At 72.2% G+C, this 47612-nt stretch carries 37 protein-coding genes; 9 read left to right on the top strand and 28 right to left on the bottom strand.

Annotated features, from left to right (window positions below; genetic code table 11):
• The 8 genes from ACFWRO_RS32520 to rimP form a co-directional block, all read right to left on the bottom strand.
• The coding region (locus ACFWRO_RS32520) for a trypsin-like peptidase domain-containing protein (RefSeq protein WP_384516786.1) at nt 1-1971 on the bottom strand (1971 nt) is incomplete at its 3' end.
• Between the two features lie 211 nt (nt 1972-2182).
• Nucleotides 2183-3088, bottom strand: a complete 906-nt coding sequence (truB, locus tag ACFWRO_RS32515; RefSeq protein ID WP_384516783.1) for a tRNA pseudouridine(55) synthase TruB — start codon at nt 3086-3088, stop codon at nt 2183-2185.
• Complete coding sequence (rbfA, locus tag ACFWRO_RS32510) at nt 3088-3537, bottom strand: 30S ribosome-binding factor RbfA (protein ID WP_384516780.1); 450 nt, start codon at nt 3535-3537, stop codon at nt 3088-3090. Before rbfA ends, truB begins: the two co-directional genes overlap by 1 nt.
• 29 nt (nt 3538-3566) lie before the next feature.
• Nucleotides 3567-3860 carry a DUF503 domain-containing protein gene (locus ACFWRO_RS32505; protein ID WP_361967960.1) on the bottom strand — a complete coding sequence of 98 codons (294 nt, stop codon included), beginning with the start codon at nt 3858-3860 and terminating at the stop codon, nt 3567-3569.
• A gap of 140 nt (nt 3861-4000) precedes the next feature.
• Nucleotides 4001-7120 carry a translation initiation factor IF-2 gene (gene infB, locus ACFWRO_RS32500; protein WP_384516776.1) on the bottom strand — a complete coding sequence of 1040 codons (3120 nt, stop codon included), beginning with the start codon at nt 7118-7120 and terminating at the stop codon, nt 4001-4003.
• Between the two features lie 147 nt (nt 7121-7267).
• Nucleotides 7268-7546, bottom strand: a complete 279-nt coding sequence (locus ACFWRO_RS32495) for a YlxR family protein (RefSeq protein ID WP_362003283.1) — start codon at nt 7544-7546, stop codon at nt 7268-7270.
• Nucleotides 7547-7683: 137 nt separating this feature from the next.
• Nucleotides 7684-8688: a transcription termination factor NusA gene (nusA, locus tag ACFWRO_RS32490; RefSeq protein ID WP_384516773.1), complete on the bottom strand. Its 1005-nt coding sequence runs from the start codon at nt 8686-8688 to the stop codon at nt 7684-7686.
• 2 nt (nt 8689-8690) lie between these two features.
• Nucleotides 8691-9188, bottom strand: coding sequence for a ribosome maturation factor RimP (gene rimP / locus ACFWRO_RS32485; protein ID WP_384516770.1), 498 nt, complete (start codon nt 9186-9188; stop codon nt 8691-8693).
• 122 nt (nt 9189-9310) lie between these two features.
• Between rimP and ACFWRO_RS32480 the strand changes: the two genes are divergently transcribed.
• The 4 genes from ACFWRO_RS32480 to ACFWRO_RS32465 are packed head-to-tail and all read left to right on the top strand — an operon-like array spanning nt 9311 to nt 12298.
• A complete protein-coding gene (locus ACFWRO_RS32480) occupies nt 9311-9970 on the top strand; it encodes a hypothetical protein (protein WP_384516767.1) in 660 nt (219 codons plus the stop codon).
• On the top strand, nt 9967-10383 hold the full coding sequence (locus tag ACFWRO_RS32475; RefSeq protein WP_384516765.1) for a ferritin-like domain-containing protein: 417 nt from the start codon (nt 9967-9969) through the stop codon (nt 10381-10383). The genes ACFWRO_RS32480 and ACFWRO_RS32475 overlap by 4 nt, the downstream gene beginning before the upstream one ends.
• Before the next feature lie 55 nt (nt 10384-10438).
• Nucleotides 10439-11338, top strand: coding sequence for an aminoglycoside phosphotransferase family protein (locus ACFWRO_RS32470; RefSeq protein WP_384516762.1), 900 nt, complete (start codon nt 10439-10441; stop codon nt 11336-11338).
• A 48-nt stretch (nt 11339-11386) separates the two neighbouring features.
• Nucleotides 11387-12298 (top strand): slipin family protein, encoded by a 912-nt coding sequence (locus ACFWRO_RS32465; RefSeq protein ID WP_384516759.1) that lies wholly within the window; start codon nt 11387-11389, stop codon nt 12296-12298.
• Nucleotides 12299-12353: 55 nt separating this feature from the next.
• Here ACFWRO_RS32465 and ACFWRO_RS32460 read toward each other — a convergent pair whose 3' ends face one another.
• From ACFWRO_RS32460 to ACFWRO_RS32405, 12 genes are all read right to left on the bottom strand, one after another.
• Nucleotides 12354-14054, bottom strand: a complete 1701-nt coding sequence (locus tag ACFWRO_RS32460; RefSeq protein ID WP_384516756.1) for a proline--tRNA ligase — start codon at nt 14052-14054, stop codon at nt 12354-12356.
• Between the two features lie 71 nt (nt 14055-14125).
• Complete coding sequence (locus ACFWRO_RS32455) at nt 14126-14689, bottom strand: GNAT family N-acetyltransferase (protein WP_384516753.1); 564 nt, start codon at nt 14687-14689, stop codon at nt 14126-14128.
• Between the two features lie 54 nt (nt 14690-14743).
• Nucleotides 14744-15589, bottom strand: a complete 846-nt coding sequence (locus tag ACFWRO_RS32450) for a GNAT family N-acetyltransferase (RefSeq protein WP_384516750.1) — start codon at nt 15587-15589, stop codon at nt 14744-14746.
• A gap of 241 nt (nt 15590-15830) precedes the next feature.
• Nucleotides 15831-16988, bottom strand: a complete 1158-nt coding sequence (ispG, locus tag ACFWRO_RS32445; protein WP_384516747.1) for a flavodoxin-dependent (E)-4-hydroxy-3-methylbut-2-enyl-diphosphate synthase — start codon at nt 16986-16988, stop codon at nt 15831-15833.
• A 105-nt stretch (nt 16989-17093) separates the two neighbouring features.
• Complete coding sequence (locus ACFWRO_RS32440; RefSeq protein WP_384516745.1) at nt 17094-18398, bottom strand: M50 family metallopeptidase; 1305 nt, start codon at nt 18396-18398, stop codon at nt 17094-17096.
• Nucleotides 18395-19657 carry a 1-deoxy-D-xylulose-5-phosphate reductoisomerase gene (gene dxr, locus ACFWRO_RS32435; protein ID WP_384516742.1) on the bottom strand — a complete coding sequence of 421 codons (1263 nt, stop codon included), beginning with the start codon at nt 19655-19657 and terminating at the stop codon, nt 18395-18397. Before dxr ends, ACFWRO_RS32440 begins: the two co-directional genes overlap by 4 nt.
• 112 nt (nt 19658-19769) lie before the next feature.
• Nucleotides 19770-21044, bottom strand: coding sequence for a 3-phosphoshikimate 1-carboxyvinyltransferase (gene aroA, locus ACFWRO_RS32430; RefSeq protein ID WP_384516739.1), 1275 nt, complete (start codon nt 21042-21044; stop codon nt 19770-19772).
• 368 nt (nt 21045-21412) lie between these two features.
• A complete protein-coding gene (locus tag ACFWRO_RS32425) occupies nt 21413-23341 on the bottom strand; it encodes an acyl-CoA dehydrogenase family protein (protein ID WP_384516736.1) in 1929 nt (642 codons plus the stop codon).
• Between the two features lie 188 nt (nt 23342-23529).
• Nucleotides 23530-24975, bottom strand: coding sequence for an aldehyde dehydrogenase family protein (locus tag ACFWRO_RS32420; protein WP_384516733.1), 1446 nt, complete (start codon nt 24973-24975; stop codon nt 23530-23532).
• Between the two features lie 529 nt (nt 24976-25504).
• Nucleotides 25505-26473, bottom strand: a complete 969-nt coding sequence (locus ACFWRO_RS32415) for an EamA family transporter (RefSeq protein WP_384516731.1) — start codon at nt 26471-26473, stop codon at nt 25505-25507.
• 578 nt (nt 26474-27051) lie between these two features.
• Entirely contained in the window at nt 27052-28611 is a 1560-nt protein-coding gene (locus ACFWRO_RS32410) for a PucR family transcriptional regulator (protein WP_384516728.1), read from the bottom strand.
• Nucleotides 28612-28932: 321 nt separating this feature from the next.
• On the bottom strand, nt 28933-31155 hold the full coding sequence (locus ACFWRO_RS32405; protein ID WP_384516725.1) for an ATP/GTP-binding protein: 2223 nt from the start codon (nt 31153-31155) through the stop codon (nt 28933-28935).
• Nucleotides 31156-31739: 584 nt separating this feature from the next.
• On the opposite strand from ACFWRO_RS32405, the gene gabT reads away from it, so the two are divergent.
• The 3 genes from gabT to ACFWRO_RS32390 all read left to right on the top strand — a co-directional run bounded on the left by gabT (nt 31740) and on the right by ACFWRO_RS32390 (nt 34618).
• Nucleotides 31740-33074: a 4-aminobutyrate--2-oxoglutarate transaminase gene (gene gabT, locus ACFWRO_RS32400; protein ID WP_384516722.1), complete on the top strand. Its 1335-nt coding sequence runs from the start codon at nt 31740-31742 to the stop codon at nt 33072-33074.
• A 375-nt stretch (nt 33075-33449) separates the two neighbouring features.
• On the top strand, nt 33450-33965 hold the full coding sequence (locus ACFWRO_RS32395; protein ID WP_384516720.1) for a phosphatase PAP2 family protein: 516 nt from the start codon (nt 33450-33452) through the stop codon (nt 33963-33965).
• A gap of 29 nt (nt 33966-33994) precedes the next feature.
• The gene (locus tag ACFWRO_RS32390) at nt 33995-34618 is read left to right on the top strand and encodes a hypothetical protein (RefSeq protein WP_384516718.1); all 624 of its coding nucleotides are present in this window, start codon (nt 33995-33997) and stop codon (nt 34616-34618) included.
• Between the two features lie 83 nt (nt 34619-34701).
• On the opposite strand, the gene ACFWRO_RS32385 is transcribed toward ACFWRO_RS32390, so the two are convergent.
• Nucleotides 34702-36594: a chitinase gene (locus ACFWRO_RS32385; protein ID WP_384516715.1), complete on the bottom strand. Its 1893-nt coding sequence runs from the start codon at nt 36592-36594 to the stop codon at nt 34702-34704.
• A 41-nt stretch (nt 36595-36635) separates the two neighbouring features.
• The gene (locus ACFWRO_RS32380; RefSeq protein WP_384516712.1) at nt 36636-37106 is read right to left on the bottom strand and encodes a hypothetical protein; all 471 of its coding nucleotides are present in this window, start codon (nt 37104-37106) and stop codon (nt 36636-36638) included.
• A gap of 289 nt (nt 37107-37395) precedes the next feature.
• On the opposite strand from ACFWRO_RS32380, the gene ACFWRO_RS32375 reads away from it, so the two are divergent.
• Complete coding sequence (locus ACFWRO_RS32375) at nt 37396-39663, top strand: MMPL family transporter (RefSeq protein ID WP_384516709.1); 2268 nt, start codon at nt 37396-37398, stop codon at nt 39661-39663.
• A 6-nt stretch (nt 39664-39669) separates the two neighbouring features.
• Here the strand turns inward: ACFWRO_RS32375 and ACFWRO_RS32370 are convergent, their stop codons facing one another.
• From ACFWRO_RS32370 to ACFWRO_RS32345, 6 genes are read right to left on the bottom strand one after another with little or no spacing between them, the layout of a single operon-like run.
• The gene (locus tag ACFWRO_RS32370; RefSeq protein WP_384516706.1) at nt 39670-41088 is read right to left on the bottom strand and encodes an NAD(P)/FAD-dependent oxidoreductase; all 1419 of its coding nucleotides are present in this window, start codon (nt 41086-41088) and stop codon (nt 39670-39672) included.
• A 36-nt stretch (nt 41089-41124) separates the two neighbouring features.
• On the bottom strand, nt 41125-41919 hold the full coding sequence (locus ACFWRO_RS32365; RefSeq protein ID WP_384516704.1) for an ABC transporter permease: 795 nt from the start codon (nt 41917-41919) through the stop codon (nt 41125-41127).
• A complete protein-coding gene (locus ACFWRO_RS32360) occupies nt 41919-42854 on the bottom strand; it encodes an ABC transporter permease (protein WP_384516701.1) in 936 nt (311 codons plus the stop codon). Before ACFWRO_RS32360 ends, ACFWRO_RS32365 begins: the two co-directional genes overlap by 1 nt.
• A complete protein-coding gene (locus ACFWRO_RS32355) occupies nt 42851-44002 on the bottom strand; it encodes an ABC transporter ATP-binding protein (protein WP_384516699.1) in 1152 nt (383 codons plus the stop codon). The genes ACFWRO_RS32360 and ACFWRO_RS32355 overlap by 4 nt, the downstream gene beginning before the upstream one ends.
• Nucleotides 44003-44052: 50 nt before the next feature.
• Nucleotides 44053-45300: a PotD/PotF family extracellular solute-binding protein gene (locus ACFWRO_RS32350; protein WP_384516697.1), complete on the bottom strand. Its 1248-nt coding sequence runs from the start codon at nt 45298-45300 to the stop codon at nt 44053-44055.
• 29 nt (nt 45301-45329) lie between these two features.
• Entirely contained in the window at nt 45330-46844 is a 1515-nt protein-coding gene (locus ACFWRO_RS32345; protein ID WP_384516694.1) for a gamma-aminobutyraldehyde dehydrogenase, read from the bottom strand.
• Between the two features lie 145 nt (nt 46845-46989).
• Here ACFWRO_RS32345 and ACFWRO_RS32340 point away from each other — a divergent pair, with 145 nt between their 5' ends.
• Entirely contained in the window at nt 46990-47568 is a 579-nt protein-coding gene (locus tag ACFWRO_RS32340; RefSeq protein WP_384516692.1) for an NADAR family protein, read from the top strand.
• Nucleotides 47569-47612 lie beyond the last annotated feature (44 nt).

Raw genomic sequence — 47612 nt, 5'->3', positions numbered from 1 at the left:
GGTGGTCGCCCGGCCGTCCGCGCGCAGCCGGGCAAGCGCCTCGACCAGGCCGGTCAGCCGGCGCCCGAGCGCGTCGGCGCCGTGCTCGCGGTCCATCAGCAGGAGCGCCTGGACGACGGGACCGATCCGGTGACGCGGTACGGGGAGGGGGTCCGGCGCCGCGGCCGTGTGCGGGGTGCCGGGCCGGGCCGGGAGGCGGACCGGGGCGGCGCCCTCGCCCCGGCGGTGGACCAGCGCGAGGAGGGCCGTGTCGACGTCCAGGTGGGCGCCCTGGATCCAGTCGGCGAGCTCCTCGTGGCCGAAGCGGTAGCCGGAGCCGGCCGGGACGACGAGCCCCTCGGTCAGGACGGCGGAGGCCCAGCCGGTCCGCCACGGGAAGACCTCCTCGAAGGAGCCGCGGTCCAGCTCCCCCTGCCCGGGCCCCAGGCACCGCCGGGCCGCCTCGTGGACCTGCCCGGCGACCCGCGCGGCGAGCCGGCGCACGGCGGTACCGCGCGGGACCGGGCGGGTCCCGGCCGCGATCCGTACCGCGACCCGCAGACACATCAGGTCCAGGTAGGCACCGAAGACCTCCTCCCGCCCGGGCCTGCCGGGCGCGCCGCCGGGCACGGCCTCGCGCACCTCGGCGAGCAGCCGCAGCACGAGCGGGTGCCGGGCGTCGTCGGGGGCGAGGTCGCCCGCGCCGAGCCCGTACCGCGCCCGGGCGAGCACCGCCTCGTCGTCCGTGAGGTCGCCGAGCGGTACGGCGCCGTGCAGGGACTCCGGGGCGTGGAGGCGGCCGGCCCGCTCCCAGTACTCCGGGCGGCAGCCGAGCATCAGGCGGCCTGCGTGGGCGCCGAGCCAGGACTCGGTGCCCGTCGTCCAGGCCGGGAGCCGGTGGGCCAGGGCAGGGGGCATCTCCTCCGGGCCGTCGAGGACGACGAGGAGGGGCCGGCCCGCCGCGTGGGCGAGCCCGGCGGCCCGTTCGGGGGTGGCGGTCGACATGTCGGCATGGACACCCGACGCGGTGACGATCCGGCCCGCCTGGCACAGGGCGCGGCCCACGGCGTCGGCGACCGAGGTGTCGTCGGCGCGCAGGTCCGCCCCGCGCAGCCAGACCGTGGGGGCGGGTTCGGCGCTCCGGGCCCGCTCGGCGCAGTGCGCGGCGAGGGCGGTGGTCCGTCCGGTGCCGGGGTCGCCGACGAGGGCGAGGACCAGGGCGTCGGAGTCGCCGGTGAAGGCCGCGAACTCCCGGACGCACGCGGCCCGTTCGACCGGTGGGGGCCACGCCGACCGGCTGCCCGCGCCGGCGGCGGCCCCGGTGGACGCGGCGGTGGCGGTCGCCGTCAGCTCCAGGACGCCCGCCAGGTTGAGCTCGCGCCCGTAGCAGGGCGCGGTCGCGGCGTTGCGCTTCAGCAGCTCGGCCAGCGGGCCCACGGGCGGCAGGGGCAGCGCGTATCCGGCGGCCCGGTGGTCGCCGTGCAGCGCGGTGCCGAGGACGCCCAGGACGGCTCCGGTCTCCGGGTCCACCACGGGCCCGCCCGTGGCCTGCCCGCCGAGCCGCAGGGCGTCGGCTCCCTCGGTGCCGATGGCCAGCTCCCAGGCCGCCCGGCCCAGCGCGTGCCGCCGGCCACCGGTGGCGTACGTGACGGGTGCCGTGCCGAGCACCCGCGCCTCGCGCCAGCCGTGCGCCGCGATCCGTACGTACGTCCCGGCCTCGATCTCGGTCCGTGCCGACACCGGCAGCGGCCGGACGCCGATCCCCTCGGCCCGCAGGAGCGCGAGGCCGGACTCGGGCAGCAGGGTGAGGGCGTCGGCCTCGGCGACGCGATCGCGCTCGCCGGGGGCGCGCAGCAGGATCCGTACGAGCCCGGCGACCGCCTCGTGGCTGGTGACGACCGTCCCCCGGTCGTCGGCCACGAAGCCCGTTCCGCGGGGGCGGCCCGCCGGATCGCAGATCCGTACCAGCGTGCCGAGGTCCCCACGTCCCATGGTGTCGACGGTAGGTCGGCGGTGATCACCGCGAGAACCACACCGGCCGAACGCGCCCCCCAGCGCTCCCCCGTTTCACTCCGAGCGCCTGCCCGAAGGGGTGAAAATGACGATCGAAATGGATAACACTCCTCTGGGGGAGGGGAACGTGGGGCGGCACGCATGCGTGCCGCCCCACGAAATACCGGCGTGATCACAACAAATAACGGGGTCACGCGTCAGCGAAGACGGCCAGGCTCTTCGCCTTCCCCTTCTGATCCTCCACGAGCGCCAGCAGACGCCCGTCGGGCGCGAAGACGGCCACCGCACCCGCCGGATACGACGGCATATCGAGCCGCACGCCGTTCAGCAGCAGCCTGGCCCGCTTCTCGTCGACGTCCCAGCGGGGGAACGCGGCCGAGGCGGCGTCGGCGACCGGCATGACCGTCAGCTCCTCCTGGAGCTGGTCCAGGGTCTTGGCCGAGTCCAGCTTGTACGGACCGACCCGGGTCCGTCGCAGCGCGGTCAGATGACCGCCCACGCCGAGCCCTGCGCCCAGGTCACGGGCGAGCGCCCTGATGTACGTACCGGAGGAGCAGACCACCGAGACGACCAGGTCGACGACCTGCGTGCCGTCCTCGGCGACGGCCTCCCGGACGTCGTACACCTGGAAGGACGAGACGGTGACCGGCCGCGCCGGGATCTCGAACTCCTCGCCGCCGCGCACCCGCGCGTACGACCGCTTGCCGTCGATCTTGATGGCAGAGACCTTCGACGGCACCTGCATGATGGCGCCGGTCAGCTCCGCCACGCCCGCGTCGATGCCCTCACGGGTCACCTTGGACGCGTCCACGGATGCCGTGATCTCGCCCTCGGCGTCGTCGGTGATCGTCGTCTGGCCCAGGCGGATGGTGCCGAGGTACTCCTTCTCGGTCAGCGCGAGGTGACCGAGCAGCTTGGTCGCCCGCTCCACGCCGAGGACGAGGACGCCGGTGGCCATGGGGTCGAGCGTGCCGGCGTGGCCGACCCTGCGGGTCTTGGCGATCCCGCGCATCTTGGCCACGACGTCGTGCGAAGTGAAGCCCGACGGCTTGTCGACGATGACAAGCCCGTCGGGCGTCTTCCCTGCGTTGCTCATCAGGCGGTGGTGCCCTCTTCGTCCTCGTCCTCGGGCTTGCGGTACGGGTCGGCCTCGCCGGCGAACTTCGCGCCGGACGACGCCTCGCGCACGGCCGCGTCCGAGGCCCGCGCCTTGTCGAGGAGGTCCTCGATCGTCTTCGCGGTCTCCGGGAGGGCGTCCGCGACGAACGTCAGCGTCGGCGTGAACTTCGTCCCGGCGGCGGCGCCCACGGCCGAGCGGAGGATGCCCTTGGCACTCTCCAGGCCTGCGGCCGCGCTGGCCCGCTCCTCGTCGTCGCCGTAGACCGTGTAGAAGACCGTGGCCTCCCGCAGGTCACCGGTGACGCGGGTGTCCGTGATGGTCACGTGCGTACCCAGGCGCGGGTCCTTGATGCCGCGCTGCAGCTTCTCGGCGACCACCTCCCGGATGAGGTCCGCCAGCTTCTTCGCCCGCGCGTTGTCGGCCACTGGTCCTTCTCCTTCTTTGCCTTGCTCATTCAGTCTTCATCAGTGTGGAGCCTGCGTCGCACCGACAGCAGCTCCACCTCGGGCCTGGCCGCGACCAGCCGCTCGCACCGGTCCAGCACGTCCGACACGAATCCCACGTCGCCGGAGACCAGAGCGACCCCCAGTCGGGCCCTGCGATGGAGGTCCTGGTCGCCCACCTCGGCCGCGCTCACGGAGAACTTGCGCTGGAGCTCGGCGACGATGGGCCGGACGACGGAGCGTTTCTCCTTCAGCGAATGAACGTCGCCGAGGAGCAGATCGAAGGACAGAGTCCCCACGTACATGTAGTGCCGGATGTCCCGCCGGTTCGGGTTCGGTGGCCTGCCAGGCCTTCGCTCGGCAGGAACACCAGAACCGTACACGCAACGGCCGGGGCCGATCGACGGAATAACTACCGCCGACCGGCCCCGACCTACCGCTGCACTCAGGCGCGCGGCTTCTCGCGCATCTCGTACGTCGCGATGACGTCGTCGATCTTGATGTCGTTGAAGTTTCCGAGGTTGATACCGCCCTCGAAGCCTTCGCGGATCTCGGTGACGTCGTCCTTGAAGCGGCGCAGACCGTGGATCGTGAGGTCCTCGGCGATGACCTTGCCGTCGCGGACGAGGCGCGCCTTGGTGTTGCGCTTGACCTCGCCGGAGCGGATGAGGACACCGGCGATGTTGCCCAGCTTGGACGAGCGGAAGACCTCGCGGATCTCCGCCGTACCGAGCTCGACCTCTTCGTACTCCGGCTTGAGGAGGCCCTTCAGAGCCGCCTCGATCTCCTCGATGGCCTGGTAGATCACCGAGTAGTACCGGACGTCGACACCCTCGCGCTCCGCCATCTGCGCCGCGCGGCCCGCAGCGCGGACGTTGTAGCCGATGACGATGGCGTCGGAGCCCATGGCCAGGTCGATGTCCGACTCGGTGACCGCACCGACACCGCGGTGCAGGACACGGATGTCGACCTCTTCGCCGACGTCGAGCTGGAGCAGCGAGGCCTCGAGAGCCTCGACCGCACCGGACGCGTCGCCCTTGATGATGAGGTTGAGTTCCTGGACCAGACCGGCCTTGAGCACCTTGTCGAGGTCCTCGAGGGACACCCGGCGGACGCGCTTGGCGAAGGCGGCGTTGCGCTCACGCGCAGCGCGCTTCTCGGCGATCTGACGGGCCGTACGGTCCTCGTCGACAACCAGGAGGTTGTCGCCGGCACCCGGCACGTTGGTGAGACCGAGCACCAGGACGGGAGTCGACGGGGTCGCCTCCTCGACGTTGTTGCCCTTGTCGTCGAGCATCGCCCGGACACGGCCGTACGCGTCGCCGACCACCACGGTGTCGCCGATGCGCAGCGTTCCGCGCTGGACCAGGACGGTCGAGACGGCACCACGACCGCGGTCGAGGTGGGACTCGATCGCAATACCCTGCGCGTCCTGGTTCGGGTTGGCCCGCAGGTCGAGCGAGGCGTCGGCGGTGAGGACGACGGCCTCGAGCAGGGAGTCGATGTGCAGACCCTGCTTGGCGGAGATGTCGACGAACATCGTGTCGCCGCCGTACTCCTCTGCCACCAGACCGAACTCGGTCAGCTGACCGCGGACCTTGGTCGGGTCCGCACCCTCGACGTCGATCTTGTTGACCGCGACGACGATCGGGACGCCGGCGGCCTTGGCGTGGTTGAGCGCCTCGATCGTCTGCGGCATGACGCCGTCGTTGGCCGCGACCACGAGGATCGCGATGTCGGTCGACTTCGCACCACGAGCACGCATGGCGGTGAACGCCTCGTGACCCGGGGTGTCGATGAAGGTGATGCGACGCTCTTCGCCGTTGACCTCGGTACCCACCTGGTAGGCACCGATGTGCTGGGTGATGCCACCGGCCTCGCCCGCGACGACGTTCGTCTTGCGGATCGCGTCGAGAAGTCGGGTCTTACCGTGGTCGACGTGACCCATGACGGTGACGACCGGCGGACGGGAGACCAGAGCCTCTTCGCCGCCCTCGTCCTCGCCGAACTCGATGTCGAAGGACTCGAGGAGCTCGCGGTCCTCCTCCTCCGGCGAGACGATCTGAACGGTGTAGTTCATCTCCTCGCCGAGCATCGTCAGCGTGTCGTCGGAGACGGACTGCGTGGCCGTGACCATCTCGCCGAGGTTCATCATCACCGCGACGAGCGACGCCGGGTTGGCGCCGATCTTCTCGGCGAAGTCGGTGAGGGACGCACCGCGCGACAGGCGAATGGCTTCGCCGTTGCCGCGAGGCAGCATCACGCCGCCGACCGACGGGGCCTGCATGGCCTCGTACTCCTGGCGCCTCTGACGCTTCGACTTGCGACCACGACGCGCGGGACCGCCGGGGCGACCGAAGGCGCCCTGCGTGCCACCACGGCCACCGGGGCCACCGGGACGGCCACCGAAGCCGCCGGGACGACCGCCGAAGCCGCCGCCACCGCCGCCGGGACCACCCGGACGACCGCCGCCGCCACCACCGGGACCGCCGGGACGACCGGCGAAGCCGCCGCCGCCACCACCGGGACCGGCCGGACGGCCGGCGAAGCCGCCGCCGCCACCGGGACGACCGGCGCCGCCGCCACCCGGACGACCACCGGGGCCACCGGGACCACGACCGCCGCCGCCGGGGCCACCACCGGGACGCGGGCTGCCGGCAGCGGGACGCTGCGGCATCATGCCCGGGTTCGGACGGTTACCGCCGGGCGCGCCGCCCGGACGGGGAGCCTGCGGACGCGGCATCCCACCGGGGGTGGGACGACCGCCGCCCTGACCCTGGGGACGCGGGGCGCCGCCGGGGCCGCCCTGCGGACGCGGGGCACCCGGAACGGCACGATCGCCACCGGGACGGGGGGCACCGCCACCCGGACGGGGCGCCTGCGGGCGCGCCATTCCGGTGGAGCCACCCGAGGTGAAGGGGTTGTTGCCCGGACGCGGACCGGCCGGACGGGCACCGCCCGGACGGGGAGCGCCCTGGCCCTGCGGACGGGCGGGACGCTCGCCGGCGGGACGGGGGGCACCCTGACCCTGCGGACGGGCGGGACGCTCGCCGGCGGGACGGGGAGCCTGGGTCGAGCCACCGGGACGCTGACCGGCGGCGGGAGCCGCCGGAGGCGCGGTGAACTCGGGCACGGCCGGAGCCGGCGTGGCCGGCTTGGGCGCGGGCTTCGGGCCCGGGCGGGGGCCCGAGGCGGCCGGAGCCGGAGAGGGGGTGCTGCTCGCGGGTGCCGCCGGGGTGACCGGGGCGGGGGCCGCGGGCGCGGCGGGGGCCGGCTTGGGGGCCGGGGCGCCGGGCTTGGGGGCAGCGGGACGTGCCGCGGCGGCCGGAGACGGCGCCGCGGGCTTCGAGGGGGCGGCCTTACGAGGCGCGCCAGGCTTGGCAGCGGTCTTGCCGGCGGAACCGCCGGGACCCTGCAGCGCATCAGTCAACTTGCGCACGACCGGCGCCTCGATTGTCGAGGACGCCGAACGGACGAATTCACCGAGTTCTTGGAGCTTGGCCATGACGACCTTGCTCTCTACGCCGAACTCCTTGGCGAGTTCGTATACCCGGACCTTAGCCACTTCGCTCCTTTTAGGTCCGGTTACCGCCGGACCGTCGCTACTTCATGGGCGTACTCATCGCGTACTCATCGAGTGCTCATCGCAATCTCGACCTACTTCCAACTCGCGAGGTACCTGACCGCACGGTTATCCGTGCCGTACTTCTTCTTACGGTGCTGCCTGCTCGACGTGAAAGCGGATTTCCGCCGTTTCGAGCGGACCCTGGACCTTGAAGGCCCTCGGGAACGCCCGGCGGCGGACCGCCAGGTCGAGACAGACCGAGGCGGGGTGCAGATACGCACCCCGGCCGGGCAGCGTACCGCGATGATCGGGGACGCAGGCGCCCTCGACCTCCACGATGCGCAGCAGATCGCTCTTGGCCGCCCGCTCCCGGCATCCCACACAGGTTCGCTCAGGGCACGCTCGGTCTTGCGTCCGGCCAGACACGCTAAGTCTACCTCCCCGTAGCGACCTCACCCGTTCGGGGCAAGAATCGAACGGTCGTCTGTCGTGATCTCGCCGTCGCACAACGTGACGACGGCGAGATTCGTTCGTCGGGACCCTCGCGAGTCCCCTCGGCGCGCTCAGTCCCGGTCGCGCGCGTCTTCCGTCGGCTCGGTGTCCGGGCGGATGTCGATGCGCCAGCCGGTGAGGCGGGCGGCGAGGCGGGCGTTCTGGCCCTCCTTGCCGATCGCCAGCGACAGCTGGTAGTCCGGCACGGTCACCCGGGCGGAGCGTGCGGCCATGTCGACGATCTCGACCTTGGAGACCCGGGCCGGGGAGAGCGCGCTCGCCACCATCTCGGCCGGGTCGTCCGACCAGTCGACGATGTCGATCTTCTCGCCGAGCAGCTCCGCCATGACATTGCGCACCCGGCTGCCCATCGGGCCGATGCAGGCGCCCTTGGCGTTCAGGCCCGAACGGGTGGACCGTACGGCGATCTTGGTGCGGTGGCCGGCCTCACGGGCGATCGCCGCGATCTCGACGGAACCGTCGGCGATCTCGGGGACCTCCAGGGCGAACAGCTTCTTCACCAGATTGGGATGCGTACGCGAAAGGGTGACGGACGGACCGCGGACGCCCTTGGCGACCCGGACGACGTACGTGCGCAGCCGCAGACCGTGCGTGTAGTCCTCGCCCGGCACCTGCTCCTGCACCGGAAGGATGGCTTCCAGCTTGTCGTCGAGGCGGACCAGGACGTTCTTCGGGTCCTTGCCCTGCTGCACCATGCCGGCCACGATGTCGCCCTCGCGGCGGGCGTACTCGCCGAAGGTGACGTCGTTCTCGGCGTCCCGCAGCCGCTGCTGGATGACCTGGCGGGCGGTGCTCGCCGCGATCCGGCCGAAGTCCGACGGGGTGTCGTCGAAGTCCTTGGGCTCCTGGCCCTCCTCCAGCTCGGAGGGGTCCTCCTTCGCCCACACCGTCACGTGCCCGGTCTGCCGGTTCAGCTCCACGCGCGCGTGGCGGCGGGCCGAGGGGGTCCGGTGGTACGCGATGAGGAGGGCCGACTCGATCGCCTCGACCAACAGATCGAAGGAGATCTCCTTCTCTTGTGCCAAGCCCTTCAGGAGCTTCACGTCGATGTCCACGGCTACGCCTCCTCTTCCTTCTTGTCCTTGCGGTTGAACTCGATCTCGACACGCGCCTTGGCGATGTCCGCGAACTCGGCCCGGCGGGCGGTGGGCTTGCGCCCCTTCACACCCGGCACTTCGAGGTCGACGCCGGTCTCGTCCACGGCGAGGATCCGCGCGACGAGCTCCGCACCGTCGTTCAGCTGCAGCTTGGCGAGGCGGCCGGTGGCGCGCTCGTAGTGGCGGGGCTCGGTGAGCGGGCGCTCCGCGCCCGGGGTGCCGACCTCGAGGGTGTACTCCCCCTCGCCCATCGCGTCGGTCTCGTCCAGCGTCTCCGAGAGCGCGCGGCTCACATCGGCGACCTGGTCCAGATCGGCACCTTCGTCGGAGTCGACGACCACACGCAGCACCCGCTTGCGTCCCACGGAGGCCACCTCGATCTCTTCGAGGTCGAGTCCCTGCGCGGCGATGAGCGGCTCAAGGAGTGCTCGCAGCCTGTCGCTGTGGGTGGTGCTCATCCGGGTGACTCCTCGGCCGCGTGTGCTGTTGTGGGTTTCGTCGCGTGTCAGACCAAAGGGTATCCGGTCGCGGGGGGTGTTGCCGTCCACGGGCCCGGGGGCCGCGGGTACGCTCGCCTGCGGTGATCTTCGACCGGGCCGAGGGAGTGAATGTGGGGCGCACGGGGAGCTTGGGCAGGCGCGCGCTCCTGGCCGCGGGGGCGGTGACGCTGGTCGGCTGCACCGCCGAGAACGGCCCCGAGCGGCCGAGGAAGCCGAGCGCGGCCGAGCTGAAGGCGCGGGCCGAGGCGGCGCTGCGCCGCCGTTCGGCGGCGACGAGCCGGACCCTGCTGGAACGTTACGACGAGGTGCTCGCCGCCCATCCGGCGCTGACCGCGCGGCTGACCCCGCTGCGGACGGCGGTGGCGGCGCACGCCGCCGCGCTCGCGGAGGGCACGGAGGCGGGTGGCGCTCCCGGCTCGCCCAGTGCGGCCGGGGACGCCGGAGAGGCCGGAAAGGCCGGAAAGGCCGCCCCTTCGGCGGACACCCGGTCGGCGGATTCCGGCGACGGGCGGGCCGCGACGCCCTCGGCCCCGCCCGCCTCGGGGACCCCGGCCCCCGTTCCCGTACCGGCCGATCCGGCCCTCGCGCTCAAGGAACTGGCGGCGCTCGCGCGGAGGACCGGCGACGCGCACGCGGCGGCGCTGCTCGGCGCGGAGCCCGAGTACGCCCGGCTGCTCGCCTCGGTGGCGGCCTCCGGCGCCGCGCACGCGTATCTGCTGACCGAAGGAGGCCGGGCATGAGCGCCCTCGAAGCCGCGCGGGCGGCGCTCGCCGCCGAGCACGCGGCGGTGTACGGGTACGGGGTCGTCGGCGGCCGGATCGGCGCCGAGCGGCGGGCCGAGGCCACGGCCGCGTACGAGGCGCACCGGGCCCGGCGCGACGGCCTGCGCAGGACCGTGCGGGACCTGGGCGGCGAACCGGTCGCGGCGGCGGCCGGCTACGAGCTGCCGTTCGCGGTGCCGGACCAGGCCGCCGCCGTACGGCTCGCCGCCGTCCTGGAGGACCGGGTGGCCGGGGTGTACTCGGACCTCGTCCGGGCGGCCGAGGGGCCGCTGCGGCGGGACGCGGCCGCCGCGTTGCGCGAGGCGGCGGTACGGGCCGTTCGCTGGCGCGGCACCGACGTAACCTTTCCTGGGCTCGCCGAGCGGGTGTGACACGGGCCGAAACGGCCCTGACCAGGCTTCGTACTGCAGAAGGAACAACGCACGCATGGCTTTCGAACCGCCGCAGCGACTGGTGCGGACGCTCGCCGAGACGTACGGCGACGCTGTCGCGGCCGAGTGGCTCGAGAAGCTGCCCGAGCTCGCGCGGACCACGGTGGAGCGCGCCTCCCTGGACGTCGAGCGGGTGATGGCGCCCGGCGGGCGCAGCAGCCTGGTGGTGCTCGTACGGCGGCCCGACGGCTCCCCCGCCGCGCTGAAGATCGCTCCCGAGGCCGCGCGGCCCGATCTGGAGCGGGACGCGCTGGCGCACTGGGACGGCTGGGGCGCGGCGCGGCTCCTTGACGCGCCGGAGGACGGTTCGCTGCTCCTGGAGCGGCTGCACCCGGAGGTGTCGCTGCGGTCCCTGCCGGAGGCGAAGGCGCTCCTGGAGGCGGCGGGCACGGTACGGAGGCTGTGGGTCGAGCCGCCCGCGGGGCACGGCTTCGAGTCGGTCGCCGAGCGCACGGCCCGGCAGGCCGCGGCGATGGGCTCCTACCGGGGCGACGCCGAGGCCGGGGCGCTGACCGCCGCCGCGCTCGATGCGCGCGAGGAGCTGGTCGCGCTTCCCCCGGAGACGCTGCTGCTGCACGGGAACTTCCGGCAGGGCAAGGTGCTCGGCGGTGACCGCGCGCCGTGGCTGGCCGTGGGCCCCGAGCCGCTGGTCGGCGAGCGCGCCTACGACCTGGCGCGGCTGGTACGGGACCGGGTCGAGGACCTGGTGGCGGCCTCCGCGGGGGCGTCTTCGGCCCGGCGGCGGGTCAACCGGCTCGCGGACTCGCTGGAGGTGGACCGGGAGCGGCTGCGCGGCTGGACGCTGTTCCGGGCGGTCGAGTCGGGGACGCGGGCGCTGACGGCGGGCCGTCGGCAGGACGCGGAGCTGCTCCTGGAGTTCGCGGGCTGGCTGTAGGGGAATACCTTTGCTGTAAAGACTCGGCTCGGACCTTTGGGGGCCGTGATGGTCGAGGAGATTCTCGCAGCGGTGGCGGCGACCGGAGTGGCCGCCGTGGTGTACGTGGGCGCGGCGGCACGCGTGGTGAAGCAGTACGAACGGGGCGTGGTCTTCCGCTTCGGCCGGCTCATGGGCGATGTCCGCCAGCCGGGCTTCACGATGATCCGTCCGGTCGTGGACCGGCTCCACAAGGTGAACATGCAGATCGTGACGATGCCCGTGCCCGCGCAGGAGGGCATCACGCGGGACAACGTGACGGTGCGGGTGGACGCGGTCGTCTACTTCAAGGTGGTGGACGCGGCCGAGGCGCTGGTGCGGGTGGAGGACTACAAGTTCGCCGTCTCGCAGATGGCGCAGACCTCGCTGCGGTCGATCATCGGCAAGAGCGATCTGGACGATCTGCTCTCCAACCGGGAGAAGCTCAACCAGGGCCTCGAGCTGATGCTGGACTCGCCGGCCATCGGGTGGGGTGTGCAGATCGACCGGGTGGAGATCAAGGACGTGTCTCTGCCGGAGACCATGAAGCGGTCGATGGCGCGGCAGGCGGAGGCGGACCGGGAGCGGCGCGCGCGGGTGATCAACGCGGACGCGGAGCTGCAGGCGTCGAAGAAGCTGGCGGAGGCGGCGGGAGTGATGTCGGCGCAGCCGGCGGCGCTGCAGCTGAGGCTGTTGCAGACGGTGATGGCCGTATCGGCGGAGAAGAACTCCACGCTGGTGCTGCCGATTCCGGTGGAGCTGCTGAGGTTCCTGGAACGTGCGGCTCCGGTGCCCGGCGAGACCGCGGCGCCGCCCCGCCAGGAACCCCTCCCGGGCGTCCCGCCCGTCGAGGACCTGGCGCTCCCGGAGCCCCCGCTCGCCCTGGACGAGACGCTGACGGGCGCGCCGGTGGAACCGTTCCCTCAGGACAAGGCGGCGTGACGCCCAGCAGGGTGGGGGTGCCTTCAGGCACCCCCACCCTGTGCGTTTCTTGAGGTCAGGCGCTGAGGCGGGCGATCGCCTCGTCGACCGTCAGTTCCTCGCGCTCGCCCGTGCGGCGGTCCTTCAGTTCCAGGACGCCCTCGGCCGAGCGGCGGCCGGCGACGAGGATCTTCGGGACGCCGATCAGCTCCGCGTCGGTGAACTTCACGCCCGGGGAGACGCCCGCGCGGTCGTCGACCAGGACGCGGAGGCCCGCGGCGCGCAGCTTCTCGGAGACCTCCAGGGCCAGCTCGGTCTGGAGCGCCTTGCCGGCGGCGACGACGTGGACGTCGGCCGGGGCGACCTCGGCGGGCCAGCACAGGCCCTTGTCGTCGGCGGACTGCTCGGCGAGGGCGGCGACGGCGCGGGAGACGCCGATGCCGTACGAGCCCATGGTGACGCGGACGGGCTTGCCGTTCTGGCCGAGGACGTCGAGCTTGAGGGCGTCGGCGTACTTGCGGCCCAGCTGGAAGATGTGGCCGATCTCGATGGCGCGGTCCAGCTTCAGGCCGGTGCCGCACTTGGGGCACGGGTCGCCGTCCTGGACGACCACGACGTCGACGTACTCCTCGACCTCGAAGTCACGGCCCGCGACGACGTTCTTCGCGTGCGTGCCCTCCTTGTTGGCGCCCGTGATCCACGCCGTGCCCGGCGCGACGCGCGGGTCGGCGATGTACGTGACCTTCTCCAGGCCCTGCGGGCCGACGTAGCCCCGGACGAGGTCCTCGCGGCCGGCGAAGTCCGTCTCGGTGACCATCTCGACCGTGGCGGGCGCGAAGTGCGCCTCGACCTTGCCGAGGTCGACCTCGCGGTCGCCGGGTACGCCGACGGCGACGATCTCGCCGTCGACCTTGACCAGGAGGTTCTTCAGCGTGGCGGAGGCCGCCACGCCGAGGGAGGCGGCGAGGGTCTCGATGGTCGGGGTGTCCGGGGTGGGGATCTCCTCGGCGGCGGGGACGGCCGAGCCGTCGACCGGCTTCAGCGCGTAGGTGATCGCCTCGGTGTTCGCCGCGAAGTCGCAGTTCGGGCAGTCGGCGAAGGTGTCCTCGCCGGCCTCGGCCGGGGCGAGGAACTCCTCGGACTTCGAGCCGCCCATCGCGCCCGCGGTCGCGGCGCAGATGCGGTAGTCGAGGCCGAGGCGCTCGAAGATCCGCTGGTAGGCGGCGCGGTGCAGGGCGTAGGACTGGGCGAGGCCCTCGTCCTCCGTGTCGAAGGAGTACGAGTCCTTCATCAGGAACTCGCGGCCGCGCAGGATGCCGGCGCGGGGGCGGGCCTCGTCGCGGTACTTCGCCGCGATCTGGTACAGGATGACGGGCAGGTCCTTGTAGGACGAGCACTGGTCCTTGACCAGGAGCGTGAAGATCTCCTCGTGCGTCGGGCCGAGGAGGTAGTCGCCGCCCCTGCGGTCCTGGAGGCGGAAGAGCTCGGCGCCGTACTCGTCCCAGCGGCCGGTGGCCTCGTAGGGCTCACGGGGCAGCAGGGAGGGCAGCGAGACCTCCTGGGCGCCGATCCCGTCCATCTCCTCGCGGACGATCCGCTCGACGTTGGCGAGGACCTTCTTGCCCAGGGGCAGCCAGCTCCAGATGCCTGCGGCGGTACGGCGGACGTAGCCGGCCCGTACGAGGAGCTTGTGGCTGAGGACCTCGGCGTCCGCCGGGTCGTCGCGCAGCGTCTTCGCCATCAACTGGGACATGCGCTGGACCGGTGCGTTGGCCATGGTTCTCGTACTCCTGCCGGAAATCTGGGTGATGGCTAGGAGGTTAGCCGGGTGGCCCGTGGAGGCGGAAATCAGTTCCCGGTCGCGGCCCGTCGCGGGAGCGGCAGCGGGGCGCCCATCACCGCGTACGGGCGGGGGGCGCTCGGGAAGTGGACCTGCCGGGCGAGGTCGACGTAGCCGAGTGAGCGGTACAGGCCGCGGGCGGGGCTCTCGGTGTCGATGGCGGAGAGGATCGAGCGGGGCAGCTTCGACTGGTCGGTGATGGTGGTGATCAGCTCGCGGCCGACGCCGCGCCCCTGGTGGCCGGGGTGGACGTGGAGCTCGGTGATGACGAAGGAGTCGTCGAGCCAGTCGGCGGTGCCGTTGGTGCGGAGGTACGGCTCGACGATGGAGGACCACCAGTGGGCGCGGTCGTTGGGCATCCCGTACACGAAGCCGACCAGCCGGCCGGAGGCGGTGGTCGCGCCGTACGCGCGGGCGCCGGGGTTCTGGAGATGGCGCAGCACGATGTGGCGGCGGACGACGACCTCGTCCTCGCTCAGTCCGAAGGCGATCGCCTGAACGGCGAGGGCGTCGTCGACCCGTGCGGCGAGGTCGACCGGTCCGATCATGACGTGGCTCTCGGCGTCATCCATGCGCCGCACCTTACAAGCGGCTCAGAACGAGCGCTTCGGCAACAGGACGCCGCCTCAGAACAGGACGCTCATGAAGGCGCCGACCTCGCGGAAGCCGACGCGGCGGTACGCGGCCCTGGCGGGGGCGTTGTAGTCGTTGACGTACAGGCTGACGACGGGGGCGACGTCGGCGAGGGCGTAGCGGAGCACGGCGGCCATGCCGCTCTCGGAGAGGCCGCGGCCGCGGTGCTCGGGGGCGACCCAGACTCCCTGGATCTGGCAGGCCCGGCCGGTGGCGGCGCCGATCTCCGCCTTGAAGACGACCTTGCCGTCCTCGACGCGGGCGAAGGAGCGGCCGAGGCCGACGAGTTCGGCGACGCGGGCCTGGTAGAGCAGGCCGCCGTCGCCGGCCATCGGGGAGATGCCGACCTCCTCGGTGAACATGGCCACGCACGCGGGCATGATCAGCTCCATCTCGTCCTTGCGGACGCGGCGGACGAGCGGGTCGGCCTCGACGGTGGCGGAGGGCGCTTCGGTGACCATCAGCGGCTGGTGGGCGCGGACGTCGCGGGCGGGGCCCCAGCTGGGCTCCAGGAGGCCCCAGAGCTGGGCGGTGGGCTCGGAAGGGCCGACGATGGACGAGCAGCGGCGGCCGGTCCTGCGGGCGCGGTCGGCGAAGGCGCGGACGGCGTCGGGGGTGGCGCAGATGGGGACGAGGTTGGCACCGGCGTAGCACAGGGAGCGCAGCCGCCCCTCGGTGTACCAGCCCCACATCTCGCCACCGAGGCGCCAGGGGTCGAGCCCGGCGGCCTGGACGCGGGCGGTCACGAAGGCGTTCTCGACGGGGGCGCTCTCCAGGACGGCGAGCGCGGCGCCGAGGTCAGCGGGTTCGAGGACCCGGGTGGTGGTCTGCGTCAACACGAGGGGGCCTCACCATGCGGTCTGCTGATTCTCCGCACTGTACCTGGCGCGCCGAGGAGGTGACGGGTGAGTGCGCGGGGCCCGGACGGGCTGCCCTTTCGGGCACGGCCCGACGCCCGTGGAGGCGCGCCCGGCAGGGACCCGGGGGTCCCGGCGGCCGCCCCGGCTGTGCCCCGTCAGGGACGCGCGAGGCCCCGGCGCGGGGGCGCCGGGGCCTTGTCGTGCGTGTGCGGGGGCGGGGTCAGACGCCGATGGCTACCGTGGGCTCGCCCGAGGTGATGCCGTCCTTCTCCATCTGCTCGGCGATCTTCAGCGCCTCTTCGATGAGGGTCTCGACGATCTTCGACTCCGGGACGGTCTTGATGACCTCGCCCTTGACGAAGATCTGGCCCTTGCCGTTGCCGGAGGCGACGCCGAGGTCGGCCTCGCGGGCCTCGCCGGGGCCGTTGACGACGCAGCCCATGACGGCGACGCGCAGCGGGACCTCCATGCCCTCCAGGCCGGCGGTGACCTCTTCGGCGAGCTTGTAGACGTCGACCTGGGCGCGGCCGCAGGACGGGCAGGAGACGATCTCCAGGCGGCGCGGCTTGAGGTTCAGCGACTCCAGGATCTGGTTGCCGACCTTGACCTCCTCGACCGGCGGCGCGGAGAGCGAGACGCGGATCGTGTCGCCGATGCCCTCGGACAGCAGCGCGCCGAAGGCGACGGCCGACTTGATCGTGCCCTGGAAGGCCGGTCCGGCCTCGGTGACGCCGAGGTGCAGCGGGTAGTCGCACTGGGCGGCGAGCTGGCGGTAGGCGTTGACCATGACGACCGGGTCGTTGTGCTTGACCGAGATCTTGATGTCGCCGAAGCCGTGCTCCTCGAAGAGGGACGCCTCCCACAGCGCGGACTCCACGAGCGCCTCGGGCGTGGCCTTGCCGTACTTCTTCAGCAGCCGGGCGTCGAGCGAGCCCGCGTTGACGCCGATCCGGATCGGGGTGCCCGCGTCCTTGGCCGCGTGCGCGATCTCCTTGACCTTGTCGTCGAACTGCTTGATGTTGCCCGGGTTGACGCGGACGGCCGCGCAGCCGGCGTCGATGGCGGCGAAGACGTACTTCGGCTGGAAGTGGATGTCGGCGATCACCGGGATCTGCGACTTCCTCGCGATCGTCGCGAGCGCGTCGGCGTCGTCCTGCGTCGGGCAGGCGACGCGCACGATCTGGCAGCCGGAGGCGGTCAGCTCGGCGATCTGCTGGAGGGTGGCGCCGATGTCGGACGTCCGGGTCGTCGTCATGGACTGGACCGAGACGGGTGCGTCGCCGCCGACGGCCACGGTACCGACCTGGATCTGGCGGCTCTTGCGCCGCTCGGCGAGCCGGGTCGGAACGGACGGGATACCGAGAGAGATCGCGGTCATCAGCTGTACAACCCCAAGGAGGTGTGGTTCATCGGGCTCAGTTCTTCGAGGTTACCGCCCCGGCGGCGGGCGGCCGGACACCCCGGGGGTCCGGCCGCCCGAGGGTCACGTCAGCTTCACCGGGTTGACGATGTCCGCCGCGAGGACGAGCAGCGTGAAGCAGACGAACACGCCCGCCACCACATAGGCGGCCGGCATCAGCTTGGCGACGTCGAACGGGCCCGGGTCGGGGCGCCGGAAGATCCGCGCGGTGTTGCGGCGTACGGACTCCCACAGGGCGCCGGCGATGTGACCGCCGTCGAGCGGGAGCAGCGGCAGCATGTTGAACAGGAACAGCGAGACGTTGAACATGACGAGCAGCTGGAGGAAGAAGACCAGGCGGGTCTCCGCCGGTGCCTCGATGCTCATCAGCTCGCCGCTGATCCGGGCCGCGCCGACGACGCCCACGGGCGAGTCCTGCTTGCGTTCGCCGTCGCCGAAGGTGGCGTCCCAGAGGTCCGGGACCTTGCCGGGCAGGGCGAGGACGGACTCGAAGCCGGCCTGGAGCTGGTCGGTCATCCGGGAGGCGGACTCGCCGAAGGTGAGCGGGACGACCTCGCGGCCGGACTCGAAGCCGAGGTAGCCGGCGGAGACGTACTGCGCGGGCTGCACGACCTGGCCGTCCGCGTCCTTCTTGAGGACCTTGTTCTCCAGGAGCGTGGCCTTGAGGTCCAGCTCCTTGCCGTCCCGCTGGACGGTGACGGTGGCCGTGCCGGTGGTGGCGCGGATGCGGTCGGAGAGGGTGTTCCAGTCGGTGACGCGTTCGCCGTTGAAGGCGACGATCCGGTCGCCCTCGAGCAGACCGGCCGCCTTGGCGGGCGAGGGCCGGTCGGTCGACCGGCAGGCGTCGCGCTTCTCGCTCTGGTCGATGACGCAGTTGGTGACGCCCGCGACCTTGGTCGTCTGCGTCTCGAAGCCGACGGCCATCGCGCTGCCGAAGAAGAGCAGCACGGCGAGGATCAGGTTCATGAACGGGCCGGCGAACATCACGATGACGCGCTTCCACGGCTTGCGCGTGTAGAAGAGCCGCTTGTCGTCGCCGGGCTGGAGCTCCTCGAAGGAGGCCTCGCGGGCGTCCTCGATCATGGCGCGCCAGGGCGAGGTGGAGCGGGCCTCGATCCGGCCGTCCTTGCCGGGCGGGAACATGCCGATCATCCGGATGTAGCCGCCGGCCGGGATGGCCTTGATGCCGTACTCCGTCTCGCCCTTCTTCCGCGACCAGATCGTCGGGCCGAAGCCGACCATGTACTGGGGCACGCGGATGCCGAAGAGCTTGGCCGTGGAGAGGTGGCCGAGCTCGTGCCAGGCGATGGAGACGAGCAGCCCGAACGCGAACAGCGCGATGCCGAGAAGCGTCAGAAGTACGGTCATGCGCGCGCCTCCGCGGTCGCCTTCGCAGCCTGTGCTGCCAGTTCTCGGGCCCGGGCCCTGGCCCAGGTCTCCGCTTCAAGGACGTCCGACACCGTGAGCTGGGTTCCCCGGTCGGGGGTGCCGTGCTCGGTGACGACTGCCGTGACCGTATCCATGATTCCGTTGAAGGGCAGCCTTCCGGCGAGAAACGCCTCGACGCACTCCTCGTTCGCCGCGTTGAAGACGGCGGGCGCGGTGGAGCCCAGCTCGCCGACGTGGCGGGCGAGTCCGACGGAGGGGAAGGCCTCGGTGTCCAGCGGGAAGAACTCCCAGCTGGATGCCTTGGTCCAGTCGAAGGCGGGAGCGGCGTCCGGGACGCGCTCGGGCCAGCCGATGCCGAGGGCGATCGGGCCGCGCATGTCCGGCGGGGTGGCCTGGGCGAGGGTGGATCCGTCGGTGAACTCCACCATCGAGTGGACGTACGACTGGGGGTGGACAACGACCTCGATGCGGTCGAAGGGGATGTCGTAGAGGAGGTGCGCCTCGATGACCTCCAGGCCCTTGTTCACCAGGGTCGCGCTGTTGACCGTGATGACCGGGCCCATGGCCCAGGTCGGGTGGGCGAGCGCGTCCTCGCGGCTGACGTTCGCCAGCTCCGCGCGCGTACGGCCGCGGAAGGGGCCACCGGAGGCCGTGACGATCAGCTTGCGGACGTCGGCGCGGGTCCCGGCGGCGAGCGCCTGGAAGAGGGCGGCGTGCTCGGAGTCGACCGGGATGATCTGGCCGGGCTTGGCCAGCGCCTTGACCAGCGGGCCGCCGACGATCAGCGACTCCTTGTTGGCGAGGGCGAGGGTGCGGCCGGCTTCGAGGGCCGCGAGCGTGGGCGCGAGGCCGATGGAGCCGGTGATGCCGTTGAGGACCGTGTGGCAGGGCGAGGCGGCGAGCGCGGTGGCGGCGTCGGGACCGGCGAGGATCTCGGGGAGCGCGGCACCGGGGCCGTAGAGGGCGGTCAGCGCCTCGCGCAGCTCGGGGGCCTTGTCCTCGCGGGCGAGGGCGACGGCGCCGACCTTCAGCCGGTGCGCCTGCTCGGCGAGCAGCGCGACCCGGCCGCCGGAGGCGGCGAGGGCGGTGACCCGGAAGCGGTCGGGGTTGCGCAGGACCAGGTCGATGGCCTGGGTGCCGATGGACCCGGTGGAGCCGAGGACGACGATGTCCCGACGGCCTTCGGTCGGATCGAAGACCAGGTGCGGGTCGGCGAGAGGAGAGGGGCGGTCGCTCATGCCCCCCATTCTTGCCGCAAAGACCGCGCGCCCTTCACTGGGTGCGGGTGAACGCTCCGAAGCCGGCGCGGAAGGTGTGCGGGAGGACCTGGCCGAAGGTGTGCGGGAAGCCCTAAGGGAAGACCTGAGGGAAGGCGTCAGGGAAGGCGTCAGGGAAGACCTCGGGAAAGGCCTCGTGGAAGCCCGGGAAGGTCTTCCGTACGCAGCCGGGGTCGTCGTAGGTGATGCCGGGGGTGCGCAGGGCGGTGACCGCGAACGACATGACGATCCGGTGGTCGCCGTGGGTGGCGATCTCGACGGGTCCCTCGGGGGTACCGGGCTGGATCTCGATCCAGTCGGGCCCGGTGGCGACGGTGACGCCGAGGCGGCGGAGGTTCTCGGCGCAGGCGTCGAGGCGGTCGCACTCCTTGACGCGGGTGTTGGCGACGTCCTCGATCCGGACGGGCCCGTCGGCGAAGGGCGCGAGGGCGGCGAGGGTCGGCATGGTGTCGGAGATGTCGCGCATGTTGACGGTGAGGCCGTGGAGACGGCCGGTGGAGCGGACGGTGGTGGCGGTTTCGGTGATCTCCACCTCCGCGCCCATCCGGCGCAGGACGTCGACGAAGCCGAGGTCGCCCTGGAGGGCGCCGGTGCCGAGACCGGGGACGGTGACTTCGCGGCCGGGGGTGGGGTCGAGGGCGGCGGCGGCGAAGAAGTACGAGGAGGTGGAGGCGTCGGGCTCGACGGCGTAGGTGGTGGCGCGGTAGCCGGTGGGCGCGACGGTGTAGGTGCGGCCCTCCTGGGTGACCTGGGCGCCGAAGGTCCGCATCATCGCGAGGGTGATCTCGACGTACGGCTCCGAGACCAGGTCGGTCACGGTGATGGCGAGGCCCTCGGCGGTGAGTGGGCCGAGCATGAGGAGCGCGGTCAGGTACTGGGAGGACTGGCCGGCGTCGAGCGTGAGCGCTCCGCCCTTGATCCCGGCGGCGTGGACGGTGAGGGGGTGGTGGCCCTCGTGCTCGTGGTGGCGGAGGTCGACGCCGAGGGAGCGTAGGGCGGTGGTGAGGGGGCCGAGGGGGCGGCGGCGCATCTGGGGGGAGGCGTCGAAGCGGTACGTGCCGTGGGCGCCTGCGGCGGCGAGGGTGGGGAGGAAGCGTGCGGTGGTGGCGCCGTCGCGGCAGTGGACATCGGCGTCGGTGGCGGCGGGGCCCTGGGGCCGCCCCTGGATGTGCCAGGCACCCACGTCCTGCCGGACCTCGTACCCGAGGGCCTTGAGCCCTTCGGCGAACCCTTCGGTGTCGTCGGAGACGAGCGGCCGCAGGAGCGTGCTGGTCCCGTCGGCGGCCGCGGCGAGGAAGAGCGCGCGTGCGGTGACGGACTTGGAGCCGGGGATGTCGATGACGGTCACGGGGCCATGGTGCCGGGGGGTGGGGTGCGGGGGGTGGGGTGCGGGGGGTGGGCCGTCCGGTGCGTGGACGCACCCGCCTTCCCCCGGGTTGTGGGCAGCGGTTCCGCAGGGCGGAACGGGTGGGCACAACCCACGACGGCGCCGCACCCGTGGTGACCGGGGGGCACGAGAGCCTGGGCCCGGCAAGGGCACCGTCGTCCCTTGTGCCCACCCGTCCCGCCCAGCGGGACGATTGCCCACACGGGAGGGGTGGCGGCTCGGCGAGCGGAGGCCGGTGGGCACCCCAGGCGGGAAGCTCGCCCCCGACCGGGGGCCGGTGGGCACCGGCCGGCTTGGCCGGTGCCCGCCCCCACGTCAGGCGGCCCCCGTCAGGGGAGCTTGCGGTGGACGTTCTCCTGTTGAGAGGGGCCCGGGGTGGCGTCGGCGATCCAGGGGCCGTTGTCCGAGGGGTCGACCACGCCCGCCTCCAGCCACTCGTAGCGGCCGGCCAGGACGCCGTCCACGACCCGGCTGTCGATGTCGTCCGTGTTGGACCAGAGGCGGCCGAAGAGCTCCTCCACCCGCAGCCGCGACTGGCGGCAGAACGCGTCCGCCAGCGCGTGGGCCTCGCGCCCGTGCGGGTCGCCCGAAGACCGCAGCCACTCCGCCCGTACGCACGCCGCGCTCATCGCGAAGAGCTCCGCCCCGATGTCCACGATCCGGCCGAGGAACGCCTGTTTGAGCTCCATCCGGCCCTGCCACCGCGACATCGCGTAGAACGTCGAGCGGGCCAGCTTCCGCGAGGTCCGCTCCACGTATCGTAGATGCGTCGCGAGCGCGCCGAACTCCGCGTACGAGGTGGGGAGTTGGCCCGGGCCCGCGACCAGCTTCGGCAGCCAGCGGGCGTAGAAGCCGCCCGCCCGCGCGCCCGCCTTCGCCTTGTCGCCCAGCGACTTGTCCGGGTCGATGATGTCGCCCGCCACGGCCAGGTGCGCGTCGACCGCCTCGCGGGCGATCAGCAGGTGCATGATCTCGGTCGAGCCCTCGAAGATGCGGTTGATCCGGAGGTCCCGGAGGAGTTGCTCCGCGGGCACCGCCCGCTCGCCCCGGGCCGCCAGCGAGTCCGCCGTCTCGTAGCCGCGCCCGCCCCGGATCTGGACCAGCTCGTCGGCGATGAGCCAGCCCATCTCGGAGCCGTACAGCTTCGCGAGCGCCGCCTCGATGCGGATGTCGTTGCGGTCCTCGTCGGCCATCTGCGAGGAGAGGTCGACGACCGCCTCCAGGGCGAACGTGGTCGCCGCGATGAAGGAGATCTTCGTGCCGACCGCCTCGTGCCGGGCGACCGGCTTGCCCCACTGTTCCCTTACCGCCGACCACTCGCGGGCGATCTTCAGCGCCCACTTCCCCGCGCCGACGCACATCGCGGGGAGCGAGAGCCGGCCGGTGTTGAGGGTGGTGAGGGCGATCTTGAGACCCGCGCCCTCGGGACCGATACGGTTCGCCGCGGGCACCCGGACGCCGTGGAAGCGGGTGAGGCCGTTCTCCAGGCCGCGCAGGCCCATGAACGCGTTGCGGTGCTCGACCGTGATGCCGGGCGAGTCCGCCTCGACGACGAAGGCCGTGATGCCGCCGCGATGCCCCTCGGACTTCGGCACCCTGGCCATGACCACGAGCAGGTCCGCGACGACGCCGTTGGTCGTCCAGAGCTTGACGCCGTCGATGACGTAGGTGTCGTCGCCGTCCGGTACGGCGGTGGTGGCGAGCCGCGCCGGGTCGGAGCCCACGTCCGGCTCGGTCAGGAGGAAGGCCGAGATGTCGGTGGTGGCCAGGCGCGGGAGGTACGCGTCGCGCTGTTCCTGCGTACCGAAGATCTTCAGGGGCTGCGGTACGCCGATCGACTGATGCGCCGAGAGCAGCGCGCCGATCGCGGGACTCGCGGAGCCCACGAGGGCGAGCGCCCGGTTGTAGTACACCTGGGTGAGGCCGAGGCCTCCGTACTTCGTGTCGATCTTCATCCCGAGCGCGCCGATCTCCTTGAGACCGGAGACGACCTCGTCGGGGATACGGGCCTCGCGCTCGATCAGCCGGCCGTCGATCCGCGTCTCGCAGAAGTCGCGCAGCTTGGCGAGAAAAGCCTCGCCGCGCCGTACGTCCTCCTCGGAGGGGCGCGGGTGGGGGTGGATGAGGTCAAGCCGGAAGCGGCCGAGGAACAGCTCCTTGGCGAAGCTGGGTTTGCGCCAGTCCTGCTCGCGCGCTGCCTCGGCGACCTGCCGGGCCTCGCGTTCCGTGACCTTGGGCCGCTGGGTGGGTGCGGACATGAGGAGCTCACCTCGCCGCTCGTCGGGTGCCTTTGTGGCTACTGTCCGTGGTACCCGATTCCGGGCGGTTCGGAAAGACGAACGGCGACCGGTCGCCTGCGAACGTGGCCGGAAACAACCGGAAAAAGGGAGACGGCCGGAGCCCCCGCACAGTGGGCTCCGGCCGTCGGCTCTTTACTGCGTACGGGTTACAGGGCCAGGCCCGTGAGGACCAGGACGCGCTCGTACGTGTAGTCGTCCATCGCGTACTTGACGCCCTCGCGGCCGACGCCGGACTTCTTGGCGCCGCCGTACGGCATCTGGTCGGCGCGGTAGGACGGGACGTCGCCGATGATCACGCCGCCGACCTCGAGCGCGCGGTGGGCGCGGAACGCGGTCTGCAGGTCGTGGGTGAAGACGCCGGCCTGGAGGCCGAAGTCGGAGTCGTTGGCGGCGGCGAAGGCCTCGGCCTCGCCGTCGACCCTGGTGACCGTGAGGACCGGGCCGAAGACCTCGGCGCGGGCCAGGGTGACGTCGGCCGGGAGGTCGGCGAGGACGGTCGGGGCGTAGGTCGCGCCCTCGCGGCCGCCGCCGGTGAGCAGCTTCGCGCCGCCCTTGACGGCCTCGTCCACCCAGGACTCGACGCGCTTGGCGGCGTCCTCGTTGACCAGCGGGCCGACGTCGGTGGCGTCGTCCGCCGGGTCGCCGGTGACCTGGGCCTCGACGGCCGCGACGATCTTCGGGACGAGCCGGTCGTAGACGGCCGCGTCGGCGATCACGCGCTGCACGGAGATGCAGGACTGGCCGCCCTGGTAGTTGGAGAAGGTGGCGATCCGGGTCGCCGCCCAGTCCAGGTCCTGCTCGGACGCCCAGTCGCCGAGGACGACGGCGGCGGCGTTGCCGCCGAGCTCCAGGGTGCAGTGCTTGTGCGGCACGGACTGCTGGATGGCGTAACCGACGGTGTCCGAGCCGGTGAAGGAGATGACCGGGAGGCGCTCGTCCTGCACGAGGGCGGGCATGCGGTCGTTCGGCACGGTCAGGATGGACCAGGAGCCGACCGGGAGGTCGGTCTCGGCAAGCAGCTCGCCCAGGATCAGGGAGGAGATGGGGGTGGCCGGGGCCGGCTTGAGGATGATCGGGGCGCCGACGGCGATGGCCGGGGCGACCTTGTGGGCGCTGAGGTTCAGCGGGAAGTTGAACGGCGCGATGCCGAGGACGACGCCCTTGGGGATGCGGCGGGTGATCGCCAGGCGACCGACGCCGCCGGCCTCGGTGTCGAGGCGCTGGGCCTCTCCGCCGTTGAAGCGGCGGGCTTCCTCGGCGGCGAAGCGGAAGACGGAGACGGCGCGGCCGACCTCGCCACGCGCCCATTTGATGGGCTTGCCGTTCTCGGCGGAGATCAGCTGGGCGATCTCCTCGGTGCGCTCGGCGAGCCGCTTCGATACGTGGTCGAGGGCGGCGGCACGGACGTACGCCGGGCTCGCGGCGAACTCGTCGACGACGGCGTGCGCGGCGGCGACGGCCTCCTCGACCTGGGCCTCGGTGGGCACGCTGACCTTGCCGACCAGTCGTCCGTCATAGGAGTTCGTGACGTCGAAGGTGGCGTCGCCGGTGGCCTCGCGGCCGGCGAGCCAGAAGGCGTGGGTGGCAGTCATTGCGTCCCGGCCCTTTCGTATCGGGGGTGCGAGCGATTGCTCTCGTGCCACGTTAGGGCGAAGGGGGCGGGGGGTGGTTTGTGCGGTGTGGAGTGGTGGGGGTGGGGGACTCTTACGGATTGGCACGGGGGCGGCTTGGGCGTGGGGGCCGGGGCGGGCTCGGGGGGCCCGGGGCGGGGGCCCGGGGCTGGGCCCGGGGCTGGGCCCGGGGCTGGGCCCGGGGCGGGCCCGGCCGCGGGCCCGGTGCGGTTTCGCGCCGGCGCCGGCGCCGGTCCGATTCTGGTCCGGTTCTAGTCCGGCTTCTGGTTCCGGCCCCGGTCCGGGTTCCGGCCCCGGTCCGGGTTCCGGCCCCGGTCCGGGTTCCGGCCCCGGTCCGGGTTCCGGCCCCGTCCGGTCCGCCCCCGGTCCGCCCCCGGTCCGGCCCTGGTCCGCCCCGGTCCGGCCCTGGTCCGGCCCTAGTCCGGCCCTGGTCCGGCCTCGGTCCGGCCTCGGTCCGGCCCGGCCCCGCTCCGGTCCGGTCCGGTCCCGGTCAGCGGCGGCGTTCCGTCGTCACGATCAGGCAGACGCCCGCCACGACCACCGCGCCGCCGAGGGCGATGGGCCAGGTGAGTGCCTCGTCCAGGACGAGGGCGCCGAGGAGGACGGCGACGACCGGGTTGACGTACGCGTACGTGGCGACGAGCGAGAGCGGTGCGGTCTGGAGCAGCCAGGCGTACGCGGTGAAGGCGATCAGGGACCCGAAGACGACGAGGTAGGCGAGGGCGGTCCAGGACCGGGCGGAGATCGCCGCGAGGTCGAGACCGTACTGCTCGCCCCTGATCAGGCCGACCGCGGCGCAGCCGAGGCCGCCGGCGACCATCTCGTACGCGCTGGCGGTGAAGGGGTTGGCGGGCATCTGGATGCGCGAGGAGGAGAAGGAGCCTACGGACCAGGCCAGGGTCCCGATGACGACGAGGACGACACCGCCGATGCGGACGTCTCCGGTGACTCCGGGGAGGGTGAGGATCGCGAGGCCGGCCAGGCCCAGGAGGACTCCGGCCACGCCCCCGGGGGTGGGGCGCTCGCCGAATCCGGCCTTGAGGACGACGACCCAGGCGGGGACGACGGCGACGAGGAGGGCGGCGAGACCAGAGGGGATCGAGGTCTCGGCGAGGACGACGAGGCCGTTGCCGCCGAGGAGCAGGAGCAGCCCGACAAGGGCGGCGGAGCCGAGCTGCGCTCGGGTGACCTTGAGCGCGGAGGGGCCTTGGCGCCAGGCGATCAGGGCGACGAGGAGGAGGCCCGCGACGACGAAGCGGAGCCCGGCGGAGAGGAACGGCGGCATCGTCTCGACGGCGATCCGGATCCCGAGGTACGTCGACCCCCAGACGACGTACACGATCCCGAGGCCCGCCCAGACTGCGCCGGATATCCGCCGGGTGGGGGTGGGCGCGGGGCCCGTTCCGGGCTTTTGGGTGTCGGGTCGGACCTCGTGAGCCGGTTCGGCGGGGCTTGTCATGCGCAGGAGATTAGGGAGTTCGGGGCCGAATGACCAGGAAAACTGCCCGAGTTCGGGCAGGGGGGACGGTTTTTGGGCGCGTGGGTGGGCGATGAGGGTGGGTGATGGCGGTCGGCGGGCGGGGTCGGGGTCGGGGTCGCCTGCGGCGAGCTCTTCCCCCACCCCGCCCCTTCCCGCACCGGGGCTCGCCCCGGACCCCAGGACGGACGGCGCGGGGCTGGGGCGGGTTGGTCCCAGGACGACGCGGGGCTCGCGCCGAGGGCTCCGCCGCGCCGGTCTCTGGCCACCAGGGCCCCGCAACAGGCGCCCCGCGCCGGGCGCGCCGAGGCGCTTCCGGCGGGGGCGCTTGTTCCCAGGCCGCCCCTGGCTCCGGCCCGGCAGCTCTCGTCCCGCGCGGAGGGCGCCTGACTCGGGGGTGGGGCTTGGTCCCAGCTCACGCCTCGCGCCGAGCGCGCCCCGGCCGGGGCGCTGGGGCCCGGGGCCGCGCGGACGCACCGAGGGTTCCGCCCCGACGGGGCGAGGGAACCCCTTCGCGCTGGGCGCGCCTCAGGCCAGGCCGCCCTTCCGCCGCCCCGCGCTCAGCGGGTGTCCGCGTCCGATCCCGTGGCCTTGAGGGCCAGCCACAGTTCCATGCGGACGTCCGGGTCGTCCAGGGAGCGGCCCAGGATCTCCTCCACGCGGCGCATGCGGTAGCGGAGGGTGTGGCGGTGGACGCCCAGGTCGGCGGCGGCTGCGTCCCATTGGCCGTGGCGGGAGAGCCAGGCGCGCAGAGAGGCGACCAGGTCGCCGCGGCCCGTCGCGTCGTGTTCGTACAGGGCTCGGAGCATCCCGTCCGCGAAGGCGCGTACCGCGTCGTCGGCCAGGAGAGGGAGGACGGAGCCCGCCGCCAGGTCCTCGTGCTCGACCAGGGCCTTGCCGCGCCGGCGGGCGACCGAGAGGGCCTGTTCGGCCTGCTTGTAGGCGGCCGCCGCCGCGATCGGGCCCGCCGGGGCGGAGAGCCCGACGACGACGCCGGCCTCCTCCGCGTCCCGTTCCGCGTACGCCTCGCAGGCCGAGACGACCGCCCCGCCGTCCCCGGCCAGGACCAGCAGGCGCTCCTCGCCCTCCGGGACCGTCAGAACCGTTTCGCCCGCCCGCGCCGCCGCCGACTCCAGGGCCTCGGCCAGCTCCGGCAGCGGCGGCTCGCCCTCCCGCTCCCCCGCCGCCTGCTCGGCGATGAGCAGGCGGAAGGGCGCGTCGAGTAGCCCGCCGTACAGGTCGCCCGCCACCGCGCGCGCGTGGTCCGGTTGGCCCGACAGCATCATCCGCAGCACCGCCGCCCCGAGCCGCGCCTCCGCCGCCTGCAGCGAGCGCGAACGCTCGGTGGTCAGCGTGAGCAGGGCGATCGCGGAGTGCACGGCGTACCGTTCCGCCGTCCCGAGCGGCGCGCCCGTGCCGACCGCGAGCGCGCCCCTGACCCGCCGCCCCGTGCCCAAGGACTGGAGCTCGACCCGGTCCTCCGTGCCGCCGACGACCGCGCTCGCGGGCGCGGGCCGCTCCCGGAGCCGTTCGACGTCGGGCGTCAGCCGGGCGGCCCGGCGCGCCGCCCACTCGGGCGACGCGGCAAGGACCGTCCCGGAGGTGTCGTACAGCGCCGCCCAGCCGTCCACGTGCGCCGCGAGCCGTGCGACGACGGCGTCCGGGCCCTCCGCGAGCGCCGCCCGCGTCATCTCCCGCTGGGCCTCGAAGCCCGCCGTGACCGCCCGGTACTGGTCGGCCGCGATGGCCGCCGACACCGCCTTGCTGATGGCCAGGAACGGGGTCCTGCGCGGTACTTCGAGCAGCGGAAGACCCTCCGTCCCCGCCGCCTCCACGAGCGCCGGCGGGATGTCGTCGTAATTGACGCCGATGGCGAAGCCGAGCCCCACCACGCCCGCGCCGAGCAGCCGCCGGACGTAGCGGCGCATCGCCTCGACGTCCCCGGCGTCCAGGGTGAGCCCGGTGGTGAGCAGCAGTTCGCCGCCCTCCATGTAGGGGACGGGGTCGGTGAGCTCGCTGACGTGGGCCCAGCGGACGGGGGTGTCGAGGCGGTCCTCACCCGCGCGGACGGTGAGCTTGAGCGCCGAGTGCTGGGCGAGGGAAGCGAGGGTGGGCGGCATTGGGGACCGTCGGTCCTTTGGGGAGGGGTCGCCGCTCAGCCGAGCGGCGACCTCGATTGTGCCAGGGCCCACGCGCGCCCGCTTCGGCTCGACTCGGCCACCGCGCGCGCCCGCTTCGGCCACCGCGCAGCACCTCGGCCACGCCGCGCGCCGCCTCAGCCGCACCGCGCACGACCTCGGCCACACCCGCACCGCCTCAGCCACACCGCGCGCCGTCCCGGCAACACCGCTGCACCACCCCCGGCCACACCGCGCACCGCCTCAGCCACACCGCCGCGCGCCGCCCCGGCAACACCGCTGCACCGACCCCCCGGCCGACCGTCAGCCCCGCAGGTCCACCAGGAGCGGTGGCGTGTGCTCGCCACGGACGTGGGTCAGGGAGAGCACGGCGTGCCCGGCGGGGACGGCGTGCGCGAGGTCCGAGGCCGACCAGCGCTCGCGCTCCACCTCCCGTACGGTCACGGCCTCCGCCGTCGCCGCCCGGCCGGTCACCAGGCGGCGCATGAAGTGCAGGGCCTTGGTCAGCGGCTCGTCGGAGATGATCTGCCGGTTGGTGACGTCCCGGGTCTGCACCCATTCGGTGCCCCAGGTCTCGGCGAACCGGCCGCCGTCCCAGGGCGCGATCCCGGCGAACGCCATCCGGCAGCCGACCGCCCCGAGCAGCGGTCCGCGCAGCGCCTCCGGTACGTCCTCCAGGCTGCGCAGCGCGAGCACGACGCCCGCGTTGGCCGAACGCAGCCGCTGGAGCGCCCGTACGGAGTCGCCGGTGACGGTGTACGTCGCGTCGTCGAGGACCAGGCAGGCGAAGAGCGAGCGGTCGCGGCGGGCGAGGGCGGCCTCCGCGAACTGGGCGAGCAGCAGCCGGGAGACGATCCGGGAGGCCTCGGCGTGCCCGCGTTCGGGCAGGTCGACGCGGACGCGGAGCGGGTGTTCGACGGCCCGGAGCGAGAACTGCGGACGGTCGTCCCGGCCCTCCGCTCCCTCGCCCTCCGTGCGGAAGAAGCCCGCGAAGGCCGGGCGGTCCAGGAAGGCGATGCGCTCGGCGAGCAGGACACCCGTCTCGTCGCCGCGGTCCGCCTGGCGCTGCCGCGCGTCGAGCTCGCGCAGCTGGGCGGGGTCGTCGGCGACGGCGGCCCGGAGCGCGCCGAGCGTCTCGGGCGTCCCGGCGAGCAGCTCGCGCAGTTCGGGCACGCCGGGGAAGCGGCCGTACGCGGCCCGGAACGGGCCGATCAGCTGGGCGAGCGCGGTGCCGGCCCGGCGGCTGTCGGTGGTGAGGTCCCCGACGAGGGCCTCGGCCAGGATCCGCGCGGCCTCGTCGGGGTCGTCGGAGCCGCCGTACAGGTCCAGGTCGTGGGTGGACCCGGGCCGCCCGACGGAGACGACCACGTCGAAGGAGTCGTCCGGGCCGATGCCGGCGCCCTGGGCGGTGACGGCGACGACGGCGGCCCTGTTGGCGAGGGCCTGCAGGCAGAGCGCCTCGACGACGGGCCGGACGAGCCGCACGGTCTTCCCGGCGCCCGCGGGCCCGACGGCGAGCAGTGAGGTGCCGAGCACGGCCGGTTCGAGGGCGACGCCGGTGGTGCGCCGGGCGTAGGGGTTACGGGAGTGGTCGGCGGCGGTGCCGATGAGGACCTGTCCGGTGGCGAGGTCGTGGGTGGCGGTACGGACGGGCAGGTCGCGCAGGCCCGAGGGGTGGCCGCAGGCGGCGGCGCCCCGGGTGCGGACGGCCTCGGTGAAGGCGGCGAGGCGTTCGGGACGGGTCCGTACGCCCTGCCAGGCGCGGCGGATCCGGGCGTAGTCGACGTCCCCGAGCGCGCCCTGCCGGGTGGCCTCGGCGAGCCGGTCGGCCGCCTCGGGCAGCCCGGCGTCCCGCAGCTCGGGCCAGCCGGCGGGGTCGGCCTCCGGCCGGGGTGGGGGCGGCGGGGTGGCGGACGCGGACGCGGAGTCGCCGGTTCCGAACCGTCGCCGCACCGCGGGCCAGGCGCCGGCCCTGCCGACGGCCGCGACGAGGGCGGCGATCAGGAGGACGTAGTAGAGGTTCGAGACCCAGGTGAGCCAGGTGACGGTGCGGGGCATGTCGCGCCAGACACCCGGCAGGAGCACGAACAGGGGCCAGATGGGAACGCCATAGCGCTGCCAGACCTCGCGCCAGTTGCCGACGCGGCCGAAGCCGACGGAGAAGAGGGCGAGGAGGATCGCGTACCAGAGGTAGGTGGCGCCGACGTAGGCCTCGAAGTCGGGGCTCACGGGGTTGCGCCACTCGTCGGGGACGAGCCAGAGCATGGGGAGCAGCCACCAGTCGTTCACGAAGATCCACCACCCCTCCAGATAGCCGTTCCAGAGGAGCGACCAGAGGAGCCAGCCGCAGAGGTACGCGACGAACGCGCCGGTCACCAGCTGGCGGCCGGGTACGAGGTCGGGCTCCTCCTCTGGCCGCTCGCGGTGCCCGAGCCGCCAGACGCCGGGGGCGGCGGCGGGACGGGGGATGCGGAGCCACTCGGCGACCCCGATCCGGCTGGGCGCGTGTGCCGGCGGCGCGGGCACGCGGGACGGCGCCGCGGCGGAAGCCGCCGAAGGCGCCTGGGATGGGGGGCCGGGGGGCGCGGGCGGGCTGGACGGCACGGCCGGCCCGGACGTCGCGGACGGCACGGGCACCCCGGACGGCACCGGCGGACCCGCCGGGCGCGGCACCGCGCCAGCCCGGGGCTCACGCGCCTCGGCCCCATGGGGCTCACGCGACTCGCTCCCCCAGGCGTCACGCGCGTCGCCCCCACGAGACTCACGCGACTCGCTCCCCCGGGCATCACGCGCCTCGGACCCGCCAGGCCCACGCGGCTCGCCTGCCCGGGGGTCGCGCGGCTCGCCGCTCCCCCGGGTGTCGCGTGACTCGTACGTGCCTTCGGTCTCCATGAAACCCCTGCCCCCTGACCAGCCAGGTCGCCGCATCTGTGCCACCGTCAATCTAGTGGGCACGGCCCGGCCCGGAGCGGTTTCCCCGCCGCCATGTCCAGTCCGGACAACGACATACCCCGCAACACTCCCGAACGGCGCATGCCCGTGCCCCGCCCCCGCGCCTAGCCTGCGGAGGAAACCCACAAGAGCGTCCAGAACACCCCCAGGAGCCTCGCATGAACGCTGTCCCGCAGGAGCGGCGCCTCGTCACCGCCATTCCCGGCCCGAAGTCGCAGGAGCTTCAGGCCCGCCGCCTCGACACCGTGGCCGGCGGCGTGGGCTCCGTACTGCCCGTCTTCACCGCGAAGGCCGGCGGCGGCATCATCGAGGACGTCGACGGCAACCGCCTGATCGACTTCGGTTCCGGCATCGCCGTGACCTCCGTCGGCGCCTCCGCCGAGGCCGTCGTGCGCCGCGCCGCCGCGCAGCTCGCCGACTTCACGCACACCTGTTTCATGGTGACGCCGTACGAGGGTTACGTCGAGGTCTGCGAGGCCCTCGCCGAGCTGACCCCGGGCGACCACGCCAAGAAGTCCGCGCTCTTCAACTCGGGCGCCGAGGCCGTCGAGAACGCGGTCAAGATCGCCCGCTCGTACACCAAGCGCCAGGCCGTCGTCGTCTTCGACCACGGCTACCACGGCCGCACCAACCTCACGATGGCGCTGACGGCGAAGAACATGCCGTACAAGCAGGGCTTCGGCCCGTTCGCGCCCGAGGTCTACCGCGTGCCGGTCGCCTACGGCTACCGCTGGCCCACCGGCGCCGAGAACTGCGGCCCCGAGGCCGCCGCCCAGGCGATCGACAACATCACCAAGCAGATCGGCGCCGAGAACGTCGCCGCGATCATCATCGAGCCGGTCCTCGGCGAGGGCGGCTTCATCGAGCCGGCCAAGGGCTTCCTGCCGGCGATCGTGAAGTTCGCCAACGACAACGGCATCGTCTTCGTCGCCGACGAGATCCAGTCCGGCTTCTGCCGCACCGGCCAGTGGTTCGCGTGCGAGGACGAGGGCATCGTCCCGGACCTGATCACGACCGCCAAGGGCATCGCGGGCGGTCTGCCGCTCGCCGCCGTCACCGGCCGCGCCGAGATCATGGACTCCGTGCACGGCGGCGGCCTCGGCGGCACCTACGGCGGCAACCCGGTGGCCTGCGCCGGCGCGCTCGGCTCCATCGAGACGATGAAGGAGCTCGACCTCAACGCCAAGGCGAAGCACATCGAGTCCCTCATGAAGACCCGCCTGTCGGCGATGGCGGAGAAGTTCGACGCCATCGGTGACATCCGCGGCCGCGGCGCCATGATCGCCATCGAGCTGGTCAAGGACCGCGCGACCAAGGAGCCGAACCCGGAGGCCGCCGGCGCGCTCGCGAAGGCCTGCCACGCCGAGGGCGTGCTGGTCCTGACCTGTGGCACCTACGGCAACGTGCTCCGCTTCCTGCCGCCGCTGGTCATCGGCGACGACCTCCTGAACGAGGGACTCGACATCATCGAGAACGCGTTCGGTCAGATCTGATCCGATCAGACGCGGTGTGAAGAGAGTGTGGGGGGCCGATGGCGGGATGGAGATCCGGCTGTCGGTCCCCTTCTGTCTGCCGTACGGTTTCTGCAGATGAGAGAAACACCCCGCTCGCAGGAGACTGCGGGCGACAACAGGTCGGAGCATCCCCAGCCCCGTCCTGGTCGCGCCCTGGCGCACACCACTGGAGCCTCGCGCTCCGGAACTCCTCACCGATCGGACGTCCGCCCGCCCCACACCCCCCGGGGCGCGCGGCAGCCCGATCACCTCGGACGCCCCGGAACCACCCCCCCTGTTCCGGGGCGTCCGGCTGTCTTCTTCTCGGTCGCCCTGCTGGCGCTCATCACCTGGCAGGTCCTGGTGGACGGCCCCTTGGCCCGCCTGGACGAGCGCGTCTCGCGCTCCCTGGTCGACCTGATCCCCCGCCAGGTCTCCGAACTCGGCGCCGACCTCGGCAACATGACGGTCGCCCTCCCGGTCCTGGCCTGCGCGATGGCGTACGCGATCTGGCGCGGCCACCGCACCCAAGCCCTGTTCGCGGGCCTCACCATGGCCGCCGTCCCGCTCCTGGTCATCCCCCTGAAGGAGTGGACGGCCCGCCCGGGCCCCCTGGAACCCTGGGCGGCCGGCTACTACCCCTCGGGCCACACGGCGACGGCGATGGTGGCGTACGTAGGCGCCGCCTTCCTGGTGTCACGCCGCCTCCTCCCCCTCGCCGCCGTCCTGACGGCCCTGACGGGCGCGGGCCTGATCCTCCGCGGCTACCACTGGCCCCTGGACGTCCTGGCCTCGCTCGCCCTCTGCGTCCCCCTCCTGCGCTGGCCTGTCATCGCCACGCGATACGGTCGCCCCTCACATTCGGCGACCGACGATCCGGAGCAGCGATGACGATTCAACGGCCAGGACTACCGGGAGACTTGCCGTCCCCCGAGGTGCTGTGGGCACGCTGGGCCCTGGTGGCCGTGGTCGAGGCGACGACCGAGGAGGAGCAGAGCACGAGGTACCGGACCGGCTGCTGGATCGACGACGAGGGGCTCCACCTCGACGACTGCGGCTGCACCTGGTGGACGTTCTCCCGCATCGGCGAGGGCCGTTACGTGCTCTTCGGCGAGGACGAGTCGAGCGGGTGCAAGTGGCACCGGCCGCCGGTCGACATGCTGGCGGGCGGCCCCGACTGGCTCCCCTACGAGGAGCTGCGCGACCGCCTCGACGGGAACGAACTGGGCTGCGTCTACTGGTACGAGGACGGCGCCTGGGCGCGCGCCCCGTACCCCGACGACCTGGACGACGACGGCCTCGACTGCGGAATGAGCCGCTTCGTCGACCGTGACGACGCCCTGGGCCTCCTGGGCGAACACCTCCGCCGCGACGGCGGGACGTCCGCCGCGACCCTGCTGGAGCACGCCGAGGCATACCGCCTGACACCGGAGCTCCTGGAGTCTCTGGTCGCCCCCGCCGACGGGGGCGCCCCGGACCTCCCGGCCATGACCCGCGCCCTGGACCGGGCCGGACTGACGGCGCGGGCGACGTCGGTCGGCTGAGCTCCGGACACGCGACGGCCGGTCGCGCGGGCATGCGCGCGACCGGCCCGTCCTTGCTGTTCGCCGATGTCCTGGGGTGAGTGTCAGCTCCAGTTATAGGCGTCGAAGTTCCGGCTGAACTCGCCGCCGTTGAAGCGGTCCCAGTTGATCGACCAGGTCATCAGGCCGCGCAGGGCGGGCCAGGTGCCGTGGGTCTGATACGGGCCGCAGTTGACCTTCCTCGTGAGGCAGTCGAGGGCCTTGTTGACCTCGGCCGGGGTGGTGTGGCCGTTGCCCGCGTTGGGGGAGGCCGGGAGGCCGATGGCGACCTGGTCGGGGCGGAGGGCCGGGAAGACGCGGTCGGTGTTGCCGGCGACCGGGAAGCCGGTGAGGAGCATGTCGGTCATGGCGATGTGGAAGTCCGCGCCGCCCATGGAGTGGTACTGGTTGTCGAGGCCCATGATCGGGCCCGAGTTGTAGTCCTGGACGTGGAGCAGGGTGAGGTCGTCGCGCAGGGCGTGGATGACCGGGAGGTAGGCGCCGGCGCGCGGGTCCTGGCCGCCCCACTGGCCGGAGCCGTAGAACTGGTAGCCGAGCTGGACGAAGAAGGTCTCCGGGGCCATCGTCAGGACGAAGTTCGCGCCGTACTTGGCCTTGAGGGTCTTGATCGCCGAGATCAGGTTGACGATCACCGGGCTCGTGGGGCTGCGGAAGTCCGTGTCGCCCGTGTTGAGCGACAGGGAGTGGCCCTCGAAGTCGATGTCCAGGCCGTCGAGTCCGTACTCGTCGATGATCTTCGAGACGGAGGTGACGAAGGCGTCGCGCGCGGCCGTGCTGGAGAGCTGGACCTGGCCGTTCTGGCCGCCGATGGAGATCAGGACCTTCTTGCCGGCCGCCTGCTTGGCCTTGATGGCCGCCTTGAAGTCCGCGACCGACTCGACGTTCGGGCATTCCGTGGCCGGGCAGAGCGAGAAGCGGATGTCGCCCGAGGTCACCGAGGTCGGCTCGCCGAAGGCGAGGTTGATGACGTCCCAGGAGTCGGGGACGTCGGCCATCCGGGTGTAGCCGGAGCCGTTGGCGAAGCTCGCGTGGAGGTAGCCGACGAGCGCGTGGGCGGGCAGGCCCGGGTTGCCGCCGCCGCCGGACGTCGTGGTCGCCGAGACCGCCCCGGACTTGGCCGACTCGCCCGCGCTGTTCACTGCGGAGACCTGGAAGCTGTACGAGGTCGAGGGCGCGAGGCCGGTCGCGGTGTACGAGGTGCCGGTGGCCGTCCCCGCGAGGACGCCGCCGCGGTAGACCTTGTAGGAGGTCGCGCCGGAGACCGCGGGCCAGGACAGCGGTACGGAGGTGGAGGTCGGGGAGCCCGCCGCGAGGCCGGTGGGGACGGCCGGTATCTGGACGGGGTCGCCGCCGGGGCCGAAGAGGGAGACGTCGTCGGCGTGGTAGGCGCCGGTGCCGTACCAGCCGTGGGTGTAGAGGGTCACGGAGGTGGTCGAGGCGCCGGTCGTGAAGGTGGTGCTGAGCTTCTGCCAGTCGGGGGCGGACTGGGTCCAGGTGGAGACGTCGGTGGTCCCGGTGCCGGACGCGCCGAGGTAGACGTAGCTGCCGCGCACCCAACCGCTGAGCGTGTAGGCGGAGTTCGGCTTCACGGTGACCGTCTGGGAGCACTTGGCCTGGTCGCTGCCGGCCGGGGTCGCCAGCAGGGCCTTGGTCCCGCCGTGCACGGGGGACGAGACGACGGCTCCGCTGCCCGCCGTACAACTCCAGCCGTCCAGGCCGGATTCGAAGCCGCCGTTGCGGGCCAGCTCGGAGTCGGCGGCCTGGGCCACGGGGGTGAGGGCGACGAGCCCGCCGGCGGCGAGCACTCCCGCCAGGGCGAGCACGAGCGGCCTGCCGCCTGCGCGTCTGGTGCGTCTTGTGCCTCGGGATCTTGTGGTGCGGTCCACAACTGCCTCCGGGGGTGGGGGAATCGAGGTGGAACGAGCGCGCCACAGCATGGTCCAGACCAATCAAGTGGTCAAGACCTCTCTCCGCCCGCTCAGTACCCCTCCCCGCCCTCCCCCCGCGCCAGACCCCCCGCCGCCTCGTGCATCGCCAGCTCCAGGAGCGCCGCGTCGTTGAGCGTGCCGCTCCCGTCCGGGGTCACCAGCCAGCGGACCCCGCCGGTCGTCCGGCCCGGGTACGGGACGACGATCCAGGTGCCGCGGCCCGCGCTGCGCACGCCCGTGCCGAGCCAGCGGGAGGCCGTGCCCGGGGGGACGAAGAAGCCCATCCGCGCCTCCCCGAAGTCGGCGAGGACCGGGCCTGGTCGGTCCACGAGCCGGGTCAGCACGTCGAGCGTGGGGTACCCGAGCTCCCCCGGCAGGATCAGCACGTCCCACCGCCTGCCGGCCGGCAGCAGCGCGATCCCGAGCGGATTGCGCTCCCACTCCCAACGGCAGGCGTCGGGATCCGGTGCCACCGACACCAGCCACTCCACCGCGGTCTTGGCCGCCCCCGAACCAGTCATGGCCTACGGCCTCCCTTCCCTGTGCGGACACGGTGTCCACACGCAGAGAGCGGGCTCGGTGACGATCATTACGCGGGTTCGGGCCACCAGTTGGTAGTGAGCTGGGTCACATCGCGTGCGATTGGGGTGCGCCCGGGGCGCGCACCGCCCGGACCGCGCCCCTCCCCCTTCGGCGCGCGCCCGTTCGGGTGGAGAGCGGTGGGCCTGGTCGGCGGCCTCCCGTGCCCGCCCGCCGTCGCGTGTTCGTATGGCTCTCCGTACGCGCGCCGCACTCGCCCCGGGAGCCCCCATGTCGAAACGCACCTCGTCGGGCAAGGGACTGCTGCGGCGGATGGGCGAGTGGTCGGCCCGGCACTTCGTGATCGTCCTCGTCGCCTGGGTGGTGGCGCTGGGCGCCCTGATGGTGCTGAAGAACGCGTACGGCGGCGAGTACTCCGACAACTACTCGCTGCCCGGCACCCAGTCCCAGGAGGGGCTCGACGTGCTGCGCGCGCACGAGCCCGCCGCCGGCGGCTACAGCGCGCAGGTGGTGCTGTACGACGGCGCCAAGCCGCTCACCGAGGTCAGCGACCAGATCTCGTCCGCCGTGGACGCGCTGAAGAAACTCCCTGACGTCCTCAACGCCACGAGCCCGCTGCCCGCGCCCGGCAGCCAGCCTCCCACCCCGCCCCCGGGCACACCCAACGTCGGGCCGCTGTCCAGCGACGGGAAGACCGGGTACATCACCATCCGCTTCAGCGTGCAGCCCAGCACCCTCGGCGACGACTACCTCACCGGTGTGGACAGTGCCGTGGAGCCCCTGCGCGCCGCCGGGGTCGAGGTCGAGTACGGCGGTTCGCTGGGTGAACTGGCCCGGCCCGAGGCGGACGACCGGGTGAGCGAGGCGATCGGCTTCGGCGTCGCGATCGTCGTCCTGATCATCGGCTTCGGAAGTCTGATCGCCGCCGTGCTCCCGCTGGTCACCGCCCTGGTGGCGGCCCTCTGCGGACTGGCGGCGCTCGGTCTCCTCGCCTCCGTGTGGACCTTCGCGACGGTCTCCCCCACCCTGGCCACGATGATCGGCATCGGCGTCGGCATCGACTACGCGCTCTTCCTCATCACCCGGCACCGGCAGCTGCTGATGAACGGTCAGGACCCGGTGACGGCGGCCGGGATCGCCACGGCGACCAGCGGGCGTGCCGTCCTCGTCTCGGGCTGCACCGTCATCATCGCCCTCTGCGGCCTCTGGGTCTCCGGGCTCAGCTTCATCGGGCTGCTCGGCCTGGCCGCGACCTCCACCGTGGTCACGGCCGTCATCGGCGCCCTCACGCTCGTCCCGGCGATGCTCGGGCTCATCGGGCGCCACATCGACCGGTTCCACCTGCGCGAGCCCGTGGCCGAGGTCGACGAGACGACCGGCGAGGCGACCGGCACCTGGCACCGCTACGCCCTGCGCGTGGAGCGCCGTCCCTGGTGGTTCCTCGCCTCGGGCGTCGTCGTCCTCGTCGTGCTCGCCATCCCGCTGTTCTCCATCCAGCTCGGGCACATCGGCGACGGCGCGGACCCGAAGTCCTTCACCGACCGGCGCGCGTACGACCTGATGTCCTCGGCCTTCGGGCCCGGCTCCAACGGACCCCTGACGCTGGTGATCGACCAGACCTCGGTCCCGGCGGCCGACCGTTCCTCGCTGGCGAGCCAGGCGCAGAAGGCGCTCACCGGCGTTCCCGACGCCCTTCTGATCACCCCGCTCACGCCGACCTCGGACGGCGACGTCCTGCTCGCGACGGCCTACTCGGTCGCCGCCCCGCAGGACGAGAAGACCACGTCCCTGACCAATCGCCTCACCGACGACGTGCTCCCGCAGGCGGTCAGCGGTACCACCGCGGCCACGTACGTCACCGGCACCACCGCCGCGCAGGTGGACTTCCTCGACATCGTCTCGAGCCGGCTGCCGCTCATCATCGCGGTGGTCGTGGCCCTGGCGTTCCTCGTCATCCTGGTCGTCTTCCGCGGCCCGCTCGTCGCCCTCAAGGCGGCGCTGCTCAACCTGCTCTCGATCGCCGCCTCGTACGGCGTGATCGTCGCCGTCTTCCAGTGGGGCTGGGGCGGCCCGGCGCTCGGGGTCTCCGGTGACGTGCCCATCGAGAGCTATGTGCCGATGATGATGTTCGCCATCGTCTTCGGCCTCTCCATGGACTACGAGATCTTCCTGCTGTCCCGGGTCCACGAGGCGTGGCTGCGCACCGGCGACGCGAAGGCGAGCGTGGCGCACGCCCTGGAGATCACGGCCCGGGTCATCACGTGCGCGGCGCTCATCATGGTGAGCGTCTTCGCGGCCTTCATCCTCAACGACAACATCGTGATCAAGATGATGGGCCTCGGTCTCGCGGCGAGCGTGCTCATCGACGCGACGGTCGCGCGGCTGCTGCTCGTGCCCGCCGTGATGACGCTGCTCGGGAAGTCGGCCTGGTGGACGCCGCGCTGGCTGGACCGGATCCTGCCGCACGTCGACACCGAGGGCGAGGACGAGATGCCCCCGCCGGCCGGTGGGCCGACGGGGGCAGCGAAGAAGGCCTGAAACAGCTCAGCTGTCGAAGCCGAGGCCCACGCGGTCCATGGCCTTCAGCCACAGGTTGCGCCGGCCGCCGTTCTCGTCGGCGCGGGCAAGTGACCACTTGGTGAGGCCGATGCCCGCCCAGGCGATGGGCTCCGGCGGGAACGGCAGCGGCTTGGAGCGGACCATCTCCAGCTCGGTCCGCTCGGTGCGCTCACCGGCAAGGAGGTCGAGCATCACGTCGCCGCCGAAGCGGGTGGCGCCCACGCCGAGGCCGGTGAAGCCCGCCGCGTACGCGACCTTGCCCTGGTACGCCGTACCGAAGAAGGCCGAGAAGCGCGAGCAGGTGTCGATCGCGCCGCCCCAGGCGTGGCTGAAGCGGAGCCCCTCCAGCTGCGGGAAGCAGTGGAAGAAGTGCTCGGCGAGCTTCAGGTAGGTCTCCGGGCGGTGGTCCATCTCGGCGCTGACCTTGCCGCCGAAGCGGTAGATCGCGTCGTAGCCGCCCCACAGGATCCGGTTGTCGGCGGTGATCCGGAAGTAGTGGAACTGGTTGGCGCTGTCCCCGAGGCCCTGGCGGTTCTTCCAGCCGACGGCGGCGAGCTGCTCGGGCGAGAGCGGCTCGGTCATCAGGGCGTAGTCGTAGACCGGGACCGTGTAGTGCCGGACGCGCTTGACCAGCGACGGGAAGACGTTGGTGCCGAGCGCGACGCGGCGGGCGAGGATCCTGCCGTACGGGGTGCGGACGCCCATGCCCGCGCCGACGGAGGCCAGGTCGAGGCCCGGGGTGTTCTCGTAGATCCGTACGCCCAGGTCCTGGCAGGCCTGCTTGAGGCCCCAGGCCAGCTTCGCCGGGTCGAGCATGGCGACGCCGCGCCGGTCCCACAGGCCGGCGAGGAAGGTCGGGGAGTCGACCTCCGCACGGACGGCGTCGCCGTCGAGGAGGTCGAGGCCGTCGGCGAGACCGAGCCGCTCGATCTCCTCGTACATCTCGTGGAGCTCGTCCACCTGGTGCGGCTCGGTGGCGACGTCGATCTCGCCGGTGCGCTCGAAGTCGCAGTCCAGTCCGTAGCGGGCGACCGCCGCCTCGATGGCGTCGAGGTTGCGCTCGCCGAGCTCCTCCAGCTTCGGCAGCTCGCCCGGCCAGCGGGCGAGCCCGTTGCCGAAGCCGTGTGTGAGGGAGGCGGCGCAGAAGCCTCCGTTGCGGCCCGAGGCGGCCCAGCCCACCTCGCGGCCTTCGATCAGTACGACATCCCGGGAGGGGTCGCGCTCCTTGGCGAGGAGCGCGGTCCACAGTCCGCTGTAGCCGCCGCCGACGACGAGGAGATCGCACTTCTCGGTGCCGGTGAGGGCGGGCAGGGCTCCGGGCTTGCCGGGGTCTTCCAGCCAGAAGGGGACGGGCTGGGCGTCGGAGAGAGATTGGGCAGCGAGACGCATGGCGCGTGGGGCCATGGTTTCCAACTCCTTCAGGTGTTGCTCGGGGTCATCTCAGCTTGTCGCTGTTTTCTTGCGCCGGTTCGTGATGATCTGTCCGGCTACCACCACCAGTACAGCAATGACGAACATCGCCGTGCCGATGACGTTGATCTGGACGGGCGTACCGCGCTGTGCCGAGCCCCAGACGAACATGGGGAAGGTGACGGTCGAGCCCGCGTTGAAGTTGGTGATGATGAAGTCGTCGAAGGAGAGCGCGAAGGCGAGCAGCGCGCCGGCGGCGATGCCGGGGGCGGCGATCGGCAGGGTCACCCGTACGAAGGTCTGCACCGGTCCCGCGTAGAGGTCGCGGGCGGCCTCCTCCAGGCGCGGGTCCATCGACATCACGCGCGCCTTGACCGCCGTCACCACGAACGACAGGCAGAACATGATGTGGGCGATCAGGACCGTCCAGAAGCCGAGCTCGGCGCCCATGTTGAGGAAGAGCGTGAGCAGGGAGGCGGCCATGACGACCTCGGGCATGGCCATCGGCAGGAAGATCAGCGAGTTGATCGCGCCGCGCGCCCGGAAGCGGTAGCGGACGAGCGCGAAGGCGATCATCGTGCCGAGGATCGTGGCGCCGAGGGTGGCCCAGGCGGCGATCTGCAGGGACAGGGTGAGCGAGCCGCACAGGTCGGCGACGCCGCAGGGGTCCTTCCAGGCGTCCAGGGAGAAGCGCTGCCAGGCGTAGTTGAACCGCCCGTTCGGCTTGTTGAACGAGAACACCATCACGACGATGTTCGGCACGATCATGTACGCGAGCGTCAGCAGGCCCGCGATGACGACAAGGTTCCGACGGATCCAACGCATCAGACCAGGTCCTCCGTTCCCGCGCGGCGGATGTAGACGGTGACCATGAGCAGCACGATCGCCATGAGGATGAAGGAGAGGGCGGCGGCCGTCGGGTAGTCGAGAACGCGCAGGAACTGCGACTGGATGACGTTGCCGACCATCTTGGTGTCGGTCGAGCCGAGCAGTTCGGCGTTGACGTAGTCGCCGCTCGCCGGGATGAAGGTGAGTAGCGTGCCGGAGACGACGCCGGGCATCGACAGCGGGAACGTCACCTTGCGGAAGGTGGTGGCGGGGGACGCGTACAGGTCCTTCGCGGCCTCGTGCAGCCGGCCGTCGATCCGCTCCAGGGAGGTGTAGAGCGGCAGGATCATGAAGGGCAGGAAGTTGTACGTCAGACCGCAGACCACCGCCATCGGGGTGGCGAGCACGCGGTCGCCCTGGGTCCAGCCGAGCCAGCTGGTCACGTCCAGGACGTGCAGCGCGTTGAGCGCGTCGACCACCAGGCTGTCGTCCGCGAGGATCGTCTTCCAGGCCAGGGTCCGGATGAGGAAGCTGGTGAAGAACGGCGCGATGACGAGGACGAGCACCAGGTTGCGCCAGCGGCCGGCCTTGAAGGCGATCATGTACGCCAGCGGGTAGCCGAGGAGCAGGCACAGGAGCGTGGCGGTACCGGCGTACAGCAGGGAGCGGACGAACTGCGGCCAGTACTCCTGGAAGGCGTCCCAGTACGTCTGGAAGTGCCAGGTGACCTCGAAGCCCTTCTCCAGGGAGCCGGTCTGCACGGAGGTCGAGGCCTGGTAGACCATGGGCAGCGCGAAGAAGACGAGCAGCCAGATGATGCCGGGCAGCAGCAGCCAGTAGGGGACGAGCCGCTTGCGGGTGGAGGGCTTGCGCGTCACCGGTGCTCCGGACGGCGCGGTCTCCTCCTCCTTGGTGAGGGTGGGGGCGCTCATCCGGCGTCCTCCACCGTCTCCACGCCCGCGTCGATGTCCTGATCGGCGTCGAGGCCGAAGGTGTGCGCGGGGTTCCAGTGCAGGACGACCTCGGCGCCGGGGCGGAGGCGGGCGTCGCGCTCGATGTTCTGCTCGTAGACCTGGAGTTCGGCCCCGGCCGGCGAGTTGACGACGTACTGCGTGGAGACGCCGATGAAGGAGGAGTCGGCGATCCGGCCGGTCACCTTGTTGCGGCCGTCGGCTATCGAGGCCGCGTCGTCGGCGTGGGTGAGGGAGATCTTCTCGGGGCGGACGCCCACGAGGACCTTGCCGCCGGTGCGCACGGTCGCCGAACAGCGGTCGGCGGGCAGCCGGAGCTTGCCGCCGCCGGCCGTGACGACCAGGTCGGAGCCGCCGGTCTCGGCGACCTCGGCCTCGATGAGGTTGGAGGTGCCGAGGAAGTTGGCGACGAAGGTGGTGCGGGGGTTCTCGTAGAGGTCGGCGGGGGCGCCGAGCTGCTCCACCCGGCCGCCGTTCATCACCGCGACCTGGTCGGCCATGGTCATGGCCTCCTCCTGGTCGTGGGTGACGTGCACGAAGGTGATGCCGACCTCGGTCTGTATCCGCTTCAGCTCCAGCTGCATCTGGCGGCGCAGCTTGAGGTCGAGCGCGCCGAGCGGCTCGTCGAGGAGCAGGACCTGCGGGTGGTTGATGAGGGCGCGGGCCACGGCGACGCGCTGCTGCTGGCCGCCGGAGAGCTGGTGCGGCTTGTGCCGGGCCTTGTCGCCGAGCTGGACGAGCTCCAGCATGTCGTCGACCTGCTTCTTGACGGACTTGATGCCGCGCCGGCGCAGACCGAAGGCGATGTTCTCGCTGACGTCCATGTGCGGGAAGAGCGCGTAGGACTGGAAGACGGTGTTGACCGGCCGCTTGTACGGCGGGAGGTCGGTGACGTCCTTGTCGCCGAGGAAGACCGAGCCGGTGCTGGGGTCCTCAAGGCCTGCGATCATCCGCAGCGTGGTCGTCTTGCCGCAGCCGGAGGCGCCGAGCAGCGCGAAGAACGAGCCCTGCGGGACGGTCAGGTCGAGCGGGTGGACGGCGGTGAAGGAGCCGTACGTCTTGCTGATGCCGGTGAGACGGACGTCGCCGCCGGTGTTCTTGTCAGTCATGGGTTGCGATCCCAGGGTTCGTAAGTGCGGAGGAGGTGGACGGCGGAGACTCAGGCGCCGATGAGCTTGGCGAACTTCTCCTCGTACGCCGTCTCTTCCTGGCTGCTCAGCGAGCGGAAGGCGTGCGACTTCGCGGCCATGGCCTTGTCGGGGAGGATCAGCGTGTTGGAGGCGAGCTCGGGGTCGATCTTGGCGAGCTCGTCCTTCACCCCGTCGACCGGGCAGACGTAGTTGATGTACGCGGCGAGCTGGGCGGCGACCGGGAGCTCGTAGTAGTAGTCGATGAGCTTCTCGGCGTTGGCCTTGTGCCGGGCCTTGGTCGGGACCATCAGGTTGTCGCTGGAGGTGATGTAGCCGGCCGAGGGGATCGCGTACTGGATGTCCGGGTTGTCGGCCTGGAGCTGGATGACGTCACCGGCCCAGGCGAGGCAGGCGGCGAGGTCGCCCTTGTCCAGGTCCGAGGTGTAGTCGTTGCCGGTGAAGCGGCGGATCTGCTTCTTGTCGACGCCCTTCTGGAGCCGGCCTATCGCCTGGTCGTACTCGGCGTCGGTGAACTTCCCGGGGTCCTTGCCCATGTCCAGCAGGGTCATGCCGACGGTGTCGCGCATCTCCGTGAGGAAGCCGACCCGGCCCTTGAGGGCGGGGTCGTCCAGGAGCTGGGTGACGGAGTCGATCCTCTTCCCGCCGGTCGCCTTGGTGTTGTAGGCGATGACGGTGGAGATGCCGGTCCACGGGTACGAGTAGGCGCGGCCCGGGTCCCAGTCGGGGCGGCGGAACTGCGCGGAGAGGTTCGCGTACGCGTTGGGGAGGTTGGCCGCGTCGAGCTTCTGCGCCCAGCCGAGCCGGATGAGGCGGGCGGCGAGCCAGTCGGTGACGCAGATCAGGTCGCGGCCGGTGTCCTGGCCGGCCGCGAGCTGCGGCTTGATCTTGCCGAAGAACTCGACGTTGTCGTTGATGTCCTCGGTGTACTTGACCTTGATCCCGGTGCGCTTGGTGAACGCCTCCAGGGTCGGGCGGGACTTCTCGTCCTCGCTGACGTCCATGTACTCGGTCCAGTTGGAGAAGCTGAGCTGCTTCTCCTTCGCCGAGAAGTCGGTGGACGCGGGGCCCTCGCCCTCGCGCTTGGCCGGCGGGATGCCGCACGCGCTCAGAGACGCGAGGCCGCCGATCGTGAGCGCGCCGACGCCTCCGGCGCGCAGCATCGAACGGCGGGTGAGGGCACCCCGGCCACTCGTCAGACTGCGTCGCATCGCCGCGAGTTGCGCGGCGGACAGGCTGTCGGGCTCGTACTGGTCCATGCGCTGTGCCTTCCGGGGGTTGGGGAGGACTACCGGTCTCCGAAGATCGTGCGGTGCCAGTCCTTCCGGACGGCCGCGGTGTTTTCGTACATCACATGCTTGACCTGCGTGTACTCCTCGAAGGAATACGCCGACATGTCCTTTCCGAACCCGGAGGACTTGTACCCGCCGTGCGGCATCTCGCTGATGATCGGAATGTGGTCGTTGACCCAGACGCATCCCGCTTTGATCTCGCGGGTGGCGCGGTTGGCGCGGAAGACGTCACGGGTCCAGGCGGAGGCGGCCAGGCCGTACGGGGTGTCGTTGGCGAGCCGGAGGCCTTCGTCGTCGCTGTCGAAGGGCAGGGCGACCAGGACGGGTCCGAAGATCTCGGACTGGACGATCTCGCTGTCCTGGGCGGCCCCGGTGATCAGGGTGGGGAGATAGTACGCGCCGTTCTTCAGCTCCCCGCCCGGGACCTGGCCGCCGGTGACGACGGTGGCGTAGCCGCGGGCGCGGTCGACGAAGCCGGCGACGCGGTCGCGCTGGGCGTGGCTGATGAGCGGGCCGAGGTCGGTGGCGGCGTCGAAGGGGTCGCCGAGGCGGACGGTCTCCATGAGCTCGGCGACGCGGGCGACGAAGGCGTCGAAGAGCGGGCGCTGGACGTAGGCGCGGGTGGCGGCGGTGCAGTCCTGGCCGGTGTTGATGAGGGAGGCGGCGACGGCGCCGTTGGCGGCGGCCTCCAGGTCGGCGTCGTCGAAGACGACGAAGGGGGCCTTGCCGCCGAGTTCGAGGTGGAGCCGCTTCACGGTGGAGGTGGCGATCTCGGCGACGCGCTTGCCGACCGGGGTGGAGCCGGTGAAGGAGGTCATGGCGACGTCGGGGTGGCCGACGAGGTGCTCGCCGGCGACGCGCCCTGCGCCGTTGATGATGTTGACGACGCCGTCGGGGATGCCGGCGTCGGTGGCGGCCTGGGCGAACAGGAGGGAGGTGAGCGGGGTGAGTTCGGCCGGCTTCAGGACGATCGTGTTGCCGGCGGCGATGGCCGGGAGGATCTTCCAGGCGGCCATCTGGAGCGGGTAGTTCCAGGGTGCGATGGAGCCGACGACACCGATGGGCTCGCGCCGTACGTACGAGGTGTGGTCGCCGCTGTACTCGCCGGCGGACTGCCCTTGGAGGTGACGGGCGGCTCCGGCGAAGAAGGCGGTGTTGTCGACGGTCCCGGGAACGTCGAACTCGGTGGACAGCTTGATCGGCTTGCCGCACTGGAGGGACTCGACGCGGGCGAAGTCGTCCGCGCGCTCGGCGAGGACACCGGCGAAGCGGTGCAGCGCGTCGGAGCGCTCACCGGGGGTCGCCCCCGCCCAGCCGGGGAACGCCGCGGTGGCGGCGGCGACGGCGTCGTCCACGTCGGCGGCGGACGCGAGGGTGTAGGTGTAGACGCTCTCCCCTGTGGCCGGATCGACGACGCTGTGCTCGTCCTCCGAGGTCCCGGGCCGCAGCCGCCCGCCGATGTACTGTGCGCCGTCCGCGAAGCGGTCCGTCACCTGGAAGCGGTTGCCCATGACGCTCTCCGTTGTTCCAGCTCGAATTGAGTGCCGATCCTGACAGAGTGATATCCGACCAACAAGTGATTCCGTTGTTGCCTTTTGGTTACGCGACGGAATCGGTCGACCATGTGTCGAGGACCATGGAAAATCTCCATACGGAATGTCCGTGGCGGCTGCCAGACTGCCATGCATGGGGCAGATCGAGACATTGACGCAGCAGGTCAGACAGGGTGAGAAGGTCAAGTTCCTACCCTTCTGGGGCCACCGTCCAAGGCCCGACGGGCAGCTTTCGGCGAGCTGTCTCAGCCAATGGTGGGAGTCCCCCTTCGAGGTCGAGGGCGTGCGGTACGCGACCGCCGAGCACTGGATGATGGCGGCGAAGGCCCGGCTCTTCGGCGACCCGGAGGCGGAGCGCGCCGCGCTGTCGTCCCGTACGCCCGCGGAGGCCAAGAAGGCCGGGCGCCTGGTGCGCGGCTTCGACGGGACGGTGTGGGAGCGGGAGCGCTTCGGGATCGTGGTGGAGGGCAGCGTCCACAAGTTCGCCTCGGACGAGGCGCTGCGGGCGTTCCTGCTCGGCACGGGCGGCCGCGTCCTGGTGGAGGCGAGCCCGGTGGACCGCGTCTGGGGCATCGGCCTCGCCGCCGACGACCCCCGCGCCACGGACCCCGCCCGCTGGCGCGGCCTGAACCTCCTGGGCTTCGCCCTCATGGAGGCCCGGGAGAGGCTGCGGGGCGGCTGACCGAGCCGCGCGGACACGGAGAAGGGCCCCGCGCATGCGAAGCG

This window comes from Streptomyces sp. NPDC058579 (assembly GCF_042718575.1).
In the GTDB taxonomy this organism is placed as follows: domain Bacteria; phylum Actinomycetota; class Actinomycetes; order Streptomycetales; family Streptomycetaceae; genus Streptomyces.
The sequence above is the reverse complement of the archived record's forward strand: the minus strand, read 5'-3'. Positions and strand labels throughout refer to the sequence as shown.

Coding starts and splice junctions, on each gene's coding strand:
- ACFWRO_RS32365 (WP_384516704.1), bottom strand. CDS start 41,919: ATGCGTTGGATCCGTCGGAACCTTGTCGTCATCGCGGGCCTGCTGACG.
- ACFWRO_RS32440 (WP_384516745.1), bottom strand. CDS start 18,398: ATGACCGTACTTCTGACGCTTCTCGGCATCGCGCTGTTCGCGTTCGGG.
- ACFWRO_RS32455 (WP_384516753.1), bottom strand. CDS start 14,689: ATGGATGACGCCGAGAGCCACGTCATGATCGGACCGGTCGACCTCGCC.
- dxr (WP_384516742.1), bottom strand. CDS start 19,657: ATGAGCGACCGCCCCTCTCCTCTCGCCGACCCGCACCTGGTCTTCGAT.
- ACFWRO_RS32350 (WP_384516697.1), bottom strand. CDS start 45,300: ATGGACCAGTACGAGCCCGACAGCCTGTCCGCCGCGCAACTCGCGGCG.
- ACFWRO_RS32340 (WP_384516692.1), top strand. CDS start 46,990: ATGTCCGTGGCGGCTGCCAGACTGCCATGCATGGGGCAGATCGAGACA.
- truB (WP_384516783.1), bottom strand. CDS start 3,088: ATGAGCAACGCAGGGAAGACGCCCGACGGGCTTGTCATCGTCGACAAG.
- ACFWRO_RS32360 (WP_384516701.1), bottom strand. CDS start 42,854: ATGAGCGCCCCCACCCTCACCAAGGAGGAGGAGACCGCGCCGTCCGGA.
- ACFWRO_RS32410 (WP_384516728.1), bottom strand. CDS start 28,611: ATGCCGCCCACCCTCGCTTCCCTCGCCCAGCACTCGGCGCTCAAGCTC.
- ispG (WP_384516747.1), bottom strand. CDS start 16,988: ATGACCGCGATCTCTCTCGGTATCCCGTCCGTTCCGACCCGGCTCGCC.
- ACFWRO_RS32470 (WP_384516762.1), top strand. CDS start 10,439: ATGGCTTTCGAACCGCCGCAGCGACTGGTGCGGACGCTCGCCGAGACG.
- ACFWRO_RS32505 (WP_361967960.1), bottom strand. CDS start 3,860: ATGTACGTGGGGACTCTGTCCTTCGATCTGCTCCTCGGCGACGTTCAT.
- ACFWRO_RS32475 (WP_384516765.1), top strand. CDS start 9,967: ATGAGCGCCCTCGAAGCCGCGCGGGCGGCGCTCGCCGCCGAGCACGCG.
- gabT (WP_384516722.1), top strand. CDS start 31,740: ATGAACGCTGTCCCGCAGGAGCGGCGCCTCGTCACCGCCATTCCCGGC.
- ACFWRO_RS32375 (WP_384516709.1), top strand. CDS start 37,396: ATGTCGAAACGCACCTCGTCGGGCAAGGGACTGCTGCGGCGGATGGGC.
- ACFWRO_RS32420 (WP_384516733.1), bottom strand. CDS start 24,975: ATGACTGCCACCCACGCCTTCTGGCTCGCCGGCCGCGAGGCCACCGGC.
- ACFWRO_RS32465 (WP_384516759.1), top strand. CDS start 11,387: ATGGTCGAGGAGATTCTCGCAGCGGTGGCGGCGACCGGAGTGGCCGCC.
- ACFWRO_RS32425 (WP_384516736.1), bottom strand. CDS start 23,341: ATGTCCGCACCCACCCAGCGGCCCAAGGTCACGGAACGCGAGGCCCGG.
- ACFWRO_RS32385 (WP_384516715.1), bottom strand. CDS start 36,594: ATGCTGTGGCGCGCTCGTTCCACCTCGATTCCCCCACCCCCGGAGGCA.
- ACFWRO_RS32415 (WP_384516731.1), bottom strand. CDS start 26,473: ATGACAAGCCCCGCCGAACCGGCTCACGAGGTCCGACCCGACACCCAA.
- ACFWRO_RS32345 (WP_384516694.1), bottom strand. CDS start 46,844: ATGGGCAACCGCTTCCAGGTGACGGACCGCTTCGCGGACGGCGCACAG.
- ACFWRO_RS32355 (WP_384516699.1), bottom strand. CDS start 44,002: ATGACTGACAAGAACACCGGCGGCGACGTCCGTCTCACCGGCATCAGC.
- ACFWRO_RS32370 (WP_384516706.1), bottom strand. CDS start 41,088: ATGGCCCCACGCGCCATGCGTCTCGCTGCCCAATCTCTCTCCGACGCC.
- rimP (WP_384516770.1), bottom strand. CDS start 9,188: ATGAGCACCACCCACAGCGACAGGCTGCGAGCACTCCTTGAGCCGCTC.
- ACFWRO_RS32460 (WP_384516756.1), bottom strand. CDS start 14,054: ATGGCCAACGCACCGGTCCAGCGCATGTCCCAGTTGATGGCGAAGACG.
- ACFWRO_RS32380 (WP_384516712.1), bottom strand. CDS start 37,106: ATGACTGGTTCGGGGGCGGCCAAGACCGCGGTGGAGTGGCTGGTGTCG.